43 protein-coding genes (1 of these 43 running past the window's edge) are annotated in these 42,793 nt (G+C 64.1%); 27 read left to right on the plus strand and 16 right to left on the minus strand.

Annotated features, from left to right (window positions below; genetic code table 11):
- Positions 1-528 carry the 5' portion of a hemerythrin domain-containing protein gene (locus AC1RNN_RS12370; RefSeq protein WP_493088953.1) on the minus strand. 57 nt of this gene lie to the left of the window's left edge, so the window shows 528 of its 585 coding nt (coding positions 1-528); it begins with the start codon at positions 526-528; its stop codon lies off the left edge, out of view.
- A 129-nt stretch (positions 529-657) separates the two neighbouring features.
- Between AC1RNN_RS12370 and AC1RNN_RS12375 the strand changes: the two genes are divergently transcribed.
- Positions 658-4,356, plus strand: coding sequence for a DUF748 domain-containing protein (locus tag AC1RNN_RS12375; protein ID WP_493088951.1), 3,699 nt, complete (start codon positions 658-660; stop codon positions 4,354-4,356).
- A 24-nt stretch (positions 4,357-4,380) separates the two neighbouring features.
- Positions 4,381-5,019 carry an FMN-binding negative transcriptional regulator gene (locus tag AC1RNN_RS12380; RefSeq protein ID WP_493088950.1) on the plus strand — a complete coding sequence of 213 codons (639 nt, stop codon included), beginning with the start codon at positions 4,381-4,383 and terminating at the stop codon, positions 5,017-5,019.
- Here AC1RNN_RS12380 and AC1RNN_RS12385 read toward each other — a convergent pair.
- The gene (locus AC1RNN_RS12385; RefSeq protein WP_493088948.1) at positions 5,016-6,035 is read right to left on the minus strand and encodes a pirin family protein; all 1,020 of its coding nucleotides are present in this window, start codon (positions 6,033-6,035) and stop codon (positions 5,016-5,018) included. The genes AC1RNN_RS12380 and AC1RNN_RS12385 overlap by 4 nt on opposite strands.
- Before the next feature lie 108 nt (positions 6,036-6,143).
- Here AC1RNN_RS12385 and AC1RNN_RS12390 point away from each other — a divergent pair, with 108 nt between their 5' ends.
- Both AC1RNN_RS12390 and AC1RNN_RS12395 read left to right on the plus strand, forming a co-directional pair.
- Positions 6,144-7,325 carry an exo-alpha-sialidase gene (locus AC1RNN_RS12390; RefSeq protein ID WP_493088946.1) on the plus strand — a complete coding sequence of 394 codons (1,182 nt, stop codon included), beginning with the start codon at positions 6,144-6,146 and terminating at the stop codon, positions 7,323-7,325.
- Positions 7,322-7,990 carry a hypothetical protein gene (locus tag AC1RNN_RS12395; protein WP_493088944.1) on the plus strand — a complete coding sequence of 223 codons (669 nt, stop codon included), beginning with the start codon at positions 7,322-7,324 and terminating at the stop codon, positions 7,988-7,990. Before AC1RNN_RS12390 ends, AC1RNN_RS12395 begins: the two co-directional genes overlap by 4 nt.
- 32 nt (positions 7,991-8,022) lie before the next feature.
- Here the strand turns inward: AC1RNN_RS12395 and AC1RNN_RS12400 are convergent, their stop codons facing one another.
- The 3 genes from AC1RNN_RS12400 to AC1RNN_RS12410 all read right to left on the minus strand — a co-directional run bounded on the left by AC1RNN_RS12400 (position 8,023) and on the right by AC1RNN_RS12410 (position 10,784).
- Positions 8,023-8,895 carry a hypothetical protein gene (locus AC1RNN_RS12400; RefSeq protein ID WP_493137421.1) on the minus strand — a complete coding sequence of 291 codons (873 nt, stop codon included), beginning with the start codon at positions 8,893-8,895 and terminating at the stop codon, positions 8,023-8,025.
- The gene (locus tag AC1RNN_RS12405; RefSeq protein WP_493088940.1) at positions 8,870-10,033 is read right to left on the minus strand and encodes a branched-chain amino acid ABC transporter substrate-binding protein; all 1,164 of its coding nucleotides are present in this window, start codon (positions 10,031-10,033) and stop codon (positions 8,870-8,872) included. Before AC1RNN_RS12405 ends, AC1RNN_RS12400 begins: the two co-directional genes overlap by 26 nt.
- Positions 10,034-10,193: 160 nt before the next feature.
- A complete protein-coding gene (locus AC1RNN_RS12410) occupies positions 10,194-10,784 on the minus strand; it encodes an SIS domain-containing protein (RefSeq protein ID WP_493088938.1) in 591 nt (196 codons plus the stop codon).
- Between the two features lie 125 nt (positions 10,785-10,909).
- Here AC1RNN_RS12410 and ygiD point away from each other — a divergent pair, with 125 nt between their 5' ends.
- A complete protein-coding gene (ygiD, locus tag AC1RNN_RS12415; RefSeq protein WP_493088937.1) occupies positions 10,910-11,818 on the plus strand; it encodes a 4,5-DOPA-extradiol-dioxygenase in 909 nt (302 codons plus the stop codon).
- 11 nt (positions 11,819-11,829) lie between these two features.
- On the opposite strand, the gene AC1RNN_RS12420 is transcribed toward ygiD, so the two are convergent.
- Positions 11,830-12,621, minus strand: coding sequence for an IclR family transcriptional regulator (locus AC1RNN_RS12420; RefSeq protein ID WP_493088936.1), 792 nt, complete (start codon positions 12,619-12,621; stop codon positions 11,830-11,832).
- Positions 12,622-12,748: 127 nt separating this feature from the next.
- On the opposite strand from AC1RNN_RS12420, the gene AC1RNN_RS12425 reads away from it, so the two are divergent.
- From AC1RNN_RS12425 to AC1RNN_RS12435, 3 genes are read left to right on the plus strand one after another with little or no spacing between them, the layout of a single operon-like run.
- A complete protein-coding gene (locus AC1RNN_RS12425) occupies positions 12,749-13,762 on the plus strand; it encodes a TRAP transporter substrate-binding protein (RefSeq protein ID WP_493088935.1) in 1,014 nt (337 codons plus the stop codon).
- A 5-nt stretch (positions 13,763-13,767) separates the two neighbouring features.
- Positions 13,768-14,235 (plus strand): type II 3-dehydroquinate dehydratase, encoded by a 468-nt coding sequence (locus AC1RNN_RS12430; RefSeq protein WP_493088934.1) that lies wholly within the window; start codon positions 13,768-13,770, stop codon positions 14,233-14,235.
- Between the two features lie 10 nt (positions 14,236-14,245).
- The gene (locus AC1RNN_RS12435; protein ID WP_493088932.1) at positions 14,246-14,923 is read left to right on the plus strand and encodes a hypothetical protein; all 678 of its coding nucleotides are present in this window, start codon (positions 14,246-14,248) and stop codon (positions 14,921-14,923) included.
- 2 nt (positions 14,924-14,925) lie between these two features.
- Here AC1RNN_RS12435 and AC1RNN_RS12440 read toward each other — a convergent pair whose 3' ends face one another.
- Positions 14,926-15,852, minus strand: a complete 927-nt coding sequence (locus AC1RNN_RS12440; RefSeq protein ID WP_493088931.1) for a LysR family transcriptional regulator — start codon at positions 15,850-15,852, stop codon at positions 14,926-14,928.
- A 99-nt stretch (positions 15,853-15,951) separates the two neighbouring features.
- Here AC1RNN_RS12440 and AC1RNN_RS12445 point away from each other — a divergent pair, with 99 nt between their 5' ends.
- The 11 genes from AC1RNN_RS12445 (at position 15,952) to AC1RNN_RS12495 (ending at position 24,958) form a co-directional block, all read left to right on the plus strand.
- Positions 15,952-16,884, plus strand: coding sequence for a ketopantoate reductase family protein (locus tag AC1RNN_RS12445; protein ID WP_493088929.1), 933 nt, complete (start codon positions 15,952-15,954; stop codon positions 16,882-16,884).
- Positions 16,881-17,273, plus strand: a complete 393-nt coding sequence (locus AC1RNN_RS12450; RefSeq protein ID WP_493088927.1) for a VOC family protein — start codon at positions 16,881-16,883, stop codon at positions 17,271-17,273. The genes AC1RNN_RS12445 and AC1RNN_RS12450 overlap by 4 nt, the downstream gene beginning before the upstream one ends.
- 24 nt (positions 17,274-17,297) lie before the next feature.
- A complete protein-coding gene (locus tag AC1RNN_RS12455; protein WP_493088925.1) occupies positions 17,298-17,753 on the plus strand; it encodes a MaoC family dehydratase in 456 nt (151 codons plus the stop codon).
- A 54-nt stretch (positions 17,754-17,807) separates the two neighbouring features.
- Complete coding sequence (locus AC1RNN_RS12460; protein ID WP_493088923.1) at positions 17,808-19,046, plus strand: CaiB/BaiF CoA transferase family protein; 1,239 nt, start codon at positions 17,808-17,810, stop codon at positions 19,044-19,046.
- A 12-nt stretch (positions 19,047-19,058) separates the two neighbouring features.
- Positions 19,059-19,880: a shikimate dehydrogenase gene (gene aroE, locus AC1RNN_RS12465; protein ID WP_493088921.1), complete on the plus strand. Its 822-nt coding sequence runs from the start codon at positions 19,059-19,061 to the stop codon at positions 19,878-19,880.
- A 41-nt stretch (positions 19,881-19,921) separates the two neighbouring features.
- The gene (locus AC1RNN_RS12470) at positions 19,922-20,632 is read left to right on the plus strand and encodes a TetR/AcrR family transcriptional regulator (protein ID WP_493088919.1); all 711 of its coding nucleotides are present in this window, start codon (positions 19,922-19,924) and stop codon (positions 20,630-20,632) included.
- Between the two features lie 116 nt (positions 20,633-20,748).
- The gene (locus tag AC1RNN_RS12475; protein ID WP_493088917.1) at positions 20,749-21,267 is read left to right on the plus strand and encodes a TRAP transporter small permease; all 519 of its coding nucleotides are present in this window, start codon (positions 20,749-20,751) and stop codon (positions 21,265-21,267) included.
- A 29-nt stretch (positions 21,268-21,296) separates the two neighbouring features.
- Positions 21,297-22,574 (plus strand): TRAP transporter large permease subunit, encoded by a 1,278-nt coding sequence (locus tag AC1RNN_RS12480; RefSeq protein WP_493088915.1) that lies wholly within the window; start codon positions 21,297-21,299, stop codon positions 22,572-22,574.
- 37 nt (positions 22,575-22,611) lie between these two features.
- Positions 22,612-23,616, plus strand: a complete 1,005-nt coding sequence (locus AC1RNN_RS12485; RefSeq protein WP_493088913.1) for a TRAP transporter substrate-binding protein — start codon at positions 22,612-22,614, stop codon at positions 23,614-23,616.
- Between the two features lie 62 nt (positions 23,617-23,678).
- Positions 23,679-24,125, plus strand: coding sequence for a type II 3-dehydroquinate dehydratase (gene aroQ / locus AC1RNN_RS12490; RefSeq protein ID WP_493088912.1), 447 nt, complete (start codon positions 23,679-23,681; stop codon positions 24,123-24,125).
- Positions 24,125-24,958: a shikimate dehydrogenase family protein gene (locus tag AC1RNN_RS12495; RefSeq protein WP_493089486.1), complete on the plus strand. Its 834-nt coding sequence runs from the start codon at positions 24,125-24,127 to the stop codon at positions 24,956-24,958. The genes aroQ and AC1RNN_RS12495 overlap by 1 nt, the downstream gene beginning before the upstream one ends.
- A gap of 107 nt (positions 24,959-25,065) precedes the next feature.
- Here AC1RNN_RS12495 and AC1RNN_RS12500 read toward each other — a convergent pair whose 3' ends face one another.
- Positions 25,066-26,529 carry an aminotransferase-like domain-containing protein gene (locus AC1RNN_RS12500; protein ID WP_493088911.1) on the minus strand — a complete coding sequence of 488 codons (1,464 nt, stop codon included), beginning with the start codon at positions 26,527-26,529 and terminating at the stop codon, positions 25,066-25,068.
- A 172-nt stretch (positions 26,530-26,701) separates the two neighbouring features.
- Between AC1RNN_RS12500 and AC1RNN_RS12505 the strand changes: the two genes are divergently transcribed.
- On the plus strand, positions 26,702-27,034 hold the full coding sequence (locus AC1RNN_RS12505) for a hypothetical protein (RefSeq protein ID WP_493088910.1): 333 nt from the start codon (positions 26,702-26,704) through the stop codon (positions 27,032-27,034).
- Positions 27,035-27,103: 69 nt separating this feature from the next.
- On the opposite strand, the gene AC1RNN_RS12510 is transcribed toward AC1RNN_RS12505, so the two are convergent.
- From AC1RNN_RS12510 to metK, 4 genes are read right to left on the minus strand one after another with little or no spacing between them, the layout of a single operon-like run.
- Positions 27,104-28,858 carry an ArnT family glycosyltransferase gene (locus AC1RNN_RS12510; protein WP_493088908.1) on the minus strand — a complete coding sequence of 585 codons (1,755 nt, stop codon included), beginning with the start codon at positions 28,856-28,858 and terminating at the stop codon, positions 27,104-27,106.
- A 39-nt stretch (positions 28,859-28,897) separates the two neighbouring features.
- Positions 28,898-29,389, minus strand: a complete 492-nt coding sequence (locus AC1RNN_RS12515) for a GtrA family protein (RefSeq protein WP_493088907.1) — start codon at positions 29,387-29,389, stop codon at positions 28,898-28,900.
- Positions 29,386-30,615 (minus strand): glycosyltransferase family 9 protein, encoded by a 1,230-nt coding sequence (locus AC1RNN_RS12520; protein WP_493088905.1) that lies wholly within the window; start codon positions 30,613-30,615, stop codon positions 29,386-29,388. The genes AC1RNN_RS12515 and AC1RNN_RS12520 overlap by 4 nt, the downstream gene beginning before the upstream one ends.
- Before the next feature lie 9 nt (positions 30,616-30,624).
- Positions 30,625-31,809, minus strand: coding sequence for a methionine adenosyltransferase (metK, locus tag AC1RNN_RS12525; RefSeq protein ID WP_493088903.1), 1,185 nt, complete (start codon positions 31,807-31,809; stop codon positions 30,625-30,627).
- Positions 31,810-31,989: 180 nt separating this feature from the next.
- Here metK and AC1RNN_RS12530 point away from each other — a divergent pair, with 180 nt between their 5' ends.
- Both AC1RNN_RS12530 and AC1RNN_RS12535 read left to right on the plus strand, forming a co-directional pair.
- Positions 31,990-32,820, plus strand: coding sequence for a lysophospholipid acyltransferase family protein (locus AC1RNN_RS12530; RefSeq protein WP_493088901.1), 831 nt, complete (start codon positions 31,990-31,992; stop codon positions 32,818-32,820).
- Positions 32,821-32,837: 17 nt separating this feature from the next.
- Positions 32,838-33,689, plus strand: a complete 852-nt coding sequence (locus tag AC1RNN_RS12535) for a lysophospholipid acyltransferase family protein (protein ID WP_493088900.1) — start codon at positions 32,838-32,840, stop codon at positions 33,687-33,689.
- Here AC1RNN_RS12535 and yihA read toward each other — a convergent pair.
- The gene (yihA, locus tag AC1RNN_RS12540; RefSeq protein WP_493088898.1) at positions 33,683-34,396 is read right to left on the minus strand and encodes a ribosome biogenesis GTP-binding protein YihA/YsxC; all 714 of its coding nucleotides are present in this window, start codon (positions 34,394-34,396) and stop codon (positions 33,683-33,685) included. The two genes, AC1RNN_RS12535 and yihA, sit on opposite strands and share 7 nt — an antisense overlap.
- Positions 34,397-34,466: 70 nt before the next feature.
- Between yihA and AC1RNN_RS12545 the strand changes: the two genes are divergently transcribed.
- The 5 genes from AC1RNN_RS12545 (at position 34,467) to msrQ (ending at position 40,386) form a co-directional block, all read left to right on the plus strand.
- Positions 34,467-35,105 carry a c-type cytochrome gene (locus AC1RNN_RS12545; protein ID WP_493088896.1) on the plus strand — a complete coding sequence of 213 codons (639 nt, stop codon included), beginning with the start codon at positions 34,467-34,469 and terminating at the stop codon, positions 35,103-35,105.
- Between the two features lie 127 nt (positions 35,106-35,232).
- Positions 35,233-37,350, plus strand: coding sequence for a cytochrome c biogenesis protein ResB (locus AC1RNN_RS12550; protein ID WP_493088894.1), 2,118 nt, complete (start codon positions 35,233-35,235; stop codon positions 37,348-37,350).
- A 103-nt stretch (positions 37,351-37,453) separates the two neighbouring features.
- Positions 37,454-38,716 (plus strand): c-type cytochrome biogenesis protein CcsB, encoded by a 1,263-nt coding sequence (ccsB, locus tag AC1RNN_RS12555; RefSeq protein WP_493089484.1) that lies wholly within the window; start codon positions 37,454-37,456, stop codon positions 38,714-38,716.
- Positions 38,717-38,760: 44 nt separating this feature from the next.
- The gene (gene msrP, locus AC1RNN_RS12560; RefSeq protein ID WP_493088892.1) at positions 38,761-39,768 is read left to right on the plus strand and encodes a protein-methionine-sulfoxide reductase catalytic subunit MsrP; all 1,008 of its coding nucleotides are present in this window, start codon (positions 38,761-38,763) and stop codon (positions 39,766-39,768) included.
- 3 nt (positions 39,769-39,771) lie between these two features.
- A complete protein-coding gene (gene msrQ / locus AC1RNN_RS12565; protein WP_493088890.1) occupies positions 39,772-40,386 on the plus strand; it encodes a protein-methionine-sulfoxide reductase heme-binding subunit MsrQ in 615 nt (204 codons plus the stop codon).
- 43 nt (positions 40,387-40,429) lie between these two features.
- Here the strand turns inward: msrQ and lysA are convergent, their stop codons facing one another.
- The 3 genes from lysA to AC1RNN_RS12580 all read right to left on the minus strand — a co-directional run.
- Positions 40,430-41,713, minus strand: a complete 1,284-nt coding sequence (lysA, locus tag AC1RNN_RS12570; protein ID WP_493088888.1) for a diaminopimelate decarboxylase — start codon at positions 41,711-41,713, stop codon at positions 40,430-40,432.
- On the minus strand, positions 41,710-41,895 hold the full coding sequence (lptM, locus tag AC1RNN_RS12575) for an LPS translocon maturation chaperone LptM (RefSeq protein ID WP_493089482.1): 186 nt from the start codon (positions 41,893-41,895) through the stop codon (positions 41,710-41,712). The genes lysA and lptM overlap by 4 nt, the downstream gene beginning before the upstream one ends.
- A 13-nt stretch (positions 41,896-41,908) precedes the next feature.
- Positions 41,909-42,793: recombinase family protein (locus AC1RNN_RS12580; protein ID WP_493088886.1), on the minus strand; the 885-nt coding region annotated here is incomplete at its 5' end.

A 42,793-nucleotide genomic window follows, 5' to 3' on the forward strand; every position in this document is an offset into this window, starting at 1 on the left:
TCGGTCGTAGGCGGGGTCGCGCGGGTGCTTGCCCGTGAGCGGGTCGACATTGTGGGCAAAGGCGGCGTCCAGTTCGGCCCAATCGGCTTCGCTGAGCACGGCCTGGGCCACTGGCAGAATGGCGCTCTCCTCCAGCTTCATGTGGTCCAGGTAGGCCTGCACATACTGGCGCACGGCGGTGTCAAAGGCGGCGTGGCGGCTCTCGCCCACCAACTCCCAGGCCAACAGCAGATGCTGCAGCTCGCGCACCGCAGTTTCGCTGTGGGCGTGGTCTTTTTCCAGCTGGACGACGGCGTCCATGGTCTCGGGGGCCAGGCGCACCACGCGCGGAAACAGCAGGTTGGATTCCTTGGGGTGGTGCAGGCGCTCGGGGAACTCGTCGATGTAGAACAGCATGGCGCGCAGCACATCGAAAAAACGTTCGGGCGTGTCGCCTGGCCCGCGGTCCAGCATCTGCAGCAGGGATTGCAGCATGGCGCTGAGGGCTGCGTGTTCTTGGTAAATGGTTTGCAGGCTGGTGCTCGACATGGTGGGGTCTCCTCGGGTGCAGTGGAGCATCCCACGTTGCACGCCGTGGGGGCTTGATGCAGGTCAACGCTGTGCGTTGCCGGCGGCGCCGTTACCATCCGTTCTGAGCCCCACCTTCCTGCTGTTGCCATGATCTCTCTCTCCCCCCGTTTTCGCCCCTGGTTGCGCCGCCTGGCCTTTGCGCTGGGGGCGCTGGTGTTGCTGTGGGCCCTGGCCAGGGCGGTGGTGCCCTCCATCGCCAAGAGCCAGGCGCAGACCCGGCTGTCGGCCCTGCTGGGGCGCACTGTCACCGTGGGTGCCATCGAGTTCTCGCCCTGGTCGCTGGAACTCACGGTGCGCGACCTGGCGGTGGCCAAGGCCGATGGCAGTACGCCGCAACTCAGTGTGGCGCGTATTTATGTGGACGCGGAGTTGCAATCCCTGTTTCGCCTGGCGCCGGTGGTGGACGCGGTGGCGGTGGAGGGCGTGCAGGCGCAACTCACCCACACGGGCGACGGGCACTACGACGTGGACGACATCGTGCAACGCCTGAGTGCTCCGTCGGACACCCCACCCGGCGCCCCGCTGCGCTTTGCGGTCTACAACCTCACGCTCAGCGGCGCCAACCTCGACTATGTGGACCAAGGCCTGCCCGGCCAGGAGCACCGCCATGCGCTGCGCGACCTGCATCTGAGCCTGCCTTTCCTGAGCAACTTTGCGTCCAAGCGCGATGTGCTGGTGGCGCCGCGCCTGGCCTTTGTGCTCAATGGCAGTGCCTTTGATACGGCGGCCCAGGGCACGCCGTTTGCCCAGACCCGCCAGGGCGAGGCGCAACTCAAGATCAGCCAGTTCGACCTGGCGCCCTACCTGCCGTATTTGCCCGCTAGTCTGCCCGTGAAGCCGCGCAGCGCGGTGGTGGACGCCGAGCTGAAGCTGGGCTTTGTGCAGAACCCCGACAACGCGGTCACGCTCTCGGGCGTGGTGACGGTGGGCAAACTGGCGCTGGCCGATGGTGTTGGCTCCCCCTTGCTGGCGGTGGACAGCGTGCGCGCCGAGCTGGCCGATGTGCGCCCGCTGGAACAGCGCGTCACCTTGTCCGCGCTGGAGATCAACCAGCCCCGGCTTACCGCCACCCGTGCCCGCAACGGGCACATCAACCTCGATCTGACAACGGGCAGCAATCAGAATGCTCCTAAAAAAGGAGCTGCTCGCGCAAATTCCACGGGGGCTACAGCTCAAAAAGACACAAAGCCTCCAGCGGAAAGTGCTGGATGGGCGGTGCAGCTGGACCGCCTGGCCCTGCGCGGCGGTGCGGTGGACTGGCTGGACCAGCAGACCCAGCCCGCCGCCAAGCTGGCGCTAACTGATTTGACGCTGGACGCCAAGGACATTCGCTGGCCCATGGCCCAGCCCTTCAGTGCCGAGGCTTCGGCCACCGTGCCCGGCAAGGGTGCGCCCGCACGGCTGGCCCTGCAGTTGGACGGCACGCTGGCCGAAGGCCGCGTCCAGGCCAAGTTCAACGACCTGTCGCTCGCACTGGCATCACCCTATGTGGCGCAGTTTCTGGAACCCGGGGTGCGTGGTCTGGTGGACGCGCAACTGGCAGCCAGTTGGCAGGGCGAGCAGGTCAAGGCCACGGTGCAGCGCCTGGCCGTGCGCGATGCGGCGCTGGTGGGCGAAGCCAAAGCGGCGAGTGCGGGCCGCGCGGATCGCACGGGTCCCTCGTCCAACGACCTGCCGCAGTTCAAGTTGCTGGAGGTGCTGGACGCGCAGGTGGACCCCGCCGCACGCACAGCGCGCGTGGGCAAGCTGCTGCTGCAGCGCGCCAGCAGCGGTGTGCGCCGTGAAGCCGACGGGCAATGGATGTTTGCGCATTGGCTCAGGAAGGGCGCTGACAGTGAGGCGGCACCCGCAGCCCCCACCAGCAGCCCCGCCGCCGCGCCCTGGAAGGTCAGCCTGGGCGAGCTGAATGTGCAGGACGCCAGTGTGCAGTTCACCGACCGCGTCAACGCGCGCCCGGTGCGGCTGGAAGTCTCGGCCCTGAACCTGCAGGCCAAGGGCGCAGCGCTGGACGGGAAGAAGCCCGTGCCTGTGACGCTGAGCGCCCATGTCAAATCCGGCCAGGCCGATGCCGGCAGTTTGCGCTACCAGGGCACAGTGGCCTGGGACCCGCTGCAGGCCCAGGGCAGTGTGGAGCTGCTGGAGCTGCCCGTGCATGCGCTGGTGCCCTATGTGGCCAGCCAGCTCAATCTTGATGTGCTGCGCGCCGACGCCAGTTTCAAGGGCCAGTTGCGCTTTGCCAGCACGCCGCGCGGCCCCGAAGTCGCGCTCAAAGGCGACGCGCAGCTGGAAGACTTTCGCGCCAACACCGTGCAGGGCGCAGCGGGCGGCTTTGCCGAGGAGCTGCTGAGCTGGAAGTCGCTCAACGTCCCAGGTATCGACTTGTCCCTGCAGCCCGGTGCTGCTACGCGTGTCAGTGTGCGCGAGGCGGCGCTGTCCGACTTCTACGCCCGCCTCATCGTCAGCCCCGCAGGCCGCCTGAACCTGCAGGATCTGAGCGGTCCGCCTGCGCCCGCAGCCGCTGGGGCCAGTGCTCCCGCATCGGCCGCCCCGGCAGCGAGCGCACCTGCCACCGCCAAGGGGCTTGACCCCATCATCACCGTGGGCCCCATCAGCCTGGTCAACGGCCGGGTGCTGTTTTCTGACCGCTTTATTCAGCCCAACTACACCGCCAACCTCAGCGACCTGACCGGCAAGCTCAGCCAGTTCTCCAGTCAGCCCGCGAATGGCGCAGTGCAACTGGCCGATCTGGAGCTGCGCGGCCGCGCGGAGGGTACGGCCTCGCTGGAGATCACCGGCAAGCTCAACCCCCTGGCCAAGCCGCTGGCGCTGGACGTGGCGGGCAAGGTTCGCGACCTGGAGCTGCCGCCGCTCTCTCCCTACGCGGTCAAATACGCGGGCTATGGAATCGAGCGCGGCAAGCTCAGCGTGGACGTGCGCTACACCGTGCAGCCCGATGGCCAGCTCACCGCCAGCAACAAGCTGGTGCTCAACCAACTCAGCTTTGGCGACAAGGTGGATGGCGCGCCCAACAGCCTGCCGGTCAAGCTGGCCGTGGCGCTCTTGGCCGACCGCAATGGCGTGATCGACCTGGACCTGCCCATCAGTGGCTCGCTCAACGACCCGCAGTTCCGCATCGGCCCGGTGATCTGGAAAGTCATCACCAATCTGGTGACCAAGGCCATCACCGCCCCCTTCAGTCTGCTGGCGAATGCGCTGGGTGGCGGCGGCAGCGCCGAACTCAGCACCGTGGCCTTCGCACCCGGCAGCAGCACGCTCAGCGAACCCGCCAAGGCCGGGCTGGACAAGGTAGCCAAGGCCCTTACAGACCGGCCCGCCTTGCGCCTGACAGTGTTGGGCACGGCCAATCTGGAGGCCGAGCGCGAAGCCATCAAGCGCGAGCGCCTCAAGGGCCTGTTGTTGGCGGAGAAGCGCCGCCGCGCCACGGGGCAAGGGCAGGACGCCGCAGTCGTGAACAGCTACAGCACCGAAGAAATGCCGGTGCTGCTGCGCGCCGTGTACCGCCGTGCCGACATCACCAAGCCACGCAACCTGGTGGGCCTGACCAAGGACATCGAAGTGCCCGACATGGAGGCTCTGCTGCTGGCCAACATCACGGTCAACGACGAAGCCGTGCGCGAACTGGCCTTGCAGCGTGGCGTGGTGGTGCGTGACTACCTGGCCACGCGCCAGGTAAGTGCGGAGCGCTTGTTCCTTGGGGCCGCCAAGACTGGCGGGCCGGCCGCCGACGCCAAGCCGCAAGCCGAACTTCAACTCGCCACGCACTGATGATGTATTGACGCCGGAACCCCTATGTACCAGCCCAGTCACTTTGAAGAAACCCGCCCGGAGGTGCTGCACGCGCTGGTGCGCGCTCAGCCGCTGGCCACGCTGGTTACCTTGACCACGCAGGGGCCGGAGGCCAACCACATCCCGCTCTACTTGCGCACGCAGGGCGTGGAGTGCCCCACGCTGGTGGGCCATGTGGCGCGTGCCAACCCGTTGTGGCGCGAGACTGATCTGGCCACGCCCGTGCTGGCCATCTTTCAGGGGCCGCAGCACTACATCAGCCCTGGCTGGTACGCCAGCAAGGCGGAGCATGGCAAGGTGGTGCCCACTTGGAACTACGCAGTGGTGCACGCCCGCGGTCTGCTGCAGGTGCATGATGACCCGGTCTGGATACGCCGGCAGATGGTGGAGCTGACCACGCAGCAGGAGCGGGGCAGCACCCAGCCCTGGGCGGTGGACGACGCCCCGCGCGACTACACCGACAAGATGGTGTCCGCCGTGGTGGGCATCGAGATCCCGGTGTCCGCGTGGTCCGGCAAATGGAAGGTCAGCCAGAACCAGCCGGCCACCAACCGGGTGACGGTGGAAGAAGGCTTGCTGGGTTTGAGCACCGAGGCCGCCGCCGCGATGGCGGGGCTGGTGGTGGCAGCGAAGAAGGGCTAGTCGCGCTCTTCGACCTTCCCATCCGCATGCTTGGCAAAGCGGCCTTGCATGCGCGGGTGCACCGGGTCGGGCGCGCCCCAAGGCCAGCCGCCAAACTGGGTGCGGCGGTAGTCAGCAAAGGCTTGATGAATTTCTGCCTGGGTGTTCATCACAAAGGGGCCGTACTGCGCCACCGGCTCGCCAATCGGGCGCGCCTGCAGCACCAGCAGCTCGCTTTCGGTGTCGCCGTTGACGAACAGGCAGTCATGGTCGGCCTGCACCTCGATGGCGGACTTCACCGGCACCGGCTGCCCCGCCACGCTGAGCGCACCGCCCTTGAAGAAATACAGCATGCGCTGGGTAGCCGCGCTGCGGGCGGCGGGTAGCGTCCACTGCGCGCCCGGGCTGAGCTTGATGGTGTAGATGCCCAGGTCGCTGTCGGGCGCGCTGGCCCAGGAGTCGGGTGGCGGGGGCAGGGCCTGCTTGCCGTCCAGCGTGCCGGCAATGCACACCACTTCAGTGGTCTTGCCGGCGGCGTCGGTTGCGGTGATGCGCGGGATCTGCTCGTGCCAGAACATGGTGAAGTGCGGTTCCGCCATCTTGTTGCGCGCGGGCAGATTGACCCAGATCTGGAACAGCTCGGTAGGGTTGGGCGTGTCTGTGTGCAACAGGGGGAACATCTCGCAGTGCACGATGCCCTTGCCTGCCGTGAGCCACTGCACATCGCCTCCGCCGAAGCGCGCCGTGGCGCCCAGCGAGTCCGAGTGGTCGATGCGTCCGTTGCGCACGATGGTCACGGTCTCAAAGCCGCGGTGCGGGTGTGCCGGGAAGCCGGGCACGGTGTCGCCGTGGTACATGCTCCAGCCGTCCTTGCCCGCAAAGTCCTGGCCGATGTTGCGCCCGGCCAGTAGCGCCGGGTCCGGCGCCATCTGCGCATTGCCCTGGGGGTAGGCGTCATTGTGGTGCACGCAAAAGAGGAAGGGGTCCTGGGTCTGCCAGGGAAAACTCAGGGGGGACACGGAGAGCAGGGTGGACATGGCGGTTCCATGAAAAAACAATGGGGATAGCGACATTGTCCGCGTGTGCCGGAGTTTCTGCGCGGCGCGGCGCGATTGGCCCCAGCTCTGCCACTAAGATCGGCGGCTATGTTGTTGGATTCCCGAATCTCCCGCCTGCTGGCGGCCTTGCTGCTGGCAGGCGCGGCTTTGGTGGCCGAGCAGGCGCAGCGCGTGGCACCGCCCGCCGCCGCGCAGGCCGTATGGCCCGCAGGGGCTGCCCCCGCGGCCACCCTGCAGCGGGTTGCGCAGGGCACCATTCCCATGCCGGCGGGCACCATGGCAGCCCACGCCAGCAGTTTGCTGCCCATGCCCGCGCAAGACCCGGCCGCCCTCACGGTGTTCTGGTTTTCAGGCGAGCGCGAAAGCGGCCCGCTGGTGCAGATTGCCGCCTCGCAATGGAACCGCGTGACGCAGACTTGGTCGGCGCCGCGCTTTGTGGTGAACCGCCATGTGATGGGTGACCAGATCGGTTTTGGCCTGCGCCGCTTGGGTAACCCGGTGGCCTGGCGCGATGGTCAAGGGCGCATCCACCTCTTTGTGGTAGCTACGGGCTGGGGTGGCTGGGCTGCCAGCCGCGTGCTGCACCTGCGCCAGAGCAGCACCAGCCAGGCCTTGCAGGACCTGGATTTCGAACCGGTGGGCGTGCTGCCTCTGTCTTGGCTGTGGAACACCAGCTACCTGGTGCGCAATGCACCGCTGCCGCTGGCGGATGGCGGCATGGTGCTGCCGGTGCATTTCGAATTGGGCATCAAGTACCCGGCCGCACTGCGCTTTGACAGCGGCGGAAACTTTGCTGGCATGGTGCGCCTGTCGCGCAGGCCCCACGCGCTGCAGCCCACGCTGCTGGCGCAAGGCCCCGGCCAGTGGCTGGCCCTGATGCGCGATGAGCGCCCGGAGGGCAAGGTGCTCGCCGCCCAGACCCATGATGGCGGCCGCCACTGGGAAGACCTGCCCGACCTGGCGCTGGTCAACCCCGATGCCTCGGTGGGTGGGATGGCGCTGGGTGCAGGCCAGCTGCTGCTGGCGCACAACTCCTCGCCGGGCAGCCGGTCGCAGCTGGACCTGAGCCGCAGTAGCGATGGCCAGCAGTGGACGCTGCTGCAGACCCTGGAGCAGGGCAAGAACGAAGACGAGTATTCCTACCCCGCCATGGCCTGGGCGGACGGTAGCCTGTGGATCAGCTACACGGTGGACCGCCAGCGTCTGGCCTGGCAGCGATTTGCGCCGCAGCCCGCAGCACCTGCCAGCGCAACAGGAGCCACACCATGAACCTGTTGCAATGGTTGGAGCAGGCCAGCCTCACCGATACGCCCTTGTTGCCCGATCTGGCGCTGGCCCAGCTATGGCTGCACCTGGGCTGGGGTGTGGTGCTGGCCTGGCTGGGCAGCGCCGTGACGGGCTGGTGGACGGCGCGGCGCCGGCCGCAGTTTGCGATGGCGCTGCTGCTGTTGGCCAGTGCCTGGCTGCCCGACCCGTATTCGCCCGCGTACTGGCTGGGCCTGGCCTTCCAACTGCCCAGTGCGGCGACGGTGCTGCTCTGCGCGCTGCTGTTGTGGCGACGTGCGCACAAGCGCCCGGTCTGGTGGAAGGACCGCCGCAGCGCCCCGGCGCCCGAGTTGGTCTGGCTGGTGGCACTGGGCGTGCTGGCCGGTTGGCTGCTGCTGCTCGACAGCTTTGCCCAACTGCCGCTGCAGCTGTACGCCTGGGGCTTCAGCCCGCTGGCGGTGGCGGCCGTGGCTTTGGCCGCACTGCTGCCCTGGTGGGCCGGCGGCCCGCACAACCACCGCCTGCCCGCCTGGGTGGCGCCCTGCGCCGTGCTGCTGTTTGTGACGCTGCGCCTGCCAACGGGCAACGTCTGGGACGCTGTGCTGGACCCCTGGCTGTGGGCCGCGCTGCAGGTCTATCTGGTGCGCGTGTTGTTCAGGCGCTATTGAATTGATAGCTTTTCGCGCACTATTGACGGGGGCTAGATGCAGTCTTGACTGCCTTCCAGCACCATCTTCTTCGTACTCTCGCAGAAGACATAGCTGCTGCCAGGTTGGGGTTTGCTGGACACAAAGACTTGCGGCTGGCTTTGCGCTTGCAGCACCGCCTCGTTCACGACTAGCAGGCTGCTGATGGGGGGCACCGACGCAAAAGCGTCTTGGGGCTTGCTGTAGGCAATGGCCTTGTTGATGGCGTCTTGTAGTTGCTTCGCCCAGGCGGCCACCTTGTCGACGACTTGCTTCTTTTCGGGATCCTTGGCGACGGCTTCGGCGCTCCAGTCCGACGCAGTGCTCCGTGGGGCGCCCAAGTAGGCCAGATTGAGGTAGATCCTGGAGTCGTAAAGTCGCCAGTTGCTTTGTGAATTCCGGATATGAATGACCAGCGTGGCGAGATCGCGTCCCCCGATACGGGCCCCGAAGGGGTCGATCGTGAGGCAGTTGTCCATCGTACCGGAAGCTTTCTTGACGACGACCAGATGCTCTTTCGCCGGACTGCAAACGTCGGCAGAAAAGTAACCGTTTTGCTCGCTGCCACTGAGGCTGGTGGTCAGGTGCATTTCTGCAAAGAAACTGTTGCCGATGGGGCTGACCAGTTGGGCGCTGCCGATCTTGATGTCCATGTTGTTGGACTGATCACCAATTTCCAGAATCTTCCACGACCGGCCTCCCTGGTAGATGGCGTAGCCGCCCATGGTGGCGTCATCTTCGAGCACGTCCTGCTTCTGGAATGAGCGGGAGACGCCTTTGGGAAAAAGATCTGCTGCGTGACCCCATTGGGCTGTCAGGCCCATGAACAGGCCCAGGGAAAGAGTGAGGTAATGCTTCATATCAGGACTTGAGTTCGCGTTTGCCATTGCGGTAGACGTAAAAGGAAAAAACAGGGTTGGTCAAATCGCCTTTGGCATCAAAAGCGATCTTCCCGGTGACTCCGTCAAAGCTGGTTTTCTTGAGGAAGGGCAGGTAGACCTTGGGGTCTGCCGAGTTGGCGCTTTGCATTGCCAGTGCGATGGCAAAGACGGCGTCATAGGTCTGCGCGGCGTAGCCCCGAACGGGCTTGCCATAACGGCTGAGATAGCGGCTTGCCAGAGCTTCCCCGCCCGGCATCTTGTCGTAGGGCGAGCCCGCTTCACCACAGATAACCTGGTTCGCGGCCTCTGCATTCCCCGCCAGCTTGGGCAACTCGGCACTGCAAATTCCGTCGCCGCCCATGAACTTGACGGTATTGACCTTCTGGTAGCTCATCTCCTTGAGCAGCTTGCCCGCCAGGCCATCCATGCCGCCGAAAAACACTAGTTCCGGGTTGGCGGCTTTGATGCGGTCCACCGTGGCAGTTAAAGCGGGATTGGCCTCCAGCAGAGAGTCTTCGAGAACCACTTCCGCCCCCAGGTTGCGGGCCATGCGGGCGAAGTGGGAACTGATGGTTTCTCCGTAGGCGGATCGGTCGTGAATGATGGCCACGCGTTTGACCTGAAGCTCGGACGTGGCGATTTTTGCCATGAGTTGTCCCATCGCCGCGTCATTGCCGATCACGCGTAAAGCGGTGTTGTAGCCCAGCTCCGTGAGTAGCGGGTTGGTCGCCGAAGGTGTGATGTGCGGCAGCCCGCATTGGTTGTAGATGGGAGCTGCCTTGATGGAAGGGCCCGAATTGAGGTGCCCTATGACGCCTGCAGCACCCGATTGGCAAGCCCGCTTGGCGGCTGCAATGGCGACTTCAGGGTCGCCGGCATCGTCCATTTTTTCGATGCTGAAGACGGCGCGCTTGCCGCCAATCTGGATCTGTCTGGCATTCAAATCCTCTGCCGCGATGACGGCTGCGTTTTCTCCTTCGGTGCCAAGAAAACCGATGGCTCGGTTGGAGACTGGGCCCATATGCACGATCTTGATGGGCAACTCAGCGTCTGGCGAAGGCGCTTGGGCCATCAACTGGCTGGCGAGAAACAGTGGGAGTGCGGCGAAAAAGCGGGAGGCTCGGGTTGCTTGGAGGAATGGCATGCAGAAGGGAAAGTGAATATCGGAGCACGCAACAGTCTAGGTGTTCATGCGTAACTCCGGTATCCCCCAATCGGGTGATTTCAGCGCCCAAGCGCAGCCGACCAAGCGGTTTTCTTGCGCAGACAAGGCCTTGCCCAGAGGCCTTGGCCGCCCTGTGAGTTCAGGTTGCGTAGTTGGCCGGGAAGAAGTGGCGTTCCACCAGTTCGATGAGGATGTGCAGCACCTTGATGTGCAGTTCCTGCACGCGGTCGGCAAACTGGCCGCCTGGGGTGTTGATGTAGACGTCGCTCAGGGCTTCCAGCTCGGGGCTGGGGCGGCCGGAGAGGATGATGACGTGCACGCCCTGGGCCTTGGCCGCTTTGGCGGCGCGGATCACGTTCTTGCTGGTGCCGCTGGTGCTCAGGGCCAGCAGGCAATCGCCCTCGCGGCCATGCGATTCCACGTAGCGCGAGAACACCTGTTCGTAGCCATGGTCGTTGCCCACGCAGGTCAGGTGGCCGGCATCGCTGATGGCGGTGGCGGGCAGGCCGGGGCGGTCCAGGCGGTAGCGGCCGGTGAGTTCTTCGGCAAAGTGCATGGCGTCGCACATGGAGCCGCCGTTGCCGCAGGAGTAGACGCGGCCCTTGCGCTCGAACACCCGGATCAGCAGCTGCGCAGCGCGCTCAATGTCCTGCAGCGTGGCGGGGTTGGCCAGCAGGTTGGTGAGGGCCACATGGGCTTCTTGCAGGCTGGCGGTGATGTGGGTGATCATGGGCATATCTCGGTGGGGCCGGCGGGGTGGTCCCGCAGGCAGGGATGTGGATTCTTGCACAGCAGCCCTGACCCCTGCCGGTGGCCGGGCACGGAACTTTGACGTAACTTGCCGCTCCATCCTCCATGCACCGCAGAACCACTCTGGCCGCCCTGGCCACTCTCCCCAGCCTGATCACCACATCGCTCGCCAGCGCCGCGAGCCAGCCTGCGCTGCAGGCGCTCAAACCGTCCCCGCGCATGCCGGTGCTGTTTGTCGGCCATGGCAGTCCCATGAATGCGATCGAAGACAACAGCTGGCGGCGGGCCTGGCAGGCCATGGGCACGGAACTGCTGGCGCGCGGCACCCGGCCACAGCTGATTCTCTGCATCTCGGCGCACTGGCTCACGCCCGGCTGGCAGCTCACCGGCATGGCGAGCCCCAAGACCATCCACGACTTCGGCGGTTTTCCGCAGGCTCTGTTTGACCAGCAATACCCCGCAGCGGGCGCCCCCGCCGTGGCGCGCAGCTTGGCCAGCAGCCTGAAGTCGCCCGCCACGGGCACGGCGCTGGGTGTGGACACACAGCAGTGGGGTTTCGATCACGGCACTTGGTCCGTGCTCAAGCCCATGTTTCCCAAGGCGGACATTCCGGTGCTGCAGCTCAGCATGGATTACAGCCGTGCCCCGGCAGAGCACTATGCGCTGGGCAAGCAGCTGCAAGGGTTGCGCGAGCGTGGTGTGCTCATCGTGGGCAGTGGCAACATCGTGCACAACCTGCGCGCTACGCGCCAGGACACGGCGCCCAGCGAAGCCTATGACTGGGCGCAGGCCTTTGATGCCGTGGTGCAGGACCAGATCAAAAAAGGGCAGTTGGACGCCTTGCCCAACTTCCAGTCCCTGGGCGCCATGGCGCAGCAGGCGCACCCTTCGCATGACCATTACCTGCCCCTGCTTTACGCGGCCGGCGCGGCGCGTGCGAACGAGATGCCGTGTTTCTTCAACACGGGCTTCCAGTCCGCCTCCATCTCTATGCGCTCGGTGCTCTGGGGCTGAGCGCTCCGGCCTCAGCCCTTGCCCAGCGGCGGCCCGCCAAACATGGCCGATGCATTGCTGATGGGCCCCAGCTCTGCTGCGGTGGCCAGCAGGGGCTCTGCCAGCGCGTGCATGCGCTCCAGGGTCAGCCGCAATTTGGGGCCGGCAATGCTGATGACGCCAATAGCCTCTTTGCGCTGGTAGACCGGCGCGGCCATCGCCGTCATACCGGGCGCGAACACCTCGTCGATCATGGCGTAGCCGCGTACGCGCGCTGCGTGCAAGTAGCCCAGCAGGGCCTTCACGGTGGTGGGCGCGCGCGGACCGTATTCCTCCGGGCTGCCAAAGCCTTGGCGGGACACCATTTCCATCGCGCGTTCGTCGCTCATGGTGAGCAGCCAGGCGTGGCCGGAGGCGGTGCAGGAGAGGCGGGCGTCCATGCCCATGTCGGGGTCGTAGCGCAGGCCTTTGCGCGTGCCTTGCGACTTGGCTACCCAGGTCAGGCGATCTCCGTCCACCAGCGACAGGCGTACAAGCTCGCCCGAGGTCTGGGCCAGCCGGTCCAGCAGGGGTTCAGCCACGTCCACCATGCCCACATTGCTGAGGTAGCCCAGGCCCAGCGACGCCAGTTTGGTGGTGAGCAGGTAGTCGCCATGCGCCCGGGGCTGGCGCACGTAGCCGCGTTGCTGCAGGTCGGCCAGCAGGCGGTGGCAAGCGCTCAGGGGGATGTCCAGCTCGCTGGCCAGTTGTGCGAGGGGAAAGCCATCCGGGTGGGTGGCCATGTGCTCAAGGATCTGCAGTCCGCGCAGCAATGCGGTACTCATGGCCGGTTCCTTTTTTATATGGAGAAATGATTTTCCAACTTGGAAAGTATTTCTTGGTGGCTCCAAATAATAGCGGCGAGAGCAAGGCGCATCCCGCGAACTAGCCCCGATACGAGGAGACACAGACATGCAAAACACCATTCCCCGCCGCCTTGTGCTGGCACTTTGCCTGGGCCTGGCTGGCCTGGGTGCGCAGGCCCAGGACATTCAGGAGCGGACTATCAAGTTCGGTCACCTGAACAATGCCGGTCACCCCACCAGCCTGGGCGTGCGCAAGTTCGCCGAGATCGTCGCGGCCAAGAGCGGCGGCAAGATCAAGGTGCAGGAATTCGCTGCGTCCGCGCTGGGCAACGAGCTGCAACAGCAGTCCGCCCTGCAGGGTGGTGTGCAGGAGATGTTGGTGGCTTCGACCACCTCGCTCAACGGCATCGTGAAGGAGTTTGGCCTGCTCGATTTCCCCTTCCTCTTTGCCAATGCCAAACAGGCTGATGCTTTGGTGGACGGCCCGCTGGGGAAAATGCTCGCTGCCAAGCTGCCGGAAAAAGGTGTGGTGGTGCTGGGCTTCTTTGACCTGGGTTTCCGCAACGTCACCAATAGCAAGCGACCCATCACCAAAGGCTCGGACCTGGAAGGCCTCAAGCTGCGTGTGATTCCCAACCCGGTGTTCCTGGAAACCTTCAAGACCTTCAAGGCCAACCCGGTTCCCCTGGCCTTTGCCGAGCTCTATGGCGCGTTGGAAAGCAAGGCTGTTGATGGCCAGGAGAATCCCTTTGCCGTGATTGAGTCGAGCAAGATCTACGAAGTACAGAAGTATGTGAGCGGCACTAACCATGTGTACGCGACCAACCCCATCCAGGTGAGCAAGCGTTTCTGGGACCGCCTCTCCGCCACGGAGCAGAAGCTCCTGCAGGAGGCCGCGATTGAAGCGCAGAACTGGCAGCGCACGGTGAGCCGCGAGGTGTCCGCCAAGGCCCTGGGCGAGCTGAAAACCAAGGGCATGGTCTACAACGACATCGCACCCGCAGAGCTGGCTCGCATGCGCGCAGACGTGCAGCCGGTCTATGAAAAGTTTTCCGCCGCCTATGACCCTGCGGTCGTGGCACTGTTCAAGTCAGAAATTGAGCGGGTTTCCAAGTTGTGAGCGCCATGAAAATTCTTGTCCTGCATGGCCCGAACCTGAACCTGTTCGGTCGGCGTGAACCGCACATCTACGGCACCACCACACTAGCCCAAATCAACAGCATGCTGGCGGAGCTGGCCGGTGAGCTGGGTGTGACGCTGTTGACGCTCCAGTCGAACCACGAAGGCGCATTGATCGATTTCCTGCATGAGCACATCGATACGGCGGACGGCGCGATCGTGAACCCCGCCGGCCTCACGCAACACGGCGTGCCCTTGCACGACGCGATCAAGGCCATGCCCTTCCCGGTCATCGAAGTGCACATGTCCAACCTCGCGACACGCGAGACCTGGCGTCACCATTCGATCATTTCACCTGCGGTGAAGGGCACCATCCAGGGGCTGGGACGGCATTCTTACTTGCAGGGGCTGCGTGCCATCGTCGAGGTTGCGCGGGACAGCCAGGCCCTTACCGAAGCTGGCAGAAAGAAATGAAAGGACCGGCATGGCTTTGACAGGCAAAGCGGCGGTGGCGATGTGGTGGCATATCGCTGAAGAACACCGCGCCGAGTTCCTCGATTGGCACACCCACGAGCACTTTCATGAGCGTTTGCACATTGAGGGATTCCAGAGGGGCTCGCGTTGGGCCAGCGAGGAAGATGAAAGCGGTTTCTTCGTGATGTACGAGCTCAGTGACCTGGAATCTCTGGCGGGCCCAGCCTATCTGGAGCGCCTGAACAACCCGACGCCCTGGTCCGTGAAGATGATGCCGCACCACAGCGGTATGGTGCGTACCCTTTGCCAAGTCAAGGCCAGTGTGGGCGCCGGGGTGGGGCGCTACATGCTGACGCTCCGACTGACCCCCGATGCGGACCGGGCGCATGCATTGCGCATTTACCTTGAGGAGCTGGTTGCGATGTTGCCTGCTCAGCGTGGTGTGAGCGGAGCACACGTTCTACAGCGTGCGAATCTGGGGCCGGTGGCCCAGACGGAGGAGCAGCGCATACGCGGCAATGATCGTGCCGCGGACTGGATCGTCCTGGTCTGCGGTTATGACGCAGACGTCCTGCGCGGTTTGTTGGCCTCCGCGCTGGCCCCGGCCGTCTTGGATACGCATGGGGCCTTGGGCCCTGTCGCCGGACTGTACGGTTTGTCCGGGACACTCTCCGCGACTGAAGTGTGAGATCAGGCGCCGGCGTCGCGGTGCAGGAAGAGGGTGGCACATACCTCGCGCAACCAACGGTTCGCGGGGTCGTGGTGGTAGCGGGCGTGCCAGTGTTGCTTCACCGTGAAGCCGGGGATGGGCACAGGACAGGGGTAGACCGCCAGTCCGGTGACCTTGGCCAGGGTCTCGCCGATCTGGCGCGGCAGGGTGGCGATCAGGTCGGTGCTGGAAAGAATGGCCGGCAGGCCCAGAAAGCCGGGCATTTCCAGAGTGATGTTGCGCTCAATCTTGCGGCGCTTGAGGGCCGCGGCCAGCAGTCCGCTGCCTGTGCCTGAGGCAATGGCAGCGTGGGCTTCGGCCCGGTAGTGCGCCAGGGTCAGGGTCTTGCCGATGCGCGGGTGCTGCGCGCTCGCCAGACACACCCACTGCTGCTTGAACAGGGTTTGCTGGTAGAAGCCGGTTTCGAGCTCCGGTATCAGCCCCAGCGCCAGGTCGGCCTCGCCAGTGGTCAGCAGGCGGGCGGTGTCGTCATCGATGCGCATGGCCTGCAGCGCCAACTGGGGGGCGTGGGCCCGCACATGCGCCAGCAACTTGGGCAAGAGCGTGATGTGGCTGGCATCGGTCATGCAGATACGGAAGGTCCGCTGCGCGGTAGTGGCATCGAAGTCCGGCTGCCACTCTGAAATTTCTCGCAGGCAAGCGAGTGCTTGGCGTGTTGGGGCTATCAGTGCCTGAGCGCGCGGTGTGGCTTGCATGCCCGCCGGGGTGCGCACGAACAGGGGGTCGTGCAGAGCCTCGCGCAATTTGGCCAGCCAGATGCTGACCGTGGGCTGGCTTTGGCCCAGCAGCTCCGCCGCCCGCGTCACGCTGCCGGTGCTGTAGAGCAGGTCCAGCAGGCGCAGCAGTTTGGTGTCCAGCAATTCGGTGCTTTCCTGGTCCCGGGTCATGGCGTTGTCCATAAAAAATCGCAATGTGATCTATTTTATGTATTGCCTATACGCTAGGTCGGCCGCTGCCTACATTCACCCTCCAGCAAGGAGCGTGATTTGAAAATCTGTGTATTGGGTGCCGGTTCACTGGGCTGCGCGATTGGCGGTGCTCTGGCCCGTTCGGGGGCGGATGTCACCCTCATCAACCGGCGCGAAGCGCATGTGATGGCGATCCGGCAACATGGCTTGGTGCTGCGTGAGGTCGGCGTCGATACGCCGGTAGCGGTGCGGGCTGCCACGGACGCCGCGGGGCTGGGCGTGATGGACCTGCTCATTGTGCTGGTCAAGTCCTACGACACCCGCAGCGCCATGCAGGGCGCCCTGCATCTGGTGGGGCCGGACACGGTGGTGCTGTCCCTGCAAAACGGGCTGGGCCATGAGGACGTGCTGGCCGAGCTGGTGGGTGCCGAGCGTGTGCTGGCCGGCAAGACCTATGTGGGCGGCGTGCTGGTCGCCCCGGGTGTGGTGGAAGCGGGCACTGCCGGCAAAGAGACGCTGATTGGCGAGTTGCGGGCCAAAGGTTCTGTGCGGGCCGACCGCATTGCCGCCGTGTTCAACACGGCGGGGCTGCAGACCCAGGTGTGTGAAGACATCATGGCCACCATTTGGGACAAGCTCCTGATCAATGTGGCCACCGGGGCCCTGAGCGGTATCACCCGCCTGCCCTATGGCGCGCTGTACCAGATACCGCAGGTAGAGGCCTGCGCGGTGGCGGCGGTGGAAGAGGCCATGGCCGTGGCGCGGGCCAGCGGCATCTACTTGAGCTACCAGCACGGTGTGGATGCCTGGCGCAAGGCCGCTGCCGGCTTGCCCTACGGATTCAAGGCGTCGATGCTGCAGAGCCTGGAAAAGGGCACGCGCACCGAAATTGATTACATCAACGGTGCCGTGGTCGAGCGCGGTGCTGCACTGGGTGTGCCCACGCCGGTCAACGCCGCCCTGGTGGCCTGCATCAAGGGCATTGAACATTCTTTGAAGGAAACAGCATGACTGCCCCCGCCATTCCGCGTGCGTACGTAGAGCACGTCGCCATCTGGGTCAAGGACATCCAGTGGCATATCCGGTTTTTCCACGAGGTCTGCGGCATGTCCATGCGCGAGGTGCAGGGCACCGTGGAAGACCCGGTGCAGTACTGGACGCTGGGCGGCATGCAGTTCATGGCCAAGCCGGATCACAGCGCGCCCGAGGGTCGGTTGGGCCACATCGGCGTGATGTGCGAGGACCTGGAGTACGCGTTGCAAGCCGCCCAGGCCTTTGGCGTGACCGAGATGCTGCAGGGCCGCAACTGGCTGCGCCTGCCCGATGGCCTGGCGGTGGAATTCATCCAGGCCAGCGCGGGCACCGTGGCGCAGGCCTTGGCCATCAACCCGCGCGCCTGAACGACCGTCTTCACAAGGAACCGCATGAGCCCCGAAAAATACTGGGACGACGCCCGCGACGGCGACCTCTGCACCAGCCCCAGCTACACCGTGACCAAGGAGCGCATCCTGGCCTATGCCGACCTGACCGGCGACCACACCCCGGTGCATGTGGACGAGGCCTATGCCAATGCCAGCCACTTTGGCTGCATCGTGGCGCACGGCCTGTTTGGCCTGTCGATTGCCGATGGTTTGAAGACGCAGAGCGACTACCGCTTCCTGCCCGGCATGTCGCTGGGCTGGACCTGGGACTTTGTGCTGCCCATCAAGGTGAACGACGTGCTGCATGTGCGCTTCACGGTGACGGGGCTGCGCGCCTCCAAAAGCCGGCCGGGCTGGGGCATCGTCATCCTGCCCAGCGAACTCATCAACCAGCACGGCGAGGTGGTGCAGAAGGGCGAACACCGCCTGATGATTCCGCGCCGCCCCGGCTCCCTTTAATTGCTATCTATTTAGTAGCTGCTCGCGCAATCATATCGAGGGCTAGAGGCCAATATGACTCAAAATTCTCAGCAGGCGCGCCCTTTGGAAGGCATCCGCGTCATCGACTACAGCCACTTTCTGGCGGGCCCCTATGTGGGCCGCTGCCTGGCAGCGATGGGCGCCGAGGTGATCAAGGTGGAGCGCCCCGGCACTGGCGATGCGGGCCGCCAGCACGCCTGGTTTGTGGGGGAGCACCAGGAATACAGCGGTTACTTTCTGCAACAGAACATGGGCAAGAAGGGCCTGTGCGTGAACACCAAGGATGCACGGGGCCGCGATCTGATGCAGAAGCTGGTGGACAGCGCCGATGTGTTCATCGAGAACTACCGTCCCGGCGCGCTGGACAAGCTGGGTCTGGGCTACGCCACGCTGGCGCAGCGCAACCCCGGCCTGGTGTACTGCTCCATCTCGGCCTACGGCCACAGTGGGCCGGATGCGTACCGCGCGGGCTTTGGCCTGATCGCCGAGGCCAAGAGCGGCATCATGCAAATGGTGGGCAACCCCGGCGAGGCGCCACCGCTGTTGCGTATCTCGCTGGGTGACATGTACACCGGCATCCACGCTGTGGCGGCCATCAACGCGGCCTTGCTGGGCCGCGTGAAGAGTGGCAAGGGCCAGCACATCGACATGGCGTTGTATGACACGCTGGTCTCCATGCACGAATACGCTGTGCAGTGCTACACCTTGTCGGGTGGCCAGGAGGTGCCGGTGCAGACCGGGCACGACATGCCCAACAGCACGCTCTATGGCGTGTTCCGCGCTGCGGATGGTGATCTGGTGATTGCCGCGCAAGTGGACGATGCGTGGAAGCGCTTTGCCGCCTTGGTGGAGGCGCATGGTGGCCCCGCAGGCTTTGGTGCGGATGCGCGCTTTCACACCAGCACGGGCCGCAACGCGCACCGGCTGGCCATTCTGGAGGTGGTCAAGCCCTGGGTTGCTGCCCGCTCGGTGCGCGAGGTGTTGGCGCTGTTGGACGGCATCGACGTGCCCAGCGCCAAGGTGCAGCGCATTGACGAGGTGCTGGCGGACCCGCAAATCCAGGCGCGCGGCATGGTGGTGGAGCAGGATCACCCCGCCATCGGAAAGATCCGTCTGCCCAATCTGCCCTTCCATTTCTCGGGCTGCGACACCAACATCGCGCAAGTGGCGCCCGACCTGGGACAGCACAACGCGGAGATCGCCGCCAGCCTGGGCTTTGCGGAGGCCGACATTGCGGCCATGCAGGCCGATGGTGTGCTGTTCAGCCGTTAAGGAGACTGTTGCATGACGGACCAATACGCCGTGATCGGCAACCCCATCGCCTTCAGCAAGTCCCCCATGATCCACGGCAGCTTTGCGGCCGCCACGGGGCAGGATATCGACTACACCAAGATTGAAGGTCCCCTGGGACAATTCCGCGAAACCGTGGATGCGTTTCGGGCCCGGGGCGGGCGGGGGCTGAACATCACTGCCCCGTTCAAGCTGGACGCCTATGCCTATGCGACCGAGCATTCCGAGCGGGCGCAGCTGGCCGGTGCTGCCAACGCCATGAAGTTCGAGGGCGGGCGCGTCATTGCCGACAACTTTGACGGCGTGGGGCTGGTGCGGGACGTGACCCACAACCTGGGTGTGGCATTGCGTGGCAAGCGCGTGCTGATGCTGGGCGCGGGCGGTGCGGCGCGCGGTGCGCTGCTGCCCTTTCTGGCCGAGACGCCGGCACTGCTGGTGATTGCCAACCGCACGGAGCAAAAAGCCCATGCGCTGGCCGCCATCGGGGCGAACCAGGGGCGGGTGGAGGCGGCCAGCTATGCGGCGCTGGAGGGGCAGACCTTCGACGTGGTGTTCAACGCTACCTCGGCCAGCCTGCGCGCCGAATTGCCCCCGGTGCCGGCGCAGGTGTTCAGTGCGGCCAGCCTGGCCTATGAGCTGGCCTATGGCAAGGGGCTGACCCCGTTTCTGCGTTTGGCTCAGGAAGCGGGTGTGCCGCAGCTGGCCGACGGGGTGGGCATGCTGGCCGAGCAGGCGGCCGAGGCCTTCGCCTGGTGGCGTGGCGTGCGGCCCGATACCAGTGCCGTCATCCGGTCCCTGACAGTCCCCCTGGCGTGAGATGCTGACCATGTGCTGCAGCCGCCTCCTATACTTATTGAATGAACGAGTTCGTACATTCCAGGGGTGTGGACAGCAAGAATGGTCGGAGCAAGGCCGGAAAGGCCATGCCCGCGGCAGGCGCGGCCAAGGCGACATCGCGCACCAACGATCCGGCGCGCACCATGGCCGGCATCCTGGAAGTGGCGACCCAGGAGTTTGCGGCCAAGGGCCTGAGTGGTGCACGCATCGATGCGATCGCCGAGGCCACGCACACCAGCAAACGCATGATCTATTACTACTACGGCAGCAAGGAAGGGCTGTACGTGGCGGTGCTGGAAGAGTCGTACCGGCGCATGCGGCAGATCGAGGCGCAGCTGCACCTGGAAGACCTGGAGCCCGAGGCGGCACTGCGCCGCTTGGTGGAGTTCACCTTCGACCGCCATGCGGACAACGAGGACTTCATCCGGCTCGTGATGAACGAGAACATCGAGCAGGGCAGCTACCTGGCGCAGAGCAAGACCATTCAGGAGCTCAATGTCCCGGCGATCCAGGCGATTCGCCAGCTCTACGAGCGGGGCGTTGCGCAGGGCGTGTTTCGCCCGGGGCTGGATCCGGTCGACATCCATGCGTCCATTTCGGCGCTGACCTTCTTCAACGTCTCCAACCGCCACACCTTCGGTCTGATCTTCAAAGACAAGGCGCGGGCCGCACAATCGGCCGCCCGACGCGCCAGCATCACCGAGATGGTGGTGCGCTTTGTGCGCAAGTAATTCATTTTCGGCATAACAGCTTTCCCCGGTATGCCATCCGGGTCGAGGGTAAACCCGGTCTTGTTAAAACTAACTAGTTCGTACATTAATGCCCAAGTACGACTTTGGAGACACACGTGGTCAAGAAATTCATCGATGGATATTGCCAATTGCTGGGCTACCTGATCGCCGCAGCCTTGGCGCTGATGGTGGTGCTGGTGTTCGGCAATGTGTTCATGCGTTACGCCTTCAACTCGGGCTTCACCGTCTCTGAAGAGCTGTCGCGCTGGCTGTTTGTCTGGGTCACCTTTCTGGGCGCCGTGATCGCCCTTCGCGATAACGCCCATCTGGGCACCGACATGCTGGTGAGCAAGTTTGGCCCCCAAGGCAAGCGCGTGCTCATGGGTATCTCGCTGCTGCTGATGCTGCTGTGCCTGTGGCTGATCTTCAAGGGCACCTACGACCAGTTCCTCGTCAACAAGGATTCGGAAAGCCCCGTGATGGAAGTGTCCATGGGCTGGTTCTATGCCGGGGGCATGGTGTTCTCGTTGCTCAGCGCCCCGATCCTGCTGCTGCAACTCTGGCGCCTGCTGACAGGCCAGGTGCGTGACGAGGACCTGATGCTGATCCAGGAATCCGAAGAAGCCGCCCACTGAGCGTCCACCAAGTACACGAGACAAGCACCATGACGATTCTTATTTTTCTAGGCTCCCTGATGGGCGCCATGGCAATGGGTGTGCCGATTGCCTTCTCCCTGCTCCTGTGCGGTGTGGCGCTGATGTGGCACCTCAACATGTTTGACGCGCAAATCCTCGCGCAGAACCTGCTCGAAGGTTCCAACAGCTTCCCGCTGCTGGCCGTGCCCTTCTTTATGCTGGCCGGCGAGATCATGAACGCTGGCGGCCTCTCGCGCCGCATCGTCAACTTCGCCATGGCCCTGGTGGGCCACGTCAAAGGTGGCTTGGGCTACGTGACCATCGTGGCCGCCGTGATCATGGCCTCGCTGTCCGGTTCCGCCGTGGCGGACGCTGCGGCATTGACCGCCTTGCTGCTGCCCATGATGGTGGCGGCCGGACACGACAAGGCGCGCTCGGCCGGTCTCATTGCCTCTGCAGGCATCATCGCGCCCATCATCCCGCCCAGCATCGGCTTTGTGGTGTTCGGCGTGGCGGCCAATGTGTCTATCTCCAAGCTCTTCATGGCCGGCATCTTTCCTGGCGTCTGGCTGGCGCTGTCGCTGGTGGTGACCTGGTGGTGGCTGGTGCGCCGCGAAGTGGTGGTGCCGCCGCCGCGCAAGTCTGCGGGTGAAGTGATCGCCGCCCTGCGCGATGCCACCTGGGCTCTGGTGCTGCCCTTCATCATCGTGTTCGGCCTGAAGTTCGGCGTGTTCACGCCCACGGAAGCGGCGGTGGTGGCAGCGGTGTATTCGCTGTTCGTCTCCACCATCATCTACCGGGAGCTGAGCTTCAAGAAGCTGGTGCCCCTGTTTGTCATGGCGGCCAAGACCAGTGCTGTGGTGATGTTCCTGGTCGCGGCAGCCATGGTGTCGGCTTGGCTGATCACGGTGGCCGATCTGCCCGGCCAGGTGGTGGCCCTGCTGCAACCGCTGCTGGACAGCCCGCGCCTGCTGATGCTGGCCATCATGATCCTGACCATGGTCGTGGGTACGGCGCTGGACATGACGCCCACCATCCTGCTGCTGACGCCCGTGCTCATGCCCGTGGTCAAGGCCGCCGGCATTGACCCCGTTTACTTCGGCGTGCTCTTCATCATCAACAACGCCATCGGCCTGATCACGCCGCCCGTAGGCACCGTGCTCAATGCCGTGGCCGGCGTGGGCAAGGTCAGCATGGACGAGGTGACCAAAGGCGTGGTGCCTTTCATGATCGCCCAGTTCGCCATCATGTTCCTCATGGTCGCTTTCCCGCAGCTGGTGATGGTGCCCGCGCGCTGGTTCTATTGATTGCGTTCCCGTTCTTATTTTTACTCAGGAGACAACTATGAAACGACTGTTCATCAAATCCGTATTGGCCACCGTCGCGCTGGCGGCCATGGGCATGGCTTCGGCCCAGGACATCAAGGAGCGCACGCTCAAGTTCGGCCTCAATAGCCCCGAAGGCCACCCCGCTGTGGCAGGCATGAAGAAGTTTGCCGAAGCCGTGGCTGCCAAGTCCGGCGGCAAGATCAAGGTGCAACTGTTCCTCAACGGCGCGTTGGGTAGCGACCAGGCCACCTTGTCTGCCGTGAAGGGCGGCACCGTGGAAATGGCCGTGATGAACTCCGGCATTCTGGCCAGCGAGGTAAAGGCGCTGGAAGTGTTTGACTTCCCCTTCCTCTTCAACAATGAGAAGGAAGCGGACGCCATCGTGGACGGCCCCATCGGCCAGAAGATGCATGCTGCCTTGCAAGACAAGGGCATCATCGGCCTGTCCTACTGGGAGCTGGGTTTCCGCAACATCACCACCGGCAAGAAGGCCATCAACAAGGTGGACGACATTGCCGGCCTGAAGCTACGCGTGATCCCCAACGCCATCAATGTGGACTGGGTCAAGGCCCTGGGCGCCAACCCCACGCCGCTGCCTTTCCCCGAGGTCTATGCCGCACTGGAGCAGGGCGCCATTGATGGCCAGGAAAACCCCATTTCCGTGATCGCCGCCAACAAGTTTTGGGAAGTGCAGAAGTTCGTGGCGCTGACCAACCACCAGTACAACCCGCAATCCGTCATCTTCAGCAAAAAGGTGTGGGACACCATGTCTGCAGCCGAGAAGAAGATCATCGACGACTCCGCCGACGAAGCGGTGAAGGCCCAGCGCGAAGCGGCCCGTGCATCGCTGGCTGCCAACCTGGAACTGCTGAAGAAAAACGGCATGACCGTGACGCAGTTGCCCGCCGCCGAGCTGGTCAAGCTGCGCGAAAAGATGAAACCTGTGATCGACAAGCACAGTGCGTCCGCTGGCTCCGTAGTCGCCGAAGTGCAGGCCGAGCTGGCCAAGCTGCGCAAGTAAGAAAGTGGCAGGCGCGGCCCGCCGGCCGCGCCTGCGCGGTTTTTCTCCTGAATCGAGGTTGTATGAAAGTCCTGATGCTGCATGGCATTAACCACAATATGTTCGGCAAGCGCGATCCCGCGCAGTACGGCACCGTCACGCTGGATGAGATCAACGCCAGCCTGACCAGCTTGGGCCGCGCGCTGGGCGTGGAGGTGGAGGCGTTTCAGACCAACTGCGAAGGCGCCATGTGCGACCGCATCCATCAGGGCTTCACCGACGGTGTGGGCGCGGTGCTCATCAACGCCGGTGCCTGGACGCACTACAGCTACGGCATCCGCGACGCGCTGGCCATCCTGACCTGCCCCATCGTGGAGCTGCACATGTCCAATATCCATGCGCGCGAGGAGTTCCGTCACAAGTCGGTGTTCGCCGAAATCGTCAAGGGTCAGATTTGCGGCTTTGGCGTGGACAGCTATCTGCTGGCATTGCGCGCCGCGGTGTCGGCCGCACGGGTGGCACAGGCATGATCATCAACGGCCACACGGAAGTCATTGCCCACATTGGCTTCCCGACCCACGCCTTCAAGGCGCCCATGATTTACAACCCCTGGTTCGAGAAGGCCGGGGTCAATGCGGTGGTGGTACCCATGGGCTGCCAGAGCCCGGACTACGCCACCTTCCTGCGCAGCGTATTCAAACTGTCCAATATCCGTGGTGCCCTCATCACGATGCCCCACAAGGTGCCCACCACGGCGCTGGTGGACGAGCTCTCGCCCACAGCCGCCATCGCCGGCGCTTGCAATGCCGTGCGCCTGGGGCCCAATGGCCAGCTGCAGGGCGACATGTTTGACGGCGCCGGCTTTGTGCGCGGCGTCTTGCGCAAGGGCCTGAAGTTGCAGGGCGCCCGTGCCCTGGTGGTCGGCAGCGGCGGCGTGGGCTCGGCCATCGCCGCCTCGCTCGCGGCCGAAGGTCTGTCCGCATTGGCGGTGTTTGACGTGAACGCCGCTGCGGCTGATGGTCTGGCGGGTCGCCTGCGCCAGCACTATCCGCAGCTTGAGGTCTTGACCGGTTCGACCGATCCGGTGGGCTTTGACCTGGTGGTGAATGCCACGCCCCTGGGCATGAACGACGGTGACGCCATGCCCCTGGACGTGACGCGCCTGGCAGCCGCCACCTTTGTGGGCGAAGTGGTCATGAAGACCGAAACCACCGCCTTTCTGGCGGCAGCGATTGCGCGCGGCTGCAAGGTGCAGGTGGGATCGGACATGCTGTTCGAACAGATACCGGCCTACCTAGAGTACTTCGGCCTGCCCAGCACCACGCCCGAGGAACTGCGGGCGGTAGCACGACTGCAGTATTAGCTTGGGCCCCCACGCTTCGCCGCTACGCGGGTCGCTGCCCCCCAAGGGGGCGCGTGTCCGCTTGGGGCGGCCCGGCGCGGAAACCTAGCCCCCATGCTCCGCTGTTGTTAAGGTCGTTGCGGCAGGGCGTGCACCAATTGCCCCAGGCGGGCAAAGGCGCGCTCAATCTCTGGGGTAAAAGGCCAGCCGCAGTTCACGCGCAGGTTGCTGTCAAAGCGGCTCGAATTGGTGAAGATGGTGCCGGGCGCGATCACCATGTTGTCCTTCAGGGCGGCGTGGAACAGGTCCGTGGCCGACAGGCCCTGCGGCAGCTCTACCCAGAGTGAGAGGCCGCCGCGCGGCACGGTCAGGCGTGTGCCTGCGGGAAAGTGGCTGGCCACGGCTTGGGCCGTTTGCGTGCGCTGGGTGACCAGCGTGGCTCGCAGGTGGCGCAGGTAGCGGTCGTAGGCGGCCGAACCGATAAAGCCCGCAGCGGCCACCTGAGATAGGCGCTCGTTGCTGCGCGAGGCGGCAAACTTGAGCATCGCCACACGTGCATGCCAGCGCCCCGCGCTGACCCAGCCCAGTCGCAAGCCCGGCGCCAAGCTTTTGTGCAGTGATGCGCAGTGCACCACATGGCCCGTGTCATCCCAGGATTTGATGGCGCGCAGGGGCTCCTCGCGCAGCACGGCGTCGTCCACCAGCGCACTGTAGGTGTCGTCCTCGATGAGGGCCACATCGTGCTGCTGGCACAGGCGCAAAAGAGCCTGTTTATTGACGTTGGGCATGATGCTGCCGGTCGGATTCTGCAGGTAGGGAATGACCACCACGGCCTTGATACCCGGTGCATTGCGCAGCGCCAGTTCCACCGCGTCGACCGATATGCCGGTGCGCGGGCTGGTCGGAATCTCCAGCGCCTTCAGGCCCAGACTCTCCAGCGTCTGCAGCAGGCCGTAGAAGGTGGGCGACTCTACGGCAATCGTGTCGCCCGGGTGGGCCACGGCGCGCAGGGCCAGGTTCAGCGCTTCGGTGCAACCGTTGGTGATCTGGATGTCTTCGGGCGAGAGGTGCATGCCGGCGAGCATGGCGCGCTTGGCCAGCACCTCGCGAAACTCCAGGCTGCCTTGGGGGGGCGCGGCGCGCACCAGCTGGTCGGGGTTCTGGCGCAGGCTGCGGATGGCAGCTTGCTGCAAGGCCTGGGCCGGATACAGCTCGGGCGCGCAGCGCGCGGTAGACAAATTGGTCTTGAAGCGCTGCATGCGGCCCAGCGCCAGAAACTCGGACACCTTGGTGTGGATGCCCACGTACTGCGCCGGGTCGGGTGCGCGCTGCATGGGCGGGTCGTTCACGGGCGCCAGCAGCGAGCGTTCTGGCATGCGTACAAAGTAGCCCGAGCGGGGCCGTGCTTCGAGCCCGCCTTCGCTCTCCAGCAGGCGGCAGACCTGCATGGCGGTGGACAGGCTCACGGCGTGTTGGCGCGTCATGTCACGCAGCGAAGGCATGCGCTGGCCCGGCAGCAGGCTGCCGGCCTGGATGGCGCTTCGGTAATGCTCGGCCAGTTGCTGGTACTTGGGGGCGGTGGATGGCGTCATGGCCTCTGGATCATGCGGCGCAGGTCAGGGACTGAACAGGTACAGAAGGGCGAAAAACCGACCATAACAGATGCCAACTTTCTGCACTGTTGCGTAACAGATGGGAGATGCCTGTGGCTGTTCGCTCCGGGCGCCGGCTTTTACGCTGGAGGCTCATTCAAGGAGAGTTTTCATGGTTTCGACAACGCGTCCTTCCCCCTTGTTTACCACCCACCTGCAGGCCGCCGAATCGGTCTGGGAGTGCATTCCCCGCGGCGCCGAGCTGGTGGTGTTGCGCGGCGCCATCTGTGTGCACCAGCGCCAGATGCTGGCCGAGTCGTGGATCGACATGCCGGTGCGCCTGGAAACCGGCATGCGCTACCAGGTGCCCAGCGGCGGCTGGCTTGAGCTGGAAGCCTATGGCGCGGCCTCGGTGGCGGTGTGGCCAGCGGTCAGCGCTTGGTACTGGTTAGGGCTGGCCTTGCGCCGCGGGCTGCGCGGTTTTCGTCGCGCTTTCAGTGCCTGATGGGCATCTGGTCCGCGTGGATATTACGCAAGCAGCTAGCAAATCAGTAGCGCCTCGCGGGTGGCTGGGTCAGGGGCGGGCGGGCAACAGCAGCCATTCCCGGCGGAACAGCCACTGCTGCGGGTACCAGAGGTTGTCTAGCGTGACCTCGCCTTCCTTGTGCCGGCTTTTCACATGCCAGCGCTGGGCCAGCAGGGTGCAGCGGGGCAGGCAGCTGGGCTGCTCGTCCAGATCGGTTTGCAGCCAGACCACCGCATCGAACTCGCCCAGCAGCCGCTCCAGGCGTTGGGCCGGGGGCATGTCGGGGTAGCGTTCGCCGGTGTTGCGGCCTTCGGCGTCATAGGGGGCGATACGCGCGCCGGGCAGCACGAAGTGGAAGCGCTCGTACTGGCCGGTGAAGCCGTTGGGCACCGCCACGCGCTGGCCGCGCAGCTGGGCCTGGATGGCGGGGCTGTAGTCGGCGTCCGGCTGGGAGATGGGCGCCACCATCAGGCCAAAGCTGGCGTACACCGCCAGGCAGGCCACCAGGGCGGCATTGCGCGTCCAGGGTTTATAGAAAAAACCGGCCATAGCCCCCGCCAATCCTGCGCCAGCAGCTATCAAAGTCATAGTGCCCTGGGCCGTACTCGCCATATCCATTTCGGTCATCACCCAGCCGATGCGCCCCAGCATCACCAGCGCTGGCGCGCACACCAGCAGCGTGATCCAGAACCACAGGCGCGGCAGGCGGTCCCACACCAGGGCCATGGCAATCGCCAGCGCGGGCATGGCCGGGATGACGTAACGCGCCGAGCGTTGGCTGGGGATGGTGAAGACGACGAGCCAGACCAGCAGCCAGGCCAGCAGGATCCAGTGCGCAGGGGCCAGCCGGGCGTAGGTGGTGCCGCGCAGGCCGCGCCACAACGCCAGCGCGCAAAAGCCCAGCGCCATGAAGGCCAGCAGGCCGGCGTTTTCGGGGTAGGCCAGCAGCTGGGTCCACATGGGGTAGGGGCCGGATAGCGCGGCCTGCCAGTAGCCCATGGTGTTGGACATCTTGCCTGCGTTCTCGGCCACCACAAATTCCTGCCAGACCTCGGCAGGTCGGGGGTCCAGTACAAACCAGAGCGCAAAAATGCCCAGGCCCAGCAGCGTGCTCCAGGCCAGGCCCGCCGTGGTGCGCACGGTGGTGGGCCAGCTGCGGCGCTCAGCCAGCAGGGTGGCGCACCACAGGCCGGCCGCAGCAGGCGCCAGCAGGGCAAAGGACTTGTAGGCGGCGCCCAGGCCTAGGGCCATGCCAAAGAGCGTATAGCTGCCCCAGACCAGCTGCTGCGCAGGCGACTGCGCGGCGTTCGGGCGCAGGTGCAGCCACAGCAGCCACCACATGGGCAGTGCCAGCCAGAAGGTCTCAGGCGCGGAAGTGAGGTAGGCGCGGCCGTAGCGGAAGCTGGAGAAGTACAGCAGGTACAGGGCCGCCGCCACACAGGCGGTGCGCAGCTTGCCCGGTGCTGGCGCCATGCGGTGGGCGAAGAAGGCCAGCAGCGCGGTGGTGGCCAGGGTGTAGAGCACGCTGGGCAGGCGCAGCGCGAACAGGCTCCAGCCCTGTCCCCAGCCGCCGGCCGCCATGGCCTGCCAGATCAGCAGGGGCGGCTTGGTGTTGCGCGTGCCCACCAGTTCGGACTGCAGCGGCAGCCAGTGGCCGCTCTCGGCCGTCATGCGGGCGATATGGATGTAGACCATCTCATCGCCGTTGGTGGGGGCGTAGGGGCTACCGAGGCCCAGCAGGTAGAGGGCGGCAGCTACGAAAACGAGAGCTAGCCACGCAATGTTGGTGCGGGCTGATGGCATATTTCGATTGAAATCAGTCAGCATGCGCTGCCCCGCAGGTCAGTCCTGGGGCCGTTTGAAGGTCCAGCGGTCATTCGCCAGGAAGTTACTGACGCTGGCCGCGGCGATGGCGATGATGTTGGCCACGCGGTAGTCCAGGCTATTGGAGAGCAGCAGGGTCAGCACGTACTGGATGGCGCTGCCAAAGGCCGACGCTGTGGCGTACTGGCCGAACTCCATGCCCAGCAGGCGCAGGCTGATGGGCTGGGGCTCATTGGCTTCGAGCAGGCGCACGCGGTCGGCCCAGGTCCAGAGCCGGTTCCAGGTGAAGTTGTTGAGCGTGGCCAGAGAGATCGCCAGGGCCAGCGAGAAGTAGGGTTTCTTGTAGCCGGCCTCGATGGCGTTGAACAGGTACTCGTGGCCCAGGTGCAGCACGGTCAGGTTGACCACTACGCCGCTGGCGCCCACGATGCCGAATTTGATGAAGCGGTAGCGTTCCAGCAGGCCCAGGGCCCAGAGGGTCAGGCGCTGCACGCGCGCGATCAGGCTCATGCGGTCTGGCTTTGCAGGTAGTTCAGCGCCTGCTCCAGCACCGGGTCGGGCGCAATGCGCTTGAGGCACTGGTTGTCGCCGTCGCAAAAGGTCAGGCGGTGGTTGTAGGCCGTCAGGCAGGGCGAGCAGGCGATGCCGCTTTCAAGAATGATGGTGCGTGGGCCCAGCGGGCCGTAGAGCTTGCCGGTCTCGGGGCCGAAGAAGACCATGGTCTGGATCGGCGTGACGGTGGCGAAGTGGCTGGGGCCGCCGTCATTGGTGATGAGCAGGCTGCTGGCGTGCATGAGCATCAGCAGCTCGCGGATGCTCTTGGTGTAGCCGGTCAGGTTGAGGCAGGCCTCGTGGCCGACCTGGGCCTGCAGATCACGCGCGAGGATGGCGTCATCCTTCAGCCCGATGAGACCTACGGCATAGCCGGCCGCACACAGGCCCTGCACCACGCGCGCATAGTGGCTGGCTGGCCAGGCGCGTTCGGGCAGGATGCCGCCGCCGGCATAGACCAGCACCAGGGCGCGCGTTTTCGTCACCGGATGGTCGGCTTCGACCTTGCCACGGTAGGCGGCCAGCTCTTCGGGCGTGAAAGGCACCGACAGCTCGGGCTCGGCCGGAATCGCACGGATGGCGCCGGCGCGGTTGCGCGGCATGCCCTCGGGCGATTGCAAGGCATCCACCAGCGACAGAAACTGCTTGCTGATGTGCTGGTAGGGGTTGTAGGGAATGCTGTGGTTGATAAAGCTGCCGCGGTACAGGCCTTCTTGCGTGTGCGGCGTGAAGCCCACGCGCACAGGCGCGCCGGTACTGAAAGAGAGCAGGGCGCTGACGCGGGAGAACAGCTCGCAGTCAATCACCGCGTCCAGACCCAGCTTGCGCATCTTCAGGCTCACGGCCAGGATGTCGCGGATCAGATTGCCGCCGGAGCTGTCGTCCAGCGTGTGCATGTGCTCGACCTCGGTGAGCGACAGCAGTTTGGAGACTTCCTGATTCTTTTTGAGCTGCAGGATGTGAATCGCCGCGCCCGGGTATTGACGGCGCAAGGCCGCAAACATGGGGCCGGCCAGCACGATGCTGCCCATCTCGGAGAGCAGGATCACCAAGATGTTCTTGGGGGCAGCCGGCATGCGGGCCGGTGCGCCGAACAGCCCGGTGAACTTCACCCATCCCGACACCGCGCCACACAGCAGCTGGCCTACCCAGCGGTCAATGAAGCGTTGTGTCTGGATGTTCATAGGCAGGGCTTACTTCAGACCGGCAGCGGCGCGCAGGGTGGCGGCCTTGTCGGTACGTTCCCACGTGAACTCGGGTTCTTCGCGGCCGAAGTGACCGTAGGCGGCGGTCTTCTCATAGATGGGGCGCAGCAGGTCCAGCATCTGGATGATGCCCTTGGGGCGCAGGTCGAAGTGCTCGTTCACCAGCTTGGCGATCTGGTCGTCAGGGATGACGCCGGTGCCTTCGGTGTAGACGGTCACGTTCATGGGCTTGGCCACACCGATGGCATAGGCCACCTGCACCTGGCACTGGCGCGCCAGACCGGCGGCGACCACGTTCTTGGCCACGTAGCGCGCGGCGTAAGCAGCCGAGCGGTCCACCTTGGAGGGGTCCTTGCCGGAGAAGGCGCCACCACCGTGGGGGCAGGCGCCACCGTAGGTGTCCACAATGATCTTGCGACCGGTCAGGCCGCAATCGCCTTGGGGGCCGCCGACGACGAAACGGCCGGTGGGATTAATCAGGTAGCGCGTGTCCTGCAGCCATTCCTTGGGCAGCACAGGCTTGATGATCTCTTCGATGATGGCTTCGGTGAAGCTGGCCTTCATCTTGTGCTGGGTTTCGGACTGGTCAGGGCTGTGCTGGGTGGACAGCACCACAGTGTCAATGCTGTGCGGCTTGCCGTCCACATAGCGCATGGTCACTTGCGACTTGGCATCGGGGCGCAGGAAAGGCAGGCGGCCATCCTTGCGCAGCTGGGCCTGGCGCTCCACGAGACGGTGGGCGTAGTAAATGGGCGCGGGCATCAGCTCGGGCGTCTCGTCGCAGGCGTAGCCAAACATCAGGCCCTGGTCGCCAGCACCGATGTTGAGGTGGTCGTCGGAAGCGTGGTCCACGCCCTGGGCGATGTCGTTGGACTGCTTGTCATAGGCCACCATGACGGCGCAACCCTTGTAGTCGATGCCGTACTCGGTGTTGTCGTAGCCAATGCGCTTGATGGTGTCACGCGCGACCTGGATGTAGTCCACATGCGCGTTGGTGGTGATTTCGCCGGCCAGCACCACCAGACCGGTGTTGGTCAGTGTCTCGGCGGCCACGCGCGACCGTGGGTCCTGCTTGAAGATGGCATCAAGAATCGCGTCGGAAATCTGGTCCGCCACCTTGTCGGGGTGGCCTTCAGAGACAGATTCAGAGGTAAAGAGGAAGTCGTTCGACATGGCAAGGTCTCCAAAAAAACATCAAGTCGCGTTGCTTGGGCTTTGGAGCTTACAGCGAACGCTTTAGCAGATTCGCCGGAATTGGCGAGGCACAATGGCACTCCTTTGGGGATTGCCCGTGTGGTTGTCGCCCTGCAAGTAGTTCCATAACTCAGCGACACCGCCGATTTTAGCCCAGCCATGCGCCTGCTTTTCAAATTGCTGTCCCCCCTGCCATTGGGGCTGTTGCATGCCATGGGCTGGGTGCTGGGCTGGCTGGCATTCTGGGGCTCGCCCAGCTACAGGCGCCGTTTTGTGGAGCATGCGCGTCAGGCGGGCTTGAGCGATGCGCAGTGTCGTGCCGCAGTGGGACAGTCGGGGCGTCTGGTGGCCGAACTGCCCCGGCTCTGGATGGGCCGGCCCGTGCCCGTGCAATGGCGGGGGCGCGAACACGTGGAAGCTGCGCTGCAGGCCGGGCGTGGCGTGTTGTTCCTGACGCCGCACCTGGGCTGCTTCGAGGTCACGGCCCAGGCCTACGCCCAGGTGTTTGGCCAACAGGGGCGGCCCATCACCGTCCTGTTCCGTCCGCCCCGTCAGGCCTGGCTCGTCCCCCTTGTCACGGGCAGCCGCACCCGGCCCGGCATGGACACGGCGCCGACCAGCCTGGCCGGTGTCAAGCAGATGCTCAAGGCGCTCAAGGCCGGGCAATGTGTGGGCTTGCTGCCAGACCAAGTGCCGCCGCAGTCCCAAGGTGTGTGGGTGCCTTTCTTCGGCCGAGCCGCCTACACCATGACGCTGTCGGTGCGCCTGGCCGCACAAAGCGGGGCCACGGTGCTGCTGGCCTGGGGCGAGCGCCTGCCTTGGGGGCGCGGCTATGTGGTCCACGTGCATCCGCTGGCAGAGCCGTTGTCCGGCGATGTGACCCAGGCGGCGGCGCAGATCAACACTGCCATGGAGGGGCTGGTGCGGCAGTGCCCCACGCAGTACCTCTGGGGCTATGCGCGCTACAAGACGCCGCGCGACACGCTATAAAAATCATGAGCCGTTGGATGCTGAAACTGTTGATCGCCCTGGGCCGGCTACCCTTGCCCCTGCTGCGCGCGCTGGGCTGGGTACTTGGCGTTGTTCTGTATGCACTGGTGGGCTCGCGCCGGCGCGTGGTCATGACCAACCTGGCGCTGTGCTTTCCACAATGGACGCTGGCGACGCGGCGGCGCCAGTGCCTGATGACCTTTGTCTACTTTGCCCAAGCCTGGCTGGACCGGGGCTGGCTCTGGCATGCGCCCGAAGCCCGGGTGCGTGGCCGCCTGCAGCTCAGTGGCGCGGTGGAGGCGCTGGCGGGTGACAAGCCCACCATTGTGTTTGCTCCGCATTTCATGGGTCTGGATGCAGCTTGGACAGCACTGACGCAGCAGATCGGAAGGCGCTTTTGCACCATTTACTCGCCCCAGCTCAATGCGGATGTGGACGCCTGGATACTCGCCGGCCGCCAGCGCTTTGGCGCGCCCGAGATGGTGGCGCGCCTGGATGGGGCGAAGCCCCTGGTGGCGGCTGTACGAAACGGCGAGCCGCTGTACCTGTTGCCGGACATGAACTTCGACCCGACCGAGTCGCTCTTCGTGCCCTTCTATGGCGTGCCAGCCGCGACTGTGCCCTCGCTTTCCCGCTTCGCACGTCTGGGCCGGGCCCAAGTAGTGCCCGTGGTCACACGCATCACGCCGAAAGGCTATGCCGTTGAGGTCTTGCCCCCTTGGCAGGACTTTCCCACAGCCGATCTGGAGGCCGACACGGCCCGCATGAACCGCGAGCTGGAGTCCTATATCAACCCCATGCCGGCCCAGTACTACTGGGTGCACAAGCGCTTCAAGGACCGGCCTGACGCCGCGGCAGCGCCTTATTGAGGGGCGTCGGGAGCGGCTGCTTCCGTGGCCGGATGGGCCCATTGCCAGAGCAGCCGGGACACATCCTCTATGCCCTGGCGTTTGGTGGCCGAGAACAGCATGACCTCCCCACCGCCGGCTTGCAGCTTGGTGATGGAGAGGATCTTGGCCTGTTCACTGCGGGTGAGCTTGTCGGCTTTGGTCAGGATGATGAGGAACTTGAGCCCTTCTTCCACGCGCGGGCGGATCACATCAAGCAGGATTTCGTCGAGCTCGGTCATGCCATGGCGCGGGTCGCACATGAGCACGATGGCCGTGAGGTTCTTGCGCGTGACCAGGTAATTGGCCATCACCTGCTGCCAGCGGATCTTGTCCTGCTTGGGCACGGCGGCATAGCCATAGCCTGGCAAGTCGGTCAGCACGGCGTCGGTCAGGCCCTGCTTGCCCAGGGCAAACAGGTTGATGTGCTGGGTACGCCCAGGCTTCTTGGAGGCAAAGGCGAGCTGCTTTTGCTGGGTCAGCGTGTTGATGCAGGTCGACTTGCCGGCGTTGGAGCGGCCCACAAAGGCGATCTCAGGCACGTTCAGCTCGGGCAGGAAGTGGAGCTGGGGCGCTGTGGTCAGAAAACGGGCGGTATGCAGCCAGCCCGTGGCCACCGTGGTGGCAGCCTTCTCGGAGGCGAGGGGGGTAGGGGCGCTGGTGGCGCCTGGGTTCGGTGTTTTGGTCATTGAATGTGGAGGTAAACCCAGTGCCGCATTGTAGAATGGCGCTGTTTTGCTCACCAAACACCACATTCCTATGAAGTTGATTGCACCCCTGCTCATCGCGGCCTCGTTTGTGGCTTTCACGGCGCCTTCCATTGCGGAAGAGGCCAAACCGGAGGCAGCCAAGGTGGCTAAGCCAGATTTGGTCAAGGGTGCGGCCAGTTTTGCGGCAGTTTGCGCAGCCTGCCACGGGGCGGATGGCAATGCCGGCTCTCCCGCATATCCCAAGCTGTCCCAACAGCACCCCGAATACTTGGTCAAGCAACTGCAGGAGTTCAAGTCTGACAAGCGCAACAACGCGGTCATGAAGGGCTTTGCCTCGGCCCTGAGCGACGAAGACATGAAGAACATCGCCTATTGGGTGACCTCGCAAAAAGCCAAGCCCGGCTTTGCGAAAGACAAGGAACTGGTGTCGCTGGGTGAGCGCATTTACCGCGGCGGCATTGCCGACCGCCAAGTGCCCGCCTGCGCAGGCTGCCACAGCCCGAATGGCGCTGGCATTCCCGCCCAATACCCTCGCCTGAGTGGCCAGCATGCCGACTATTCGGTGGCGCAACTGGTGGCTTTCCGTGATGGCGTGCGCAAGAACAGCGTACAGATGACCCAGGTCGCGGGCAAGATGAATGACCGCGAAATCAAGGCGGTGGCGGACTACGTCGCCGGCCTGCGCTAAATCTTCTTTTTCGCGGCGCCCGGGTTTCGGGGAACCAAGCGCCGCGAGACCACCCTAACAGGCGGGTCCATCGGCATGATGGCCCGCCTTTTTTTCGAGTCCTCTTCCGAGTTCCTCCTTTGCTCACATGACAGTGTCTACCCAGGGTCTGGTCTTGCAGTCTGGCTCGCGCGCTTGGCGTTCCGCGGTCGAGCTACTGTCGTCCATGCGTTTTGCGATCTCCTTGCTGACGGTGATCTGCATTGCCTCCGTCATCGGCACGGTGCTCAAGCAGCATGAGCCGCTGAATAACTATGTGAACCAGTTTGGTCCCTTCTGGACCGAAGCGTTTGCAGTGGTGAGCCTCTACAACGTCTACAGCGCCTGGTGGTTTCTGCTGATCCTGGCTTTTCTGGTGCTCAGCACTTCGCTGTGCGTGGCGCGCAACACGCCCAAGATACTGGCCGATCTGCGCTCCTACAAGGAGAACATCCGCGAAAAGAGCCTGTTGGCCTTTGGGCAACGTGCCCAGATGGACTTGGCTGAAGATGCCGAGCCGGCGGCACGGCGCATTGGCCAGTTGCTGGTCAGCGGTGGCTGGCGCGTCAAGCTGCAGCGCCGCGAGGGTGGCTGGATGGTGGCTGCCAAGACGGGCGCGGCCAACAAGGTGGGCTATATCGCGGCGCACAGCGCCATCGTGCTGGTCTGCCTGGGGGGGCTGCTCGATGGCGATCTCATCGTGCGTGCCCAGATGCTGTTCAACGGCAAACAGCCCTACAAGGGCGGCGGCATGGTGGCTGATGTGCCCGAGCAGCATCGCCTGAGCGAGCGCAACCCGACTTTCCGCGGCAATTTGCTGGTGGCGGAGGGCACGCAGTCCAGCACGGCCATTCTCAACCAGTCCGATGGCGTGCTGCTGCAGGAACTGCCGTTTGCGGTGGAGCTCAAGAAGTTTGTCGTGGAGTACTACTCCACGGGCATGCCCAAGCTGTTTGCCAGCGACATCGTGATCCATGACAAGGCCACGGGCGAGAAGATCGAGGCACGCACGGAGGTGAATCACCCGGTCAAGTACCGCGGCATCGAGATCTTCCAGAGCAGCTTTGATGATGGCGGGTCAAGCCTGAAGCTGCGTGCGCAGTCGTTCACGGGGCGCACCAAGCCATTCGAGTTGGAGGGGCAGGTGGGTGGCAGCTCGCAGCTCACCAACCAGGCCGGTGCACCCGGCGACCAACTGACCGTGGAATACACCGGCCTGCGCGTCATCAACGTGGAGAACTTTGGCGGCAACCCGGCCGAGGGTACGGATGTGCGCAAGGTGGATTTGCGTCAGAGTCTGGACGCACAGCTGGGCGCAGCCAACAAGACCAAGGAACAGAAAAACCTGCGCAATGTGGGCCCCAGCGTGAGCTACAAGCTGCGCGACGGTGCGGGCCAGGCGCGGGAGTATCACAACTACATGCTGCCGGTGGACATGGGCGACGGCGTGCCGGTCTTCCTGCTGGGCATGCGCGAGACGCCAGCCGATACCTTCCGCTACATCCGTGTGCCGGCCGATGAGCAGGGGGGCATGGACGATTTCATGCGTCTGAGCCAGGCCCTGCAAGATCCGGTGCTACGCAACAAGGCAGTGCAGCGCTACTCGCAGCGCGCGGTGGATGGCAAGCAGCCGGAACTGGCCGCCCAACTGAGCCAGTCGGCGGCACGGGCGCTGGCGTTATTTGCCGGGGCTCCTTCGGATGGCAAGGCGCCTGCTGTGGCGGGGCTGCAAGCGATCTCCGACTTTATCGAAGCCAACGTACCGCAGGCTGAGCGCAGCAAGGCGGGCGAGGTGCTGGTGCGCATCCTCAACGGCGTGCTCTACGAGCTGGAGCAGGTCGCCCGGGCCCAAGCCAAGCTGCCCGAGTTTGTCCCTGATGCACGTGGACAGGCTTTCATGACGCAGGCGGTGCTCGCGCTCAGCGATGTACCGCTGTATCCGGCCCCACTGGTGCTGAGCCTGACGGACTTCACACAACGCCAGGCCAGTGTGTTCCAGGTGGCACGTGCGCCGGGGCAGGCGGTGGTGTACTTGGGCTGTGCCTTGCTGATCGTGGGCGTGTTTGCCATGCTCTATGTACGGGAACGCCGGGTTTGGGTATGGTTGGTACCCGGGGATGCGGGCCACTCGCAGGCCAGCATGGCCTTTTCGAGCAACCGCAAGACCCTGGACAGTGACAAGGAATTCGAGCACCTGAAGGCCAGGTTGCTCGCCTGGAAGGAATGACAAGGATATGAACGCAGTTTCCGGCACCTCCGAAGAGACTCTGGGCGCAAGCGCCACCGAGACCGTGCGCCTGCACGCGGGCTACTTTGTGCGCCGCAGCTGGATGGAGTGGCTGTTTGCGCTGGTGGTGGCCGCGGGCGGCCTGTTCGCGCTGCAGCGCTACGCCGATGCCATGGATGTCTACGAGAAGGGCATTCTACTGGCGGCCATTCCTGCCACGGTCTGGCTGGGGTGGTTCTGGCGTCCGTTGCAAACCTTGATGCTGCTGGTGGCGGGCCTGTCGCTGGCGGCGGTGTTTGCTTACCAGGGCACTCTGGAGCGCGCCGAGACGGTGTTCTGGCTCAAGTACTTCCTGTCCAGCCAGTCGGCCATCCTCTGGATGAGCATGCTGTTTTTCATGTCCACCGTGTTCTACTGGATTGGCGTGTTCGCCAAGGGGCGCGCTGAGGGCATGGAGCTGATTGCCTCGCGCCTGGTCTGGGTGGCCGTCACCATGGCGCTGACCGGCACCATGGTGCGCTGGTACGAGAGCTATCTGCTGGGCGCCGATATCGGCCACATCCCGGTCAGCAACTTGTACGAGGTGTTCGTTCTGTTCTGCTGGATGACGGCGGCCTTCTACCTGTACTTTGAAGCCCAGTACAAGACGCGCTCCCTGGGCGCCTTTGTGATGCTGGTGGTCAGTGCAGCCGTGGGTTTTCTGCTCTGGTACACCGTGGTGCGCCAGGCGCATGAGATCCAGCCGCTGGTGCCCGCACTCAAGAGCTGGTGGATGAAGCTGCACGTGCCGGCCAACTTTATTGGCTATGGCACCTTTGCGCTGGCGGCCATGGTGGCCTTTGCCTACCTGATCAAACAGCAGGCCACGGAGACACGTTGGTACAAGCTGGCGCCGCTGTGGCTGCTGGGTATCGTGCTGTGCTTCGAGCCCATGGTGTTCCGCAAATCCGCCAGTGGCGGCATGAGCGACTACTGGGCCGTCTACTTTGGTGTGTCGGCCCTCGTGGTGGCGGGTATTCTGCTGGGGCGCAAGCAGATTGCGGCCAAGCTGCCCAGCTTCGAGATCCTGGACGATGTGATGTACAAGTCCATCGCCGTGGGCTTTGCCTTCTTCACCATTGCCACCGTGTTGGGCGCGCTGTGGGCGGCCGAAGCCTGGGGCGGTTACTGGAGCTGGGACCCCAAGGAAACCTGGGCGCTGATTGTCTGGCTCAACTATGCGGCCTGGCTGCACATGCGCCTCATGAAGGGCTTGCGCGGCACCGTGGCGGCCTGGTGGGCGTTGGCAGGGCTGGCCGTGACCACCTTTGCCTTCATCGGCGTCAATATGTTCCTCAGTGGCCTGCACAGTTACGGAACTTTGTAAGAAACCACATGGTCGGACGACCAATGCCTACATAAGGAGTCCCCATGCTGATCAGAACCACGAATTCCGGTTTCGACCACCCCCTGGCCAGCGAGATCACGGAGCGCGGGGTCTATGAAGACCGGCGCCGCCTGCTCAAGCACCTGGCAACCGGGGTTGCGGGGCTGGGTATGGCGCAATGGGCTTCGCGCGAGGCCTTGGCGCAAAGCGCCGTCTGGGGCGCGGTTCCGGGCAAGCTGGCGGCATTGGCGTCCAGGCCCTCCGCTGTGGCCGGTGCCATGGCCATGGAGAAGGTGACGGCCTACAAGGACGCCAGCAGCTACAACAACTATTACGAGTTCGGCACCGACAAGGCCGACCCCGCCGTCAATGCCCATACGCTCAAGACCGATCCTTGGTCCGTCGAGGTGGAGGGTCTGGTCAAGAAGCCCGGCCGCTTTGCGCTGGAAGACCTGCTCAAGCTCAGCCCCATGGAAGAGCGCATCTACCGCTTGCGCTGCGTGGAGGGCTGGTCCATGGTGATTCCCTGGGTAGGCTATTCGCTGGCTGAACTCATCAAGAAGGTGGAGCCTCTGGGCAGCGCCAAGTACGTGGAGTTTCTGACGCTGGCCGACCCCAAGACCATGCCCTTTGTGGGCTCCCGCATCCTGGATTGGCCCTATGCCGAGGGCTTGCGCCTGGATGAGGCCATGCACCCGCTGACGCTGCTGAGCTTTGGCATGTATGGCGAGGTGCTGCCCAAGCAGAACGGTGCGCCCGTGCGCTTGGTGGTGCCATGGAAGTACGGCTTCAAGAGTGGCAAGAGCATCGTCAAAATCCGCTTCACCGAAAAGCAGCCGGGCACGGCCTGGAACAAGGCGGCGGCCAATGAGTACGGCTTCTACTCCAACGTGAACCCCAATGTGGACCACCCGCGCTGGAGCCAGGCGACTGAACGCCGCATTGGCGAAGACGGTCTGTTCGCCAAGAAACGCAAGACGCTGATGTTCAACGGCTATGAGGCCCAGGTGGGCCAGCTCTACGCCGGCATGGACCTCAAGAAGTTCTACTGAACCATGGCGCCTGTGAATGCCTGGCTGGCCCGGCCCGCGGCCAAGCCGGTGGTGTTTGTCGTGGCGGCCCTGCCGCTGGCCTGGCTGGTGTTTGCCGCCTTTGCGGACCGCCTGGGCGCCAACCCGGCGGAGGCGCTGGTGCGCTCAACCGGCGACTGGACCTTGCGAATGCTCTGCGTGGTGCTGGCGGTAACGCCGCTGCGCACGGTGGCGGGTTGGCCCGCACTGGCGCGCCTGCGGCGCATGCTGGGGCTGTGGACCTTTGCCTACGCCGTGCTGCACATGCTGGCCTACAGCTGGTTTGACATGGGGCTGGACCTCGGCGATATCGCCAAGGACATCGCCAAGCGGCCATTCATCCTCGTGGGCTTCACCGCGCTGGTGCTCCTGCTGGCGCTGGCCGCCACCTCCTTCAACCGCGTGATCAAGGCCATGGGCGCCAAGCGTTGGCAGGCGCTGCACCGGGCGGTCTATGCCGTGGCCGGGCTGGCGCTGCTGCATTTTTTCTGGATGCGCGCGGGCAAAAACAACTTCGCCGAAGTCGCGGTCTATGCCCTCATCATTGCGCTGCTGCTGGGCTGGCGCCTGCGCCGATTTTTAAAGAAAAACAGGCCCTAGCCCCCGTAAATAATGCGCGGGCAGCTCCTGTTTTGATAGTAAGTCAGAGCAGGAGCTCACCGCGCAACTGGTCTGTCATGGTGTCGCGCTGGCGGATCAGGCGGGCTTCTCCGCCGTCCACCAGAACTTCCGCGGCGCGTGGGCGGGAGTTGTAGTTGCTGGACATGCTCATGCAGTACGCGCCGGCCGACAACACGGCCAGACGTTCGCCGGGTTGGGCGGCCAGGCTGCGGTCGCGGCCAATCCAGTCACCACTTTCACAGACCGGGCCTACCACGTCGTAAACCGTGCTGTCTGCAGCGGCAGGCGCGGGCTGCACGGGCACGATGGCGTGGAAGGCCTGGTACATGGCCGGGCGAGGCAGGTCGTTCATCGCGGCGTCCACGATGCAGAAGTTCTTTTGTTCGCCCGGTTTCAGGTAAAGCACCTCGGTCACGCACAGGCCAGCGTTACCGACCAGGGAGCGGCCGGGCTCAATCATCAGCTTGCGCTGGCCGAAGCCGCGTGCATCCAGCTTGGCGAGCAGCTTGGCCCACAAGGCGTCGGCTTGGGGCGGGGTATCGCCGTTGTAGTTGATACCCAGGCCACCGCCGAAGTCGATGTGCTCAATTGGTATGCCGGCCTTCTCGATGGATTCCACCAAGTCCAGCATACGGTCCATGGCGTCCAGGTAGGGCGTTTCCTCGGTGATCTGCGAGCCGATATGGCAGTCGATGCCGACCACCTGCAGGCCGGGCAGGGCGGCTGCGCGCTGGTAGGTCAGTACGGTGCGTTCGTGCGCGATGCCGAACTTGTTGCCCTTGAGGCCGGTGGAAATATAGGGGTGGGTTTTGGGGTCGACGTTGGGGTTCACGCGGATGCTGATGGGGGCCTTGCGTCCCATGGACACGGCCACGTCGTTCAGCACGTCGATTTCGGCCTCGCTCTCCACATTGAAGCAGCCCACGCCTGCTTCCAGGGCTTCCCGCATTTCGGAGCGGGTCTTGCCCACGCCGGAGAAGATGACTTTGGCGGCATCGCCACCGGCGGCCAGCACGCGTGCCAGTTCGCCGCCGGAGACGATGTCAAAGCCGCAGCCTGCCTTGGCAAACAGCTGCAGCACGGCCAGCGAGGAGTTGGCTTTCATGGCATAGCAGATCTGCGCGTTGCGTCCGGCAAAGCCCTTCTGGTAGGCCGCCAGTGCCGCCAGCATGGAGCCCTTCGAATACACAAACAGGGGGGTTCCGTGCTGTGCCGCCAGCGCATCGACGGCGCAGTTTTCGACGTGCAGTTGCCCGTTGTCGGCGTAGTGAACAAAAGGGTGACCGGGCAGGGAGGCGTGACTCATGGTGCGGGGAAGGTGCTGCTGGAAGAGTTTGCCGCAGGCGCCTGGGGTGCTGCGGCAGAGGTATTGCGGGGGGCGGTTTTGGCGGGCAAATACAGTGAGCCGGTCTGGCCGCAGGCGGCCACAGTGAGCACACTGAGGGCAAGGGCAAGGTGTCTGACTAGAATTCGTGCTGCTTTCAACATGCTGAAATTGTACTTACCGACGCTCAATCGGAAGTCCGCGCACCCTCGACAGGTAGGCGCTTCGAGGGTTGCACACTCGAAGTACTGCGCCACGCGCAACGCCGTAGCCCACTCCCCAAATGTCCGCCAGCTCCTGAATCGTGTAGTCGCCAGATAAATACATAGTCACGAGCTCGCGCTCGGACTCTGTATCTATCTGGCGAGGTGCACCCCATTTTTTGCCGCGAGCCCTTGCAGCAGCTTGACCAGCCATGACGCGCTCACGAATTATTGAGCGCTCAAGTTCAGCAACAGCACCGAGAATTTGAACGGTGAAAACACCAATCGGGCTCGATGTATCGATGGGTTCTGTAAGTGAGCGAATAGCAGCGCCAGCCCTTTTTAGCTTGGCCAAAATTGACAACAGATCGCCGAGACTTCGCGCAATTCGATCAATTTTCCAGACAACTAAAACATCACCAGCACCAACGGTTTCAATGGCTTCGCGAAGGCGTGGACGTGGGCCAACTCCAGAGCAATTTTCTTCAAAAATTTTCTTAATTCCAGCAGCTCGGAGGGCGTCAATTTGAAGGCTGGTTTCTTGTTCCGACGTTGAAACTCGCGCATAACCGTAGTTCAATTTTTCCCCTAAATCATGTCGGGCCGCTATCGTTATTGTAGCGCGTGCTATTGTTTTTGTAGCTAATGCTATCGTTTTTATAGCGAACATTTTAGCGGCAGATGAAGTAGTTTTGTTTGCAGTAGGTGTACTGGGTGCAGGGCGTTTGGCTTCGCCACCGGGCTCTATCACTACGTGACCAAGCCCAAGGTCTTGGCCCATTCGGGTAACGATCCCTAACGCATTTCGCGCCACCGCTATCCCTTTGCTTCGTTCGTTTCCCTGAGTGCGACGCCTTCC

It is taken from the genome of Rhodoferax sp. GW822-FHT02D07 (assembly GCF_058802405.1).

Coding starts and splice junctions, on each gene's coding strand:
- AC1RNN_RS12375 (WP_493088951.1), top strand. CDS start 658: ATGATCTCTCTCTCCCCCCGTTTTCGCCCCTGGTTGCGCCGCCTGGCC.
- AC1RNN_RS12380 (WP_493088950.1), top strand. CDS start 4,381: ATGTACCAGCCCAGTCACTTTGAAGAAACCCGCCCGGAGGTGCTGCAC.
- AC1RNN_RS12385 (WP_493088948.1), bottom strand. CDS start 6,035: ATGTCCACCCTGCTCTCCGTGTCCCCCCTGAGTTTTCCCTGGCAGACC.
- AC1RNN_RS12390 (WP_493088946.1), top strand. CDS start 6,144: ATGTTGTTGGATTCCCGAATCTCCCGCCTGCTGGCGGCCTTGCTGCTG.
- AC1RNN_RS12395 (WP_493088944.1), top strand. CDS start 7,322: ATGAACCTGTTGCAATGGTTGGAGCAGGCCAGCCTCACCGATACGCCC.
- AC1RNN_RS12400 (WP_493137421.1), bottom strand. CDS start 8,895: ATGGCAAACGCGAACTCAAGTCCTGATATGAAGCATTACCTCACTCTT.
- AC1RNN_RS12405 (WP_493088940.1), bottom strand. CDS start 10,033: ATGCCATTCCTCCAAGCAACCCGAGCCTCCCGCTTTTTCGCCGCACTC.
- AC1RNN_RS12410 (WP_493088938.1), bottom strand. CDS start 10,784: ATGATCACCCACATCACCGCCAGCCTGCAAGAAGCCCATGTGGCCCTC.
- ygiD (WP_493088937.1), top strand. CDS start 10,910: ATGCACCGCAGAACCACTCTGGCCGCCCTGGCCACTCTCCCCAGCCTG.
- AC1RNN_RS12420 (WP_493088936.1), bottom strand. CDS start 12,621: ATGAGTACCGCATTGCTGCGCGGACTGCAGATCCTTGAGCACATGGCC.
- AC1RNN_RS12425 (WP_493088935.1), top strand. CDS start 12,749: ATGCAAAACACCATTCCCCGCCGCCTTGTGCTGGCACTTTGCCTGGGC.
- AC1RNN_RS12430 (WP_493088934.1), top strand. CDS start 13,768: ATGAAAATTCTTGTCCTGCATGGCCCGAACCTGAACCTGTTCGGTCGG.
- AC1RNN_RS12435 (WP_493088932.1), top strand. CDS start 14,246: ATGGCTTTGACAGGCAAAGCGGCGGTGGCGATGTGGTGGCATATCGCT.
- AC1RNN_RS12440 (WP_493088931.1), bottom strand. CDS start 15,852: ATGACCCGGGACCAGGAAAGCACCGAATTGCTGGACACCAAACTGCTG.
- AC1RNN_RS12450 (WP_493088927.1), top strand. CDS start 16,881: ATGACTGCCCCCGCCATTCCGCGTGCGTACGTAGAGCACGTCGCCATC.
- AC1RNN_RS12455 (WP_493088925.1), top strand. CDS start 17,298: ATGAGCCCCGAAAAATACTGGGACGACGCCCGCGACGGCGACCTCTGC.
- AC1RNN_RS12460 (WP_493088923.1), top strand. CDS start 17,808: ATGACTCAAAATTCTCAGCAGGCGCGCCCTTTGGAAGGCATCCGCGTC.
- aroE (WP_493088921.1), top strand. CDS start 19,059: ATGACGGACCAATACGCCGTGATCGGCAACCCCATCGCCTTCAGCAAG.
- AC1RNN_RS12470 (WP_493088919.1), top strand. CDS start 19,922: ATGAACGAGTTCGTACATTCCAGGGGTGTGGACAGCAAGAATGGTCGG.
- AC1RNN_RS12480 (WP_493088915.1), top strand. CDS start 21,297: ATGACGATTCTTATTTTTCTAGGCTCCCTGATGGGCGCCATGGCAATG.
- AC1RNN_RS12485 (WP_493088913.1), top strand. CDS start 22,612: ATGAAACGACTGTTCATCAAATCCGTATTGGCCACCGTCGCGCTGGCG.
- aroQ (WP_493088912.1), top strand. CDS start 23,679: ATGAAAGTCCTGATGCTGCATGGCATTAACCACAATATGTTCGGCAAG.
- AC1RNN_RS12500 (WP_493088911.1), bottom strand. CDS start 26,529: ATGACGCCATCCACCGCCCCCAAGTACCAGCAACTGGCCGAGCATTAC.
- AC1RNN_RS12505 (WP_493088910.1), top strand. CDS start 26,702: ATGGTTTCGACAACGCGTCCTTCCCCCTTGTTTACCACCCACCTGCAG.
- AC1RNN_RS12510 (WP_493088908.1), bottom strand. CDS start 28,858: ATGCCATCAGCCCGCACCAACATTGCGTGGCTAGCTCTCGTTTTCGTA.
- AC1RNN_RS12515 (WP_493088907.1), bottom strand. CDS start 29,389: ATGAGCCTGATCGCGCGCGTGCAGCGCCTGACCCTCTGGGCCCTGGGC.
- AC1RNN_RS12520 (WP_493088905.1), bottom strand. CDS start 30,615: ATGAACATCCAGACACAACGCTTCATTGACCGCTGGGTAGGCCAGCTG.
- metK (WP_493088903.1), bottom strand. CDS start 31,809: ATGTCGAACGACTTCCTCTTTACCTCTGAATCTGTCTCTGAAGGCCAC.
- AC1RNN_RS12530 (WP_493088901.1), top strand. CDS start 31,990: ATGCGCCTGCTTTTCAAATTGCTGTCCCCCCTGCCATTGGGGCTGTTG.
- AC1RNN_RS12535 (WP_493088900.1), top strand. CDS start 32,838: ATGCTGAAACTGTTGATCGCCCTGGGCCGGCTACCCTTGCCCCTGCTG.
- yihA (WP_493088898.1), bottom strand. CDS start 34,396: ATGACCAAAACACCGAACCCAGGCGCCACCAGCGCCCCTACCCCCCTC.
- AC1RNN_RS12545 (WP_493088896.1), top strand. CDS start 34,467: ATGAAGTTGATTGCACCCCTGCTCATCGCGGCCTCGTTTGTGGCTTTC.
- AC1RNN_RS12550 (WP_493088894.1), top strand. CDS start 35,233: ATGACAGTGTCTACCCAGGGTCTGGTCTTGCAGTCTGGCTCGCGCGCT.
- ccsB (WP_493089484.1), top strand. CDS start 37,454: ATGGAGTGGCTGTTTGCGCTGGTGGTGGCCGCGGGCGGCCTGTTCGCG.
- msrP (WP_493088892.1), top strand. CDS start 38,761: ATGCTGATCAGAACCACGAATTCCGGTTTCGACCACCCCCTGGCCAGC.
- msrQ (WP_493088890.1), top strand. CDS start 39,772: ATGGCGCCTGTGAATGCCTGGCTGGCCCGGCCCGCGGCCAAGCCGGTG.
- lysA (WP_493088888.1), bottom strand. CDS start 41,713: ATGAGTCACGCCTCCCTGCCCGGTCACCCTTTTGTTCACTACGCCGAC.
- lptM (WP_493089482.1), bottom strand. CDS start 41,895: ATGTTGAAAGCAGCACGAATTCTAGTCAGACACCTTGCCCTTGCCCTC.